This window comes from Duganella sp. S19_KUP01_CR8 (assembly GCF_036688705.1).
Classification (GTDB): Bacteria; Pseudomonadota; Gammaproteobacteria; order Burkholderiales; family Burkholderiaceae_D; genus Rugamonas.
In genome coordinates this window covers 55,423-113,093 of sequence record NZ_JAQQPR010000014.1, presented here as the reverse complement: position 1 = coordinate 113,093, position 57,671 = coordinate 55,423, and the positions used below count along the sequence as shown (strand labels likewise).

At 63.9% G+C, this 57,671-nt stretch carries 50 protein-coding genes (2 of these 50 only partly in view); 38 read left to right on the top strand and 12 right to left on the bottom strand.

The genetic code is table 11. The features are described from left to right. From V6M89_RS15735 to V6M89_RS15715, 5 genes are all read left to right on the top strand, one after another. Positions 1-2,279 carry the 3' portion of a bifunctional diguanylate cyclase/phosphodiesterase gene (locus tag V6M89_RS15735; protein ID WP_332854037.1) on the top strand. 604 nt of this gene lie to the left of the window's left edge, so only the last 2,279 of its 2,883 coding nucleotides appear in the window; its start codon lies beyond the left edge, outside the window; its stop codon occupies positions 2,277-2,279. Between the two features lie 102 nt (positions 2,280-2,381). Beyond that, a complete protein-coding gene (locus V6M89_RS15730) occupies positions 2,382-3,026 on the top strand; it encodes a TetR/AcrR family transcriptional regulator (RefSeq protein WP_332854036.1) in 645 nt (214 codons plus the stop codon). Between the two features lie 169 nt (positions 3,027-3,195). Further along, positions 3,196-3,849, top strand: coding sequence for a protein-L-isoaspartate O-methyltransferase family protein (locus V6M89_RS15725; RefSeq protein WP_332854035.1), 654 nt, complete (start codon positions 3,196-3,198; stop codon positions 3,847-3,849). 15 nt (positions 3,850-3,864) lie between these two features. Continuing rightward, positions 3,865-4,188, top strand: a complete 324-nt coding sequence (locus tag V6M89_RS15720; protein ID WP_161007007.1) for a rhodanese-like domain-containing protein — start codon at positions 3,865-3,867, stop codon at positions 4,186-4,188. An 88-nt stretch (positions 4,189-4,276) separates the two neighbouring features. After that, the gene (locus V6M89_RS15715; protein WP_332854034.1) at positions 4,277-5,593 is read left to right on the top strand and encodes a TolC family outer membrane protein; all 1,317 of its coding nucleotides are present in this window, start codon (positions 4,277-4,279) and stop codon (positions 5,591-5,593) included. A gap of 56 nt (positions 5,594-5,649) precedes the next feature. On the opposite strand, the gene gloA is transcribed toward V6M89_RS15715, so the two are convergent. From gloA to V6M89_RS15695, 4 genes are read right to left on the bottom strand one after another with little or no spacing between them, the layout of a single operon-like run. Further along, a complete protein-coding gene (gloA, locus tag V6M89_RS15710) occupies positions 5,650-6,057 on the bottom strand; it encodes a lactoylglutathione lyase (protein ID WP_116992071.1) in 408 nt (135 codons plus the stop codon). A 58-nt stretch (positions 6,058-6,115) separates the two neighbouring features. Next, positions 6,116-6,547, bottom strand: a complete 432-nt coding sequence (locus tag V6M89_RS15705) for an OsmC family protein (RefSeq protein ID WP_332854033.1) — start codon at positions 6,545-6,547, stop codon at positions 6,116-6,118. 12 nt (positions 6,548-6,559) lie between these two features. Beyond that, the gene (locus V6M89_RS15700; RefSeq protein ID WP_332854032.1) at positions 6,560-7,876 is read right to left on the bottom strand and encodes a PQQ-dependent sugar dehydrogenase; all 1,317 of its coding nucleotides are present in this window, start codon (positions 7,874-7,876) and stop codon (positions 6,560-6,562) included. 11 nt (positions 7,877-7,887) lie between these two features. Continuing rightward, on the bottom strand, positions 7,888-8,139 hold the full coding sequence (locus V6M89_RS15695) for a hypothetical protein (RefSeq protein WP_332854031.1): 252 nt from the start codon (positions 8,137-8,139) through the stop codon (positions 7,888-7,890). 143 nt (positions 8,140-8,282) lie between these two features. Here V6M89_RS15695 and V6M89_RS15690 point away from each other — a divergent pair, with 143 nt between their 5' ends. From V6M89_RS15690 to V6M89_RS15580, 23 genes are all read left to right on the top strand, one after another. Continuing rightward, complete coding sequence (locus tag V6M89_RS15690) at positions 8,283-9,371, top strand: DUF3667 domain-containing protein (protein WP_332854030.1); 1,089 nt, start codon at positions 8,283-8,285, stop codon at positions 9,369-9,371. Between the two features lie 147 nt (positions 9,372-9,518). Continuing rightward, positions 9,519-10,427 carry an NAD kinase gene (locus tag V6M89_RS15685; RefSeq protein ID WP_332854029.1) on the top strand — a complete coding sequence of 303 codons (909 nt, stop codon included), beginning with the start codon at positions 9,519-9,521 and terminating at the stop codon, positions 10,425-10,427. Positions 10,428-10,442: 15 nt separating this feature from the next. Then, entirely contained in the window at positions 10,443-12,095 is a 1,653-nt protein-coding gene (gene recN / locus V6M89_RS15680) for a DNA repair protein RecN (protein WP_332854028.1), read from the top strand. A 133-nt stretch (positions 12,096-12,228) separates the two neighbouring features. After that, the gene (gene hemH / locus V6M89_RS15675) at positions 12,229-13,338 is read left to right on the top strand and encodes a ferrochelatase (protein WP_332854027.1); all 1,110 of its coding nucleotides are present in this window, start codon (positions 12,229-12,231) and stop codon (positions 13,336-13,338) included. Positions 13,339-13,762: 424 nt separating this feature from the next. After that, positions 13,763-14,305, top strand: a complete 543-nt coding sequence (gene grpE / locus V6M89_RS15670) for a nucleotide exchange factor GrpE (RefSeq protein WP_116992077.1) — start codon at positions 13,763-13,765, stop codon at positions 14,303-14,305. Positions 14,306-14,402: 97 nt separating this feature from the next. Beyond that, complete coding sequence (gene dnaK, locus V6M89_RS15665) at positions 14,403-16,346, top strand: molecular chaperone DnaK (RefSeq protein ID WP_332854026.1); 1,944 nt, start codon at positions 14,403-14,405, stop codon at positions 16,344-16,346. A 177-nt stretch (positions 16,347-16,523) separates the two neighbouring features. After that, the gene (dnaJ, locus tag V6M89_RS15660) at positions 16,524-17,654 is read left to right on the top strand and encodes a molecular chaperone DnaJ (RefSeq protein WP_166106693.1); all 1,131 of its coding nucleotides are present in this window, start codon (positions 16,524-16,526) and stop codon (positions 17,652-17,654) included. 104 nt (positions 17,655-17,758) lie between these two features. Next, a complete protein-coding gene (can, locus tag V6M89_RS15655; protein ID WP_332854025.1) occupies positions 17,759-18,436 on the top strand; it encodes a carbonate dehydratase in 678 nt (225 codons plus the stop codon). A 133-nt stretch (positions 18,437-18,569) separates the two neighbouring features. After that, a complete protein-coding gene (locus V6M89_RS15650; RefSeq protein ID WP_332854024.1) occupies positions 18,570-19,193 on the top strand; it encodes an ANTAR domain-containing response regulator in 624 nt (207 codons plus the stop codon). A 270-nt stretch (positions 19,194-19,463) separates the two neighbouring features. Next, a complete protein-coding gene (locus V6M89_RS15645; RefSeq protein WP_442881977.1) occupies positions 19,464-20,741 on the top strand; it encodes a CmpA/NrtA family ABC transporter substrate-binding protein in 1,278 nt (425 codons plus the stop codon). Between the two features lie 12 nt (positions 20,742-20,753). Continuing rightward, positions 20,754-21,638 carry a nitrate ABC transporter permease gene (gene ntrB / locus V6M89_RS15640; RefSeq protein ID WP_332854022.1) on the top strand — a complete coding sequence of 295 codons (885 nt, stop codon included), beginning with the start codon at positions 20,754-20,756 and terminating at the stop codon, positions 21,636-21,638. Positions 21,639-21,650: 12 nt separating this feature from the next. Further along, entirely contained in the window at positions 21,651-22,457 is an 807-nt protein-coding gene (locus V6M89_RS15635) for an ABC transporter ATP-binding protein (protein ID WP_332854021.1), read from the top strand. Continuing rightward, the gene (locus V6M89_RS15630; protein WP_332854020.1) at positions 22,457-23,128 is read left to right on the top strand and encodes a type IV pili methyl-accepting chemotaxis transducer N-terminal domain-containing protein; all 672 of its coding nucleotides are present in this window, start codon (positions 22,457-22,459) and stop codon (positions 23,126-23,128) included. Before V6M89_RS15635 ends, V6M89_RS15630 begins: the two co-directional genes overlap by 1 nt. Positions 23,129-23,138: 10 nt before the next feature. After that, positions 23,139-23,894: a uroporphyrinogen-III C-methyltransferase gene (cobA, locus tag V6M89_RS15625; protein ID WP_332854100.1), complete on the top strand. Its 756-nt coding sequence runs from the start codon at positions 23,139-23,141 to the stop codon at positions 23,892-23,894. Positions 23,895-24,209: 315 nt separating this feature from the next. After that, entirely contained in the window at positions 24,210-25,517 is a 1,308-nt protein-coding gene (locus tag V6M89_RS15620) for an MFS transporter (protein WP_332854019.1), read from the top strand. Positions 25,518-25,526: 9 nt separating this feature from the next. After that, positions 25,527-28,058, top strand: coding sequence for a nitrite reductase large subunit NirB (gene nirB, locus V6M89_RS15615; protein WP_332854018.1), 2,532 nt, complete (start codon positions 25,527-25,529; stop codon positions 28,056-28,058). A gap of 10 nt (positions 28,059-28,068) precedes the next feature. Next, the gene (gene nirD / locus V6M89_RS15610) at positions 28,069-28,416 is read left to right on the top strand and encodes a nitrite reductase small subunit NirD (protein ID WP_217944964.1); all 348 of its coding nucleotides are present in this window, start codon (positions 28,069-28,071) and stop codon (positions 28,414-28,416) included. Beyond that, on the top strand, positions 28,413-29,627 hold the full coding sequence (locus V6M89_RS15605) for an NAD(P)/FAD-dependent oxidoreductase (RefSeq protein WP_332854017.1): 1,215 nt from the start codon (positions 28,413-28,415) through the stop codon (positions 29,625-29,627). Before nirD ends, V6M89_RS15605 begins: the two co-directional genes overlap by 4 nt. A 17-nt stretch (positions 29,628-29,644) precedes the next feature. Next, entirely contained in the window at positions 29,645-32,368 is a 2,724-nt protein-coding gene (locus V6M89_RS15600) for a molybdopterin-dependent oxidoreductase (protein ID WP_332854016.1), read from the top strand. A gap of 52 nt (positions 32,369-32,420) precedes the next feature. Continuing rightward, positions 32,421-33,791: a glutamine synthetase family protein gene (locus V6M89_RS15595; protein WP_332854015.1), complete on the top strand. Its 1,371-nt coding sequence runs from the start codon at positions 32,421-32,423 to the stop codon at positions 33,789-33,791. Between the two features lie 105 nt (positions 33,792-33,896). Further along, complete coding sequence (locus V6M89_RS15590; protein WP_332854014.1) at positions 33,897-35,018, top strand: ABC transporter ATP-binding protein; 1,122 nt, start codon at positions 33,897-33,899, stop codon at positions 35,016-35,018. A 14-nt stretch (positions 35,019-35,032) separates the two neighbouring features. Next, a complete protein-coding gene (locus tag V6M89_RS15585) occupies positions 35,033-35,941 on the top strand; it encodes an ABC transporter permease subunit (RefSeq protein ID WP_332854013.1) in 909 nt (302 codons plus the stop codon). Next, positions 35,938-36,783, top strand: a complete 846-nt coding sequence (locus V6M89_RS15580) for an ABC transporter permease (RefSeq protein WP_116992094.1) — start codon at positions 35,938-35,940, stop codon at positions 36,781-36,783. Before V6M89_RS15585 ends, V6M89_RS15580 begins: the two co-directional genes overlap by 4 nt. Here V6M89_RS15580 and V6M89_RS15575 read toward each other — a convergent pair. Then, positions 36,780-37,925, bottom strand: a complete 1,146-nt coding sequence (locus V6M89_RS15575) for an MFS transporter (RefSeq protein WP_332854012.1) — start codon at positions 37,923-37,925, stop codon at positions 36,780-36,782. The two genes, V6M89_RS15580 and V6M89_RS15575, sit on opposite strands and share 4 nt — an antisense overlap. Further along, positions 37,922-39,433: a MocR-like pyridoxine biosynthesis transcription factor PdxR gene (gene pdxR / locus V6M89_RS15570; RefSeq protein WP_332854011.1), complete on the bottom strand. Its 1,512-nt coding sequence runs from the start codon at positions 39,431-39,433 to the stop codon at positions 37,922-37,924. Before pdxR ends, V6M89_RS15575 begins: the two co-directional genes overlap by 4 nt. 75 nt (positions 39,434-39,508) lie before the next feature. Between pdxR and V6M89_RS15565 the strand changes: the two genes are divergently transcribed. From V6M89_RS15565 to V6M89_RS15530, 8 genes are all read left to right on the top strand, one after another. Then, positions 39,509-40,261 carry a gamma-glutamyl-gamma-aminobutyrate hydrolase family protein gene (locus V6M89_RS15565; RefSeq protein WP_332854010.1) on the top strand — a complete coding sequence of 251 codons (753 nt, stop codon included), beginning with the start codon at positions 39,509-39,511 and terminating at the stop codon, positions 40,259-40,261. 19 nt (positions 40,262-40,280) lie between these two features. Then, on the top strand, positions 40,281-41,651 hold the full coding sequence (locus tag V6M89_RS15560; RefSeq protein ID WP_116992097.1) for a glutamine synthetase family protein: 1,371 nt from the start codon (positions 40,281-40,283) through the stop codon (positions 41,649-41,651). Between the two features lie 22 nt (positions 41,652-41,673). Further along, positions 41,674-43,125 carry an aspartate aminotransferase family protein gene (locus tag V6M89_RS15555; RefSeq protein WP_332854009.1) on the top strand — a complete coding sequence of 484 codons (1,452 nt, stop codon included), beginning with the start codon at positions 41,674-41,676 and terminating at the stop codon, positions 43,123-43,125. Between the two features lie 20 nt (positions 43,126-43,145). Beyond that, on the top strand, positions 43,146-44,633 hold the full coding sequence (locus tag V6M89_RS15550) for an aldehyde dehydrogenase (protein ID WP_332854008.1): 1,488 nt from the start codon (positions 43,146-43,148) through the stop codon (positions 44,631-44,633). Next, positions 44,615-45,994: a type III glutamate--ammonia ligase gene (gene glnT / locus V6M89_RS15545; RefSeq protein WP_332854007.1), complete on the top strand. Its 1,380-nt coding sequence runs from the start codon at positions 44,615-44,617 to the stop codon at positions 45,992-45,994. The genes V6M89_RS15550 and glnT overlap by 19 nt, the downstream gene beginning before the upstream one ends. A 9-nt stretch (positions 45,995-46,003) precedes the next feature. Beyond that, positions 46,004-47,341 (top strand): glutamine synthetase family protein, encoded by a 1,338-nt coding sequence (locus tag V6M89_RS15540; RefSeq protein ID WP_332854006.1) that lies wholly within the window; start codon positions 46,004-46,006, stop codon positions 47,339-47,341. Between the two features lie 2 nt (positions 47,342-47,343). Continuing rightward, on the top strand, positions 47,344-48,705 hold the full coding sequence (locus tag V6M89_RS15535) for an aspartate aminotransferase family protein (protein ID WP_332854005.1): 1,362 nt from the start codon (positions 47,344-47,346) through the stop codon (positions 48,703-48,705). Between the two features lie 81 nt (positions 48,706-48,786). Next, on the top strand, positions 48,787-49,872 hold the full coding sequence (locus V6M89_RS15530) for an XRE family transcriptional regulator (protein WP_332854004.1): 1,086 nt from the start codon (positions 48,787-48,789) through the stop codon (positions 49,870-49,872). A gap of 63 nt (positions 49,873-49,935) precedes the next feature. Here V6M89_RS15530 and panB read toward each other — a convergent pair whose 3' ends face one another. From panB to V6M89_RS15500, 6 genes are all read right to left on the bottom strand, one after another. Next, positions 49,936-50,787 (bottom strand): 3-methyl-2-oxobutanoate hydroxymethyltransferase, encoded by an 852-nt coding sequence (gene panB / locus V6M89_RS15525; RefSeq protein WP_332854003.1) that lies wholly within the window; start codon positions 50,785-50,787, stop codon positions 49,936-49,938. Between the two features lie 95 nt (positions 50,788-50,882). Further along, positions 50,883-51,398 carry a 2-amino-4-hydroxy-6-hydroxymethyldihydropteridine diphosphokinase gene (gene folK / locus V6M89_RS15520; protein ID WP_332854002.1) on the bottom strand — a complete coding sequence of 172 codons (516 nt, stop codon included), beginning with the start codon at positions 51,396-51,398 and terminating at the stop codon, positions 50,883-50,885. A gap of 18 nt (positions 51,399-51,416) precedes the next feature. Beyond that, positions 51,417-52,805, bottom strand: coding sequence for a polynucleotide adenylyltransferase PcnB (gene pcnB, locus V6M89_RS15515; RefSeq protein WP_332854001.1), 1,389 nt, complete (start codon positions 52,803-52,805; stop codon positions 51,417-51,419). Then, on the bottom strand, positions 52,798-53,469 hold the full coding sequence (locus V6M89_RS15510; RefSeq protein WP_332854000.1) for an HAD family hydrolase: 672 nt from the start codon (positions 53,467-53,469) through the stop codon (positions 52,798-52,800). Before V6M89_RS15510 ends, pcnB begins: the two co-directional genes overlap by 8 nt. A gap of 10 nt (positions 53,470-53,479) precedes the next feature. Continuing rightward, positions 53,480-54,166, bottom strand: coding sequence for a DnaA regulatory inactivator Hda (gene hda, locus V6M89_RS15505; RefSeq protein ID WP_161088999.1), 687 nt, complete (start codon positions 54,164-54,166; stop codon positions 53,480-53,482). 48 nt (positions 54,167-54,214) lie between these two features. Beyond that, the gene (locus V6M89_RS15500; RefSeq protein WP_332853999.1) at positions 54,215-55,303 is read right to left on the bottom strand and encodes an AI-2E family transporter; all 1,089 of its coding nucleotides are present in this window, start codon (positions 55,301-55,303) and stop codon (positions 54,215-54,217) included. 161 nt (positions 55,304-55,464) lie between these two features. Here V6M89_RS15500 and purM point away from each other — a divergent pair, with 161 nt between their 5' ends. Both purM and V6M89_RS15490 read left to right on the top strand, forming a co-directional pair. Next, on the top strand, positions 55,465-56,508 hold the full coding sequence (gene purM / locus V6M89_RS15495) for a phosphoribosylformylglycinamidine cyclo-ligase (protein WP_116992110.1): 1,044 nt from the start codon (positions 55,465-55,467) through the stop codon (positions 56,506-56,508). A 71-nt stretch (positions 56,509-56,579) separates the two neighbouring features. After that, a protein-coding gene (locus tag V6M89_RS15490; protein WP_332853998.1) for an alkaline phosphatase family protein crosses the window boundary here: on the top strand, positions 56,580-57,671 show its 5' portion. It continues 114 nt past the right edge of the window; only the first 1,092 of its 1,206 coding nucleotides appear in the window; it begins with the start codon at positions 56,580-56,582; its stop codon lies off the right edge, out of view.

The following is a 57,671-nucleotide window of genomic DNA, read 5'->3' as shown; positions in this document are numbered from 1 at the left end:
CTGGCTTCCGCGTGCTGTCGCCGGTGTTCTGGCAGGGAGCGCCGATCGACACCGCCGCGGCGCGCCAGCGCGCGGCGATCGGTGAAATCGTCGCCGAGTTCCGCGCCGACAGCCTGCTTGAACCCGTGCTGCAGGCGCAGGGCTTCGCGCCGCAGCAAGGCATGAGCATGCTGTTGTATGCCGCGCCGGACGGCGCGGCGCCGCGCCTGATCGCGCGCTATGGCGCCGCGCCGGCCACGCCGGCCGGCCTGGCGCGGAGCCGGTCCGTGTTGCCGGAGTGGCTGTTCTTTGACCGCCCGGCGCCGCTGACGTTGCGCTTCGCGCTGGCCAACCAGGCCTTGCTGGTCGAGGCCAGCCAGGCGGAAATGTTCTTCGCCGACGGCCACAATGCTTCGCTGTACGCGCTGCTGGGCGGCTTGCTGTCGACCGCGTTGGCGGCGGCCTATGTGTATGCGCTGGTGTCGCGCATCGCCACCATCGAGCGGGTCACGCGCGAACGTACCGCCGCGCTGGAGTTTGCCAATCTGCGCCTGGCCGAGGATGTCGCCCAGCGCGCCCAAACCGAGCAGGGGCTGCGACTGCGCGAGCGCGTGATCGAGGTGTCGGCCAACGCCATCATCCTGTGCAGCGCCCAGGCGCCGGAGTACCCGATCGAATACGTCAATCCTGCGTTCGAACGCATCACCGGCTTCAGCGCGCAGGAGGTGCTGGGACGCAGCCTGGATTTCCTGCACGGCAGCCAGCAATATCAGGGCAATATCGAGCAGATCCACACCGCCTTGCGCGAGCAGAGCGAAGGCCATGCGCTGGTGCGCCATCACCACAAGGACGGCGGCGGCTACTGGAGCGATCTGTTCGTGGCGCCGGTGCAGGACCAGAGCGGCGCCGTCAGCCATTTCGTGGTGGCCCAGTACGATATTTCGGCGGCGATGGGTTACGAGGCCGAGATCGAGTACCAGGCCACCCACGACAGCCTGACCGGCCTGGCCAACCGCAATTTGCTGCGGACGCGCTTGAATGACGCCATCGCCGGCGGGCGGCGCCGCAACAGCTCGTTCTGGATCGCTTTCCTGGACCTGGACCGGTTCAAGTTCGTCAACGACACACTGGGCCACGAGGCGGGCGACAGCCTGCTGAAAATCATGGCCGCGCGCCTGCTGGGCTGCGTGCGCGAAACGGACACCGTGGCGCGCCTGGGCGGCGACGAATTCATGCTGGTGCTGCCGGAGAATCCCGAGGACGGCACCGGCGTCGCCGTGCTGACCCGCATCATGGAGGCGGTGGCGCTGCCGATCCTGGTGCAGGACCACGAATTCTTCCTCACCTGCAGCGTCGGCGTGGCGACCTACCCGACCGACGGCGACAGCGCCGACAGCCTGACCCGCTGCGCCGACATCGCCATGTACCGCGCCAAGGAAATGGGGCGCAACGTTTTCCAGTTCTACACCGCGCAGATGAACGAGCGCACGCTGGACCGGTTGAAAATCGAGGCCGATCTGCGGCGCGCGCTGGAGCGCGAGGAATTCGTGCTGCATTACCAGCCGCAACTGAGCTTAAGCAGCGGCCAGATCGTCGGGATGGAGGTGCTGCTGCGCTGGAATCATCCAACCCAGGGGATGATCGCGCCGACCCGCTTCATCGGCCTGGCCGAGGACATGGGCTTGATCATCCCGATCGGCGCCTGGGTGCTGCGCACCGCCTGCCTGCAGACCATGGCGTGGCAGCGCGCCGGCTGGCCGGCGCTGCGGGTGGCGGTCAACCTGTCGCCGCGCCAGTTCGTCCAGCATACGCTGGTGCAATCGATCGCCGACCTGCTGCGGGAAACCGGCATGATGCCGCAGCTGCTGGAGCTGGAATTGACCGAAGGCACGGTGATGAGCGATGTCGACAGCGCGATCGACATCCTGCGCGATCTGAAGGCGCTCGGCGTGCATATCTCGATCGATGATTTCGGCACCGGCTATTCCAGCCTGTCGTATCTGCGGCGTTTTCCCATCGATGTGCTCAAGATAGACCAGTCCTTCGTGCGCGAACTGACGATGGACGCCGACAGCGCCTCCATCGTGCGCGCTATCGTCACGCTGGCCCATAGCCTGCGCTTGCAGGTGATCGCGGAAGGCGTGGAAAACGAGGCGCAGCTCGATTTTCTGCGGTCCGAAGGCTGCGACCTGATGCAAGGCTATTACTACAGTCGTCCGATCAATGCCGACGAATTCGAGCAGCTGTTGCGCCTGGACCGGCGCCTGCCGACCCTGCCGGCCGAGCCGCCTCGCCTGTAAGCCGGGCTGGAGCGGCCTGCCGCCGACGCTGGCGCTGCTTGACGCTGGACCTGCTTGCGCTTATATTAATGACTTATAAGTAAGTTAAAATCGAGTACACCCATGCAAGCCCCTCAAGATACCAAGCCACGCTGGGAGCGGCGCAAGGATGCGCGGCCGCAGGAATTGCTGGCGGCGGCGCTGGACCAGTTCGTCGAGCGCGGCTATGCCGGCACGCGCCTGGAGGACGTGGCCAAGCGCGCCGGCGTGTCCAAGGGCACGCTGTACCTGTATTTCGCCAACAAGGAAGAACTGTTCAAGGCCGTGGTGCGCGAAAACATCGTGCACGCCATCGGCGAGGCCGAGCAGGAAGCGGCCGTGTTCGAGGGCCCCAGCGCCGAGCTGCTGCGCGCCATCCTGATGAAGTGGTGGAACCAGATCTGCGCCACCCACCTGGCCGGCATCACCAAGCTGATGCTCGCCGAAGGCAATAACTTCCCCGAATTGGCGCAGTTCTACAACGAGGACGTGGTGGCCCGCGGCAACGGCCTGATCGCCAGTGTGCTGGTGCGCGGCATCGCGCGCGGCGAGTTCCGCCCGGTCGATCCGGCCGTGATGACGCCGGTGCTGGTGGCGCCGGTGCTGATGCTGATGATGTGGACCCACTCCTTCATGCCGACCTGCGAGATGCCGGCGATCGACCCGCAAGCCTTCATGGCGACGCTGATCGACGTCACCCTGCGCGGCCTGGAAGCGCCCAAGCCGTGAGCCGCCCAGCCCGCGATTTGCGCCCAACTTGCCATTTTGGTAGGTTCAACCCCCTTAAACTGCAGACTGTCGCAATTTCCCGCGAACCCGCCGTCATATCGTTAATATGTGCCTCGATGCCAGTTCAACGATAAAATGACGGATTATTTAATCCGACCAGAGTCTTAAGATGAATATCGAACAAGCCCGCTTCAACATGATCGAACAGCAAATCCGCCCTTGGGACGTCCTGGACACGAGTGTGCTGGATCTGCTGATGGTGGTGAAACGCGAGAATTTCGTGCCGGCCGCGCACAAGGCGCTGGCGTTTGCGGACACCGAAATCCCGCTGCCGGGCGGCGTTTCCATGCTGAACCCGAAGGTGGAAGCCCGTCTGCTGCAAGACGTCAACGTCAAGAAGCATGAGAGCGTGCTGGAAATCGGCGTCGGCTCCGGCTACCTGGCGGCGCTGCTGGCGCACAAGGGCCGTCACGTGACGGCGGTGGAAGTGTCGGCGGAGCTGAAAGCGCTGGCGGAACAGAATTTGGCCGACAACGGCGTCACCAATGTGACCGTGGAACTGGGCAATGGCGCCCAGGGCTGGACCAACGGCGCGCCGTTCGACGTGATCGTGGTGACCGGCTCGCTGCCGGAGCTGCCGCCGGCGTTGTTGCAACAATTGAAAGTGGGCGGCCGTCTGGCGGCCATCATCGGCCAGTCGCCGGCGATGAAGGCGCAGCTGATCACCCGTACCGGCGAAGCCGGCTACGACACCCGCACGCTGTTTGAAACCGACGTGAAAGCGCTGGCCTCGGCCACGCAGCCGTCGCAGTTCAAGTTTTAAGCAAGGCGGACCAGCATGCAGCAGATCACCGCTCTGGAACTGGCCGACTGGCTGGCGGACGATGCACGGCCCAGCCCGATGTTGCTGGACGTGCGGGAAAACTGGGAATTTGAAACCTGCCGTATCGACGGCTCGGTGCAGATCCCGATGAATACCATACCGGCGCGCATAGACGACCTGGATGAGGATGCGGCCATCGTCTGCATCTGCCATCACGGCGCGCGCAGCATGCAGGTGGCCGCCTTCCTGGAGCGTAACGGCTTCGGCAAGATGGTCAACCTGACCGGCGGCATCCACGCCTGGGCGCTCCAAGTCGACAGCACGATGGCCAAGTATTAAGTGCCGCGGCGCTAGTAACGAGCGCGGCGCTAGGGTAGTGTGTTTTTGATTTGATCAACTTTTTTTGATGACTCCAACGGAGAATGCAATGCAGAGACCCCTTATCGCCGTGCTGATCACCAGCGCCTTCTTGACGCTCAACGCACAGGCGGCCGACCTGATCCAGGTATATCAGCAAGCGCTGGCCAACGACGCCACGTACGCCAGCGCCCGCTCGTCGCTGACCGCCGGTCAGGAACGGATTACCCAGGGGCGCTCCGGCCTGCTGCCGAGCATTTCGGCCAACGGCACCAATACCCGCAACTCCGGCGACCAGACCGCGCCCAACTTCCTTGGCATCATGACCAAGAACGATGTCGACAACCACAGCAACTCCTACACCGTGCAACTGAGCCAGCCGCTGTTCAACTGGGCCAACTGGCAGACTTACCAGCAGAGCAAGCTGGCGCAGGCCACCGCCGAAGCCACCTTCGCCCAGGCCCAGCAAGACCTGATCACCCGCGTGGCGCAAGCCTATTTCGACGTGCTGACGGCGCAGGACAACCTGACCTCGACCCAGGCGCAGAAAGTGGCGACCACTGAACAGCTGGCCTCGGCCAAGCGCAACTTCGAAGTCGGCACCCAGACCATCACCGACACCCACGAGGCGCAGGCCGCGTACGACCTGGTGGTGGCGCAGGAATTTGCCGCCATCAACGACCTGGACAACAAGCGCACCGCGCTGCAAACGATCATCGGCCAGACCCCGGGCGCACTGGCGCCGCTGCGCACCGGCGTGGCGATCAACGCGCCGTCGCCGGCCGCGGTGGAACCGTGGGTCAGCTCGGCCGAGAGCCAGAACTACGCCGTCGTGGCCGCCAAGCTGAACGTGGAAATCGCCAAGCGTGAAATCGAGCGCAACCGCGCCAACCACATGCCGACCGCCAACCTGATCGCCAGCACCACGCACCAGAACACCACCGGCGTCCAGCGTTCCAACAACAACGCCATCGGCGTCAGCTGGAACGTGCCGATCTTCAGCGGCTTCGCCGTCACCAGCAAGGTGCGCGAAACCATCGCGCTGGAAGACAAGGCCCGCAACGACCTGGAAGCGACCAAGCGCGCCGCCTCGCAGAACGCCCGTTCGGCCTACCTGGGCATGAACAGCGGCCTGGCGCAGGTCAAGGCGCTGGAAGCGGCCGAAGTGTCGAGCAAGTCGTCGCTGGATTCGAACAAGCTGGGCTACCAGGTCGGCGTGCGCATCAACATCGACGTGCTGAATGCCCAGAAGCTGCTGTACTCGACCCAGAAAGACCTGGCCAAGGCCCGTTACGACACCATCATGAACGGCCTGCGCCTGAAGTCGGCCGCCGGTTCGCTGAAGGAAGACGACCTGGCGCCGATCAACGCCCTGCTGGCGCACTAAGCTGCGCTGAGCTTGATACAAAAACGCCGGTTCAGTTTCTGAACCGGCGTTTTTTTTTAGAGTCCGGCGCCCTGGCCGTCGAAACTGCGTTCGATCAATTCGATCTTGTAGCCGTCGGGGTCGGTGACGAAGGCGATCACCGTCGAGCCGCCCTTGACCGGGCCCGGCTCGCGCGTGACGGCGCCGCCGTTGGCCTTGACGGCGCTGCAGGCGCTGACGATGTCGTCGGCCGAGATCGCGATGTGGCCGTAGGCGGTGCCCAGCTCGTAGCTGGTCTGGCCGTAGTTGTAGGTCAGCTCCAGCTCGGCATGCTCCGGGTTGGAACCGTAGCCGAGGAAGGCCAGCGTGTACTGGTACTCGGGATTGTCGCTGGTGCGCAGCAGCTTCATGCCGAGTACCTTGGTGTAGAAATCGATCGAGCGCTGGAGGTCGCCGACGCGCAGCATGGTGTGCAGAATACGCATAGAGGTCTTTCGTGGGAACGGATAAACCAGAATTCTATGCGTTTTGCCGCAACCCTGCTCAGCTCTCGAGCCGCGCGTCCAGCGTGATGTGGGTGTTGAGCAGCTTGGACACGGGGCAGTTGTCCTTGGCCTTGAGCGCCGCCGCCTCGAATTTCTGCTGGTCGGCGCCGGCGATCCTGGCCACCAGGTTCAGGTGGACTTCGGTGATGGCGAAGTTGCCGTCCACCTTGTCCAGCGTGACGGTGGCCGTGGTGCTGAGGTTTTGCGCCGTCAAGCCGGCCTCGGCCAGGATGCCGGACAGGGCCATCGTGAAGCAGCCCGCGTGCGCGGCGCCGATCAGCTCCTCCGGATTGGTGCCGGGGCCGTCCTCAAAGCGCGAGTGAAAGCCATACTCGACGTTGTCCATGACGCCGCTTTGCGTGGAAATCTTGCCGCCGCCGTCTTTCAGGCCACCGCTCCATACTGCCGAACCCGTGTGTTTGCTGATCATGATGTTGACTCCTTATTTGCCTGCGGTTGTGGTAGCGGAAGGCGCCACGCGCCAGATGATGTTGCCGACGTCGTCCGCCACCAGCAGCGCGCCTTGTTTGTCGACCGCCACGCCGACCGGACGCCCATGCGCCTTGCCGGTGTTGTCGAGGAAGCCGAACAGGAAATCTTGCGGCGGGCCGGACGGCTTGCCGCCGGCGAAAGGCACGAACACCACCTTGTAGCCGCTGTGGGGCTTGCGGTTCCACGAGCCGTGCTGGCCGATGAACACGCCGCCCTGGTAAGAGCGGGGGAACAGGGCGGCGTCGTAGAACGCCAGCCCCAGCGAGGCGGTGTGGCCGCCCAGCGCGTAGTCGGGCGCGATCGCCTTGGCCACCAGCTCCGGCTTCTGCGGCGCGACGCGGCGGTCGACGTGCTGGCCGTAGTAGCTGTAGGGCCAGCCGTAGAAGCCGCCTTCCTGCACCGAGGTCATGTAGTCCGGCACCAGGTCGTTGCCCAATTCGTCGCGTTCGTTGACCGTGGTCCACAGGGTTTTGCTGTGCGGTTCCCAGCCCATGCCGTTGGCGTTGCGCAGGCCGGTCGCGTACAGGCGCGCCTTGCTGGTGGCGAGCTCCAGCTGCCAGATGGCGGCGCGGCCGGTCTCGGCATCGATGCCATTCTCGCCGACGTTGCTGTTGGAGCCGACCGTGACATACAGGTACTTGCCGTCCGGGCTGGCGATGACGTTCTTGGTCCAGTGGTGGTTGATGGTGCCGGCCGGCAGGTCCATCACCTTGACGCCGGGCACATTGATCGAGGTCGCGCCTTCCTGGTAGGGGAAGCGCAGGATGGCGTCGGTGTCGGCCACGTACAGGTTGTTGCCGACCAGCGCCATGCCGAACGGCGAATTCAAATCCTTGATGAAGACGGTCTTGCTTTGCGCCGCGCCGCTGGCGTCCAGCCCGCGTAGCAGCGTGATGCGGTTGGCCGACGGCGTGACGGCGCCGGCCTTCTTCATCTCATACTGCATGATCTTGCCCTTGATGCCCTTGCCGTCGTCGGGCTTGGGTGGGGCGTTGGTCTCGGCCACCAGCACGTCGCCGTTGGGCAGCGGGTACACCCAGCGCGGATGTTCGAGGCCGCGCGCATAGGCGGTGACGTGGAAGCCGGGCGCGGTGCGCGGCTGGTCCTGGCCTTTCCAGGCTTCGGCCGGCGCCACGTTGACGGTGGGGATCAGCGTGCGCTGCGGTTCCGGCAGCACGGCGTTGGGGCCGTAGCCGGTCGGATAGGTCTGGGCAAATACCGCCGGCGAGGCCAGCAGGGCGGCAATGGCCGCGTGGATGGATTTCATGGTGGCGCCGGTCAGTCGCGCTTGTTGCCGGGTTGCGGCTGGGCGGTGGCGGGGACGGGCCCGGGGGCACGGGTTTTTTCCACGCCGGGCTGGTTGTGCAGGTCGGTATCGACCAGACCCCGTTCGATGTCGCTGGCGGCCTGCTTCATGACGTTGCGCGGCTTGGCATCCTGGGCGTCCGGCGCTTCGTCGCGCTCGTGCGGCAGGCGTTTGACGCCGTCGTTCTCGACCTTGGCGTCCGTGTTGACGTGCGCGTCTTTCATGACGTTCTCCAGATGCTGTGGTTGTGTCCCATCTTAACCAGTTGTTTTTTCCGCCGTCGCAGCATTGAATCCTGACAACTATCCCCTGAAGTCGTTTATCATTTGTTCACTTTTTTCCACGCTTTTACGATCAGGATGTTTGCATGAGCACTGCTGTGACTTCGGAACACGACGCCCACGCGCCGTCGGCCAACTGCCCCAACTGCGAGGCGGTGGTCAGCGGCCACTTTTGCTCGAACTGCGGCCAGGAAGCCATCCTGCACCACGCCAGCACGCGCGAGTTCCTGCACGAGTTCGTCGGCCATTACGTGGCGCTGGAGGGCAGGTTGTGGGGCACGGTGATGCGCCTGCTGTTCCGCCCCGGCGCGCTGACGCTGGAATATATCCGCGGCCGCCGGGTACGCTTCGTGCAGCCGCTGCGCCTGTACCTGACGCTAAGCTTGCTGTTCTTCGCGATCATGAAATTCTCCGGCGGCTTCGATCCGGGCGTGGGCGACAACGACAAGCCGGAGACGGTGGTGGCGTCCGGTACGGCGGACGCGGTGGGCAAGGTCGCCGATGTGCAGGCCAAGGCGGCCGAGAAGCTCAAGGCGCTGACGCCGGAGGAGCAGCGCGGCAAGGCCGCCGCTGAAGCGGCGATCAACGACATGCAAAAAGAATTCAAGCTGGAGGCGTCCAGCGCCGCCGTGCGCGAAGCCAAGCGCGGCAAGGAGGCGGATCGGAAGAAGGACGAGGACATGAATGATCTCAACTTCACCGTGCTGGACAAGAACGGCGATTTCCTGAACCGCTGGCCGAAGCTCAGGCACAAATGGCAGGCGTTCGAAGACCTGCCGGGCAGCGAAAAGGGCAAGGTCTTCACGGAAGGCTTCTACCACTACGCGCCGTATGCGATCTTCTGCCTGATGCCGGTGTTCGCGCTGTTCCTTAAGGTGCTGTACCTCGGCTCGGGCAAGCGCTTCGGCGAGCACCTGCTGTTCGCGCTGCACACCAACGCCTTCGCCTTCTTCATCTACAGCGTGATCCTGCTGGTGCCGTTCGGCCTCGTCAGTTTCGTGCTGTGGTGCTGGCTGCTGGGCTACCTGCCGTGGGCCATGCGGCGCGTGTACGGCGGCAGCCGCTGGGGCGTGTTCTTCCGCTGGGGTACGCTGATGACCTTCTATTCGATGGCGGTCGGCCTGGCGATCCTGCTGTCGATGCTGGGCGGGATCATGAGCGTCGGCGGCCACTGAGGTCCTTGCAGTCTGGCCGCCGGCACACTATACTGCGCAAAATACTGTTTAAATGTACAGTTGTGAGGCGGGCGGGTAATAGCAGAAGCCTGCGTTATGGGTTACTCTGCTGCGTGTCGCCGACCTCACCCTTTTGCCGAGATTTTTATGACCGCCACGCCCGCCGTTTATCAAACCATCGCACTGGTCGTGCGCCAGAACACCGACGGCATCGCCGAATCGGTGCGCAGCGTGGTCGATTTCCTGCAAAAGGACGGCTACACGGCGGTGTTTGAAGAGCAGACCGCCGCCCATCTCGGCTTCGAGATGGCGGGCGTGCGGGTCATGAGCGCCACCGAAATCGGCGCCCACTGCGACGCCGCCATCATCATGGGCGGCGACGGCACCATGCTGGGCATCGCGCGCCAGCTGGCGCCGTTCGACGTGCCGCTGATCGGCATCAACCAGGGCCGCCTGGGCTTCATGACCGACATCCCGCTCGACGCCATGCTCGACGTGCTGCCCAAGATCCTGGCCGGCCGCTACAAGGCCGAGCGCCGCACGCTGCTCGAAGGGCGCGTGGTGCGCAACGGCGAAACCATCCACGTCGGCCTGGCCGTCAACGATGTCGTGGTGTCGCGCGGCGCCGGCGCCGGCATGGCCGAGCTGCGGGTCGACGTCGACGGCCACTTCATGTACAACCAGCGCTCCGACGGCTTGATCATCTCGACCCCGACCGGTTCCACCGCGTACGCGCTGTCGGCCGGCGGGCCGCTGCTGCATCCCAGCCTGGGCGGCATCGTGCTGGTGCCGATCGCGCCGCACGCGCTGTCGAACCGTCCGATCGTGCTGCCCGAATCGAGCGCGATCGTGATCGAGATCGTGCGCGGGCGCGACATCTCGGTCAATTTCGACATGCAGACCTTCGCCAGCCTGACCGCGCAGGACCAGATCATCATCCAGCGTTCGCCGCACTCGATCACCTTCCTGCATCCGGAAGGCTGGAGCTACTACAACACGCTGCGCGAAAAGCTGCACTGGAATGAACATCCTTCCGCTGAAGGCAAACTCAATTAACCTCACCAGGCCTCCATGCTCCGTACTCTGTCCATCCGCGATTTCGTCATCGTCGACACCATCGAACTGGAATTCTCCGCAGGCTTCACCGTCTTCACCGGCGAGACCGGCGCCGGCAAATCGATCCTGATCGATGCGCTGACGCTGGCGCTGGGTGGCCGCGGCGACGCCAGCGTGGTGCGCGAGGGCGCGGCCAAGGCCGACATCACGGCGGACTTCGCGCTCAGCGAGCAGGCGCGCGACTGGCTGGCCGCCAACGAGTTCGCGGTGGAGGAGGGGGGCGCGCTGCTGCGCCGCGTGATCGACAACGCCGGCCGCAGCAAGGCCTACATCAACGGCATCGCGGCGACGGCGGCGCAGCTGCGCGAGATCGGCGACATGCTGGTCGACATCCACGGCCAGCACGCGCACCAGTCGCTGATGAAGACCGAGGCGCAGCGCGTGCTGCTCGACAGCCAGGCCGGCGCCGGCAACGATGTGAAGGCGGTGACGCTGGCCTACCGCGCCTGGCGCGCGCTGGGCAAGCAGCTGGAGGAGTTCGAGACCAACGCCGCCAACGTGCTGTATGAGCGCGAGCGGCTGGAGTGGCAGGTCAACGAGCTGGAAAAGCTGGCTGTCAAACCGGGTGAGTGGGCGGAGGTGAGCAATGAACAGAGCCGCCTGTCGCACGCCGCCAGCCTGCTGGAGGGCGCGCAGGAAGCGCTGACGGTGATCTCGGAAGCGGAGGAGCAGCCCATCCTGTCGCAGCTGTCGTCGCTGAACCAGAAGCTGGGGAAGCTGGCCGGCATCGACACCGGCTTGCAGGCCATCGTCGACCTGATCGAACCGGCGCGCATCCAGTTGCAGGAAGCCGTGTATGCGCTCAACGATTACCTGGACCGGGTCGACCTCGATCCCGAGCGGCTGCGCAAGGTGGAGGCGCGGATGGATGCGATCCACTCGGCGGCGCGCAAGTTTCGCATCACCGAAGAGCAGCTGCCGGAGGAGCACGCGAAGCTGGCCGAGCGCCTGTCGCAGATCGCCGACGCCAGCGACATCGAAGGCTTGCGCAAGCAGGAAGAAAAACTCAAGGCCGTGTACATGGAGCAGGCGCAGCGCCTGTCCGGCACGCGCGCCAAGGCGGCCCGCCAGTTGAGCGACGCGGTCACACAGGCGATGCAGGAACTGAACATGACGGGCGGCCGATTCGAAGTCGCGCTCAACGCCGGCGAGCCTGGCGCGCATGGCCTGGAGCAGATCGAGTTCCTGGTGGCCGGCCATGCCGGCGTGGCGCCGCGCTCCTTGGCGAAGGTGGCATCGGGCGGCGAACTGGCGCGCATCTCGCTGGCGATCTCGGTGATCACCTCGAACGCCACCACCACGCCGACGCTGATCTTCGATGAAGTCGACAGCGGCATCGGCGGCGGCGTGGCCGAAGTCGTAGGGCGCCTGCTGCGCCGCCTGGGCCAGGAGCGCCAGGTGCTGTGCGTGACGCACTTGCCGCAGGTGGCCAGCCAGGCCGGCCAGCACTTCCAGGTGGCCAAGGGCACGCTGGAAAACGGCAAGACCGCCTCCCGCATCGACGTGCTGGATTCCAAGGCACGCGTGGAAGAAGTGGCGCGCATGCTGGGCGGCCTGGAAATCACCGCCACCACCCGCAAGCACGCCCGCGAACTCCTCGCCTCCTAAATCCGGGGTCAGGTCCCCCATTTGAGCATGAGCTCGCCATGCAAAGGCGAGCTCATGCTCAAATGGGGGACCTGACCCCGGATTTTCTTATCTATAATGGCAGGCTGTCCTATACACGCTGCCATTGGCCTACATGACCTTCTTAAAAGAACCTCCCTACAAGCACGGCACGGTTGGCCGTAGCGCCATCGTGCTGGTCAACCTGGGCACGCCCGACGCACCTACCCGCTCGGCGGTGCGCCGCTACCTGAAGGAGTTCCTGTCCGATCCGCGCGTGGTCGAGATTCCGCGCGCCGTGTGGTGGTTCATCCTTAACCTGATCATCCTGCCGTTCCGTTCCGGCCAGTCGGCTAAAAAGTACGCGTCGATCTGGACCCGCGAAGGCTCGCCGCTGAAGGTGCACACCGCCGCCCAGGCCATGCTGCTGCGCGGCGCGCTCGGCGAACGCGGCCACCAGAACCTGACCGTGGCCATGGCCATGCGCTACGGCTCGCCGTCGCTGCCCGAAGTGCTGGCCAAGCTGAAGGCCGACGGCGTCGAACGCATCGCCGTGCTGCCCGCCTATCCGCAGTATTCCGGCACCACCACCGGCTCGATCTACGACGCCGTGTTCGACCACTACGGCGCGGTGCGCAACATTCCCGAGCTGCGCTTCGTGCGCAACTACCACGACCACGACGGCTACATCCGCGCGCTGCGCCAGTCGGTGCAGGCGCACTGGGACGCCCACGGCCGCCCTGACAAGCTGGTGCTGAGCTTCCACGGCGTGCCCAAGCGCACGCTGATGCTGGGCGACCCCTACCACTGCGAGTGCCTGAAGACCGCGCGCCTGCTGGCCGCCGCGCTGAAGCTGACGCCGGATCAATATATCGTCACCTTCCAGTCGCGCTTCGGCAAGGCCGAGTGGCTGCAACCGTACACGGCGCCCACCATCGCCCAACTGGCGCGCGACGGCGTCAAGCGGGTGGACGTGCTGTGCCCCGGCTTCACCAGCGATTGCCTGGAAACGCTGGAAGAAATCGCGATGGAAGTGCGGCACGATTTCGAGCAGGCCGGCGGCCGGGAATTCCACTACATCCCCTGCCTGAACGAATCGCCGGCCTGGATCGCCGCCATGGCGGAAATTGCCGAGCAGCATATGATCGGCTGGCCGACGCAGATGGTTGCGGCCCAGCATGATGAAGTGAAGAAAGATGCGGAGATCGGCCGGGCCGCCGCCCTCAAACTGGGCGCCGCCGACTGAAAAGAGACAATCTCGCCACAACTCCGCCCGGGCAGCGTAATCAGCACTTGCGGGTGACGAGTGCCAGCCTGTTAAAATAGCCGGCTGAAGGGGAAGTCGGCATAGCAGATCCATGCCGTCGCCAAGACGATGTACACCAGGATGGATGCTGCGATCAGTGGCAACTTCATGGTAGGGCGCTCCCGGAAAAACTGCCGCGATGGTTGTCTTTAGTACATCTTAGACGCTGCGGTGCAAAAAAGTAGAGCCTGCACAGACGAAGTTTTGTAACGCGTGTTACATGAGGCCGCTTGTGGGGCAATGCGCGCTGGCGGTGATGAAATAACGGGCAGAATAACCCTTGAAAAGATAGGTTATCGCCCCATTTGCAGCCAGTGCAGTAAGAAAAGTAATGTCAAACAAATACGATAGTAGGAGTCTATAGATGCAAGATCAGGAAAACCAAGCCGTACCTAATCCAGAGGCGGCAGCAGCCGCTGCGTCGGCCCCGCCATCGACTCCCGACCAGCCTACGCTGGAGGAGCAGCTGTCGGCCACCGAAGCGAAGCTGGCCGAGATGCACGACGCCTTCATGCGCGCCAAGGCCGACGGTGAAAACATCCGTCGCCGCGCCCAGGAAGACGTGGCCAAGGCCCACAAGTTCGCCGTTGAAAGCTTTGCCGAGGCCATGGTGCCGGTCAAGGACAGCCTGGAAATGGCCCTGAAAGTTGAAACGCCGTCGATCGAATCGCTGAAGGAAGGCGTGGAAATGACGCTCAAGCAGCTGTCGTCGGCCTTCGAGAAAAACCGCCTGCTGGAGATTCTGCCAGCCCAGGGCGACAAGCTGGACCCGAACAAGCACCAGGCTGTCGCCGTGGTGCCTGCCGACCAGGAAGCCAATACGGTAGTTTCCGTACTGCAAAAAGGCTATATGATCGCGGACCGCCTGCTGCGTCCCGCCATCGTGACTGCGGCGCAAGCGAAGTAAATTATTTTTGCTTCCGCACCGAACTAAGCACTTGAAAACATACAGCTTTTCCACATATTAGTACCATCTGAACTTTAGCAAATAAGGAAGAAAAATCATGGGTAGAATTATCGGTATCGATCTGGGAACCACGAATTCCTGCGTTTCCATCATGGAAAACGGTCAGCCAAAGGTAATCGAAAACGCCGAAGGCGCGCGCACGACGCCATCGATCATTGCTTACCAAGAAGATGGTGAAATCCTGGTCGGCGCGCCGGCGAAACGCCAGGCCGTGACCAATCCAAAGAACACGCTGTTCGCCGTCAAACGTCTGATCGGCCGCAAGTTCGACGAAAAAGAAGTGCAGAAGGACATCGGCCTGATGCCTTACTCGATCATGAAAGCCGACAACGGCGACGCATGGATCGGCGTGCGCGACAAGAAACTGGCTCCGCCGCAAATCTCGGCTGAAGTGCTGCGCAAGATGAAGAAAACGGCAGAAGACTACCTCGGTGAAGAAGTCACCGAAGCCGTCATCACCGTGCCTGCGTACTTCAACGACTCGCAGCGCCAGGCAACCAAGGATGCCGGCCGTATCGCGGGCCTGGACGTCAAGCGCATCATCAACGAACCAACCGCGGCCGCACTGGCTTTCGGCCTGGACAAGACCGAAAAGGGCGACCGCAAGATCGCCGTGTATGACTTGGGCGGCGGTACCTTCGACGTGTCGATCATCGAGATCGCCGACGTCGATGGCGAAAAACAATTCGAAGTGCTGTCGACCAACGGCGACACCTTCCTGGGCGGCGAAGACTTCGACCAGCGCATCATCGATTACATCATCGAAGAGTTCAAGAAGATCAACGGCCTGGACCTGAAAAAAGATCCGATCGCCCTGCAACGCATCAAGGCTTCGGCCGAGCGCGCAAAGATCGAACTGTCGTCGTCGCAGCAGACCGAAATCAACGAGCCGTACATCGCCATGGCGAACGGCGCGCCGGTCCACCTGACCCTGAAGATGACCCGCGCCAAGCTGGAATCGCTGGTCGAGGAACTGATCAACGCGACCATGGAACCATGCCGCATCGCGATCAAAGACGCCGGCGTCAAGGTTAGCGACATCGACGACATCATCCTGGTCGGCGGTATGACCCGCATGCCTAAGGTGCAGGAAAAAGTTAAAGAGTTCTTCGGCAAAGACCCACGCAAGGATGTGAACCCGGATGAAGCCGTCGCCGTTGGCGCCGCGATCCAGGGCTCGGTGCTGTCGGGCGAGCGCAAGGACTTGCTGCTGCTGGACGTGACGCCTCTGTCGCTGGGTATCGAAACCCTGGGCGGCGTGATGACCAAGATGATCCACAAGAACACCACGATTCCTACCAAGTTCTCGCAAGTGTTCTCGACCGCCGACGACAACCAGCCTGCGGTGACCATCAAGGTCTACCAGGGTGAGCGTGAAATCGCGGCCGGCAACAAGGGCCTGGGCGAATTCAATCTGGAAGGCATCCCGCCAGCATCGCGCGGCACGCCACAGATCGAAGTGACCTTCGACATCGACGCCAACGGCATTCTGCACGTCGGCGCGAAAGACAAGGCCACCGGCAAAGAAAACAAGATCACGATCAAGGCCAACTCCGGCCTGACCGAAGCTGAGATCCAGAAGATGGTGAAGGATGCTGAAGTCAACGCCGAAGAAGACAAGAAAGTGAAAGAGCTGGCCGAATCGCGCAACCAGGCCGACGCGCTGGTGCACTCGACCCGCAAATCGCTGACCGAATACGGCGACAAGCTGGAAGCCGGCGAGAAGGAAAAAATCGAAGCTGCGATCACCGACCTGGAAGGTTCGATCAAGGCCGGCGACAAGGCCGAGATCGACGCCAAAGTGGCATCGCTGTCGACCGCCTCGCAGAAGCTGGGCGAGAAGATGTACGCTGACATGCAGGCGCAGCAAGCTGCCGCCGGCGGCGGTGCTGAAGGCGGCGCCCAGCCAGGCGCCGAGCAGGCCAAGCCGCAGGACGACGTGGTTGACGCCGACTTCAAAGAAGTCAAAGACAGCAAGTAATCGCCGGCGTCATTCCCGCGCAGGCGGGAATCCATACTGAGCATCCGCAGTCGCTCAGCATGGGTTCCCGCTTCCGCGGGAACGACAAGCCGAGCCGAGTCGTCGCCCCCGCGGCACCGGCTCGGCTTTTTAGCATAAACAGTACATCAGTATTCAATACAGCAAGGTGCCGACAATATGGCAAAGCGAGATTTCTACGAGACACTTGGTGTCGCCAAAAACGCGTCGGAAGACGAGATCAAGAAGTCGTATCGCAAACTGGCGATGAAATACCATCCGGACCGCAATCCGGATAGCAAAGAGTCGGAAGAAAAATTCAAGGAAGTCAAAGAAGCCTACGAGATGCTGACCAATCCGGAGAAGCGTGAAGCGTATGACCGTTACGGTCACGCCGGCGTCGATCCGAACATGGGTGGCGGCGGTGGCTTCGGCGGCGGCGCCGGCGGTTTCGGCGATGCCTTCGGCGACATCTTCGGCGACATCTTCGGCGGTGGCGGCCGTGGCCGCAGCCAGGGCCCGCAAGTATATCGCGGCGCTGATTTGCGCTATAACCTCGAAATTACGCTGGAGCAGGCCGCACACGGTTTCGACACCACAATTCGTGTACCATCCTGGGACAAGTGCGACACCTGCCACGGTTCGGGCGCCAAGCCTGGCACCTCGCCGGTCACGTGCTCGACCTGCGCCGGCCACGGCCAGGTGCGCATGCAGCAGGGCTTCTTCAGCATCCAGCAGACCTGCCCGAAATGCCACGGCACCGGCAAGATCATCCCCGAGCCATGCGCTGCCTGCGCGGGCCAGGGCCGCATCAAGCGCAACAAGACGCTGGAAGTGAAGATCCCGGTCGGCATCGACAACGGCATGCGTATCCGCTCGTCCGGCAACGGCGAACCGGGCACCAACGGCGGACCGTCGGGCGATTTGTATGTGGAAATCCACATCAAGCCGCACTCGGTGTTCCAGCGCGAAGGCGACGACCTGCATTGCGAAATGCCGATCTCGTTCGCCAAGGCGGCTTTGGGCGGCGACATCGAGGTTCCGACATTGTCTGGTAAAGTGTCGTTCACGATCCCTGAAGGCACCCAGTCGGGCAAGACCTTCCGCCTCAAGGGCAAGGGCATCAAGGGCGTGCGTTCCGGCTTCGCGGGCGACTTGTTCTGCCACGTGGCGGTCGAGACCCCGGTCAAGCTGACCGAGAAGCAGAAGGACATGCTGCGCGACTTCGAGAAGTTGACCACCGAAGGCGGCTCCAAGCACAGCCCGCAAAGCAAGACCTGGCGCGACAAGGTGAAGGACTTTTTTGAGTAAAGGTTTCGAGTAACTGCGATGTCATGCAGTCTTGGTAATATCGGACCGCCGCGCCACCCTTTTCGGGTTGGACCGGCGGTCTTCTTATGTACGAGAGGAGCATCATGAGTGATCTGGACAACAGCAATTCCCCGTTGCGCGACCTGCTGGACAACAACCGCCGCTGGGCCGAATCGGAAGTCGAGCGCGACCCCGACTTCTTCAACCGCCTGGCGCAGCAAGCTTCGCCGGAATACCTGTGGATAGGCTGCTCGGACAGCCGCGTGCCGGCGAATGAGCTGCTGGGCCTGGCGCCGGGCGACGTCTTCGTCCACCGCAACATCGCCAACGTGGTGGTGCACTCGGACTTGAACGCGCTGTCGGTGCTGCAGTTCGCGATCGATGTGTTGAAGGTCAAGCACGTGATCATCGTCGGCCACTACGGCTGCAAGGGCGTGCACGCGGCAATGACCGGCACCCGCGTCGGCCTGGCCGACAACTGGCTGCGCCACGTGCAGGACGTGCACCAGAAGCATGAGCGCTACCTCGGCGACGTGCTGACCAGCAAGCTGCGCGCGGAACGCATGTGCGAGCTGAACGTGGTCGAGCAGGTGTCCAACGTCTGCCAGACCACCATCGTGCAGGACGCATGGGACCGCGGCCAGAACGTCACGGTGCACGGCTGGGTCTACGGCCTGAAGGACGGCAAACTGCACGACCTGGAGATGACCGTCACCGCCGCCCACGAACTGGCGCCGCGCGTGGCCAAGCGTCTGAGCGAGTACGACGCCGAAGTCGGCTGATTCCCAGCGCGGCCCGTTGCTAAACGCTAGCGGCGGGCCGCTTCCGCTGGCACGACACCTGCCGTGTGCCGTAGAATGGATTGATTCTTGCTTGCTTAAGCGTCATGAACCAACTCCAATCTCCAGCATGACCATGAAACATTTACGCATTGTGGTCGTCAACACCATCATCCATGCCGGCGACGAGGATGACGCATCCCTGCTCGCGCAGGCCGAACGGGCGCGTGCGCTGCGCATCGGCCTGCTCGAAGCGGGCTACGACATCATCGCCTCGCTGCCGCCGGACATGTACCTGCCCGAGCGCATTGCCCAGCTGCAACCCGACATGATCATCGTCGACGCCGAATCCGATGCGCGCGATGTGCTGGAACATATCGTCATCGCCACCCGCGACGAGCGGCGCCCCATCGTCATGTTCACCGAGAGCGACGACACCGAGAGCATGGAAGCCGCCATGGCGGCCGGCGTATCGGCCTACATCGTGGCCGGCCTGCAGAGCGACCGCATCAAGCCGGTGCTGCAAGTGGCGCTGGCGCGCTTCAAGCGCGAGCAGAAGCTGCTGGACGAGCTGTCCGATACCAAGAGCAAACTGGCCGAACGCAAGATCATCGAACGCGCCAAGGGCCTGTTAATGGAACGCCAACGTTTCACCGAAGAGCAGGCGTTTCAAAAGCTGCGCAGCATGGCGATGAGCAAAAACCTCAAGCTGTCCGAAGTCGCCCAGCGTATCCTGGACGTAGAAGACCTGCTCGGCTAAATCCCGTCCAAAATGATGCACTGCGCAATAGCAGTGCGTTTTCTGCGCCATGGCATGGCGCTGCCATCCGCCCGATTCCCCCTTTCTCCCTCTAAAACTTGCTGGCACAGACATTGCATAGCCTGTAGGCAAGCGCAACGATGCGCTTGCTGTACCTCGCCAACGGCGGTGAGGTCCACCAGACAACGACGTCTACACTCATGAATCCGTTCATGTTGGGTAGACTTTTTTTTTGCCGTTTTGTCTTGCTGACTACATGAGGGATTTGCGATGGAATACAAAGAACCACAAGCAGGTAACAACCTGCCATCCGAAACTGTGAACACCAAGCGTCGGCAAATCATTCATGGCGCAGGCCTGGTAGCGGGGGGAAGCATGTTGGGATTGGCAACAGGTGGGGTGTGGGCGGCGGGTTCGGACAAGCCGGAGAAGGAAGAAATCAAGATCGGCTTCATTCCGCTGACCGACTGCGCGTCGGTGGTGATGGCCTCGGTGCTGGGCTTCGATAAAAAATACGGCGTCAAATTCGTGCTGAGCAAAGAGGCTTCCTGGGCCGGCGTGCGCGACAAGCTGGCCAACGGCGATCTGGACGCAGCCCATGTGCTGTATGGCCTGCTTTACGGCGTGCAGATGGGCATCGGCGGCCAGAAGAAAGACATGGCGGTGCTGATGGGCCTCAACAACAACGGCCAGGCCATCACGCTGTCGAAGAAGCTGGCCGACAAGGGCGCCGTCGACGGCGCGTCGCTGGCCAAGCTGATGCAGACCGACAAGCGCGAATACACCTTCGCCCAGACCTTCCCGACCGGCACCCACGCGATGTGGCTCTACTACTGGCTGGCCGCCAACGGCATCAACCCGATGAAGGACGCCAAGGTCATCACCGTGCCGCCGCCGCAGATGGTGGCCAATATGCGGGTCGGGAATATGGACGGCTTCTGCGTGGGCGAACCGTGGGGCCACCGCGCCATCATGGACGGCGTCGGCATCACCGCCACCACCACCCAGGACATCTGGAAGGACCACCCGGAAAAGGTACTCGGGTCGACGCTGGAATTCGCCAAGAAGAACCCGAACACCTGCCGCGCGATGATGGCCGCCATCCTCGACGCCGGCAAATGGATCGACGCCTCGCTGGCCAACAAGAACAAGATGGCCGAGGTCATCGCCGACAAATCCTACGTCAACACCAGCAAGGACGCGATCGACCAGCGCATCATGGGCCGCTACCAGAATGGCCTGGGCAAGACCTGGGACGACCAGAACTACATGAAGTTCTACAACGACGGCGCGGTCAACTTCCCGTATCTGTCGGACGGCATGTGGTTCATGACGCAGCACCGCCGCTGGGGTCTGTTGAAGGACGATCCGGATTACCTGGCCGTGGCCACCTCGGTCAACCAGATCGATTTGTACAAGGACGCGGCAACGATGACCAAGACGCCGGTGCCGAAAAGCCCGCTGCGCACCTCGAAGATGATGGATGGTTCCGTATGGGACGGCAAGAACCCGAAAGCGTTCGCCGCCTCGTTCAAGATCAAAGCCTGATAGGGGAATGCCATGAACGCCATGCTCAAACCCGATAGCGCCGAACCGGTAGCAGCTGCGCCAATCCGCCGTCCACGTCGTCCGTTGGCCGCCAATTCATCGGCGCGCGCGCGGCAGCAGGTATCGGCCAACGTGATGAAGATCGTCGCGCCGTTGCTGGGCGCCGCGCTGCTGGTGCTGGTCTGGCAGATCATCACCATCAAGAACGCCAGCTTCCCGACGCCGCTGGCGACCTTGCAGGAAGCGGTCAAGCTGTTCTCCGATCCGTTCTACAGCAAAAGCCCGAACGACCAGGGCATAGGCTGGAATATCCTGGCGTCCTTGCAGCGGGTGGCGGTGGGCTTCGGCCTGGCGGCGCTGGTGGGGATTCCGTTGGGCTTCCTGATCGGCCGCGTGCAGTTCATCGGCAGCATGTTCGGTCCGATTATCAGCCTGCTCAAGCCGGTGTCGCCGCTGGCCTGGCTGCCTATCGGCCTGCTGGTGTTCAAGTCCGCCAACCCTGCCGCCATCTGGTCGATCTTCATCTGCTCGATCTGGCCGATGATCATCAACACCGCCGTCGGCGTGCAGCGCGTGCCGCAGGATTACATGAACGTGGCCAAGGTGTTGAACCTGTCGGAGTGGAAGGTGCTGACCAAGATCCTGCTGCCGTCCGCGCTGCCCTACATCCTGACCGGCGTGCGGCTGTCGATCGGCACCGCGTGGCTGGTGATCGTCGCGGCGGAAATGCTGACCGGCGGCGTGGGCATCGGCTTCTGGGTGTGGGATGAGTGGAACAACCTGAATGTCCCGCACATCATCATCGCCATCGTCGCCATCGGCGTGGTCGGCTTGATGCTGGAGCAGGCACTGATGGCGCTGGCCCGCGCCTTCACCTACGAACAAGTATCCAACTAAAGGAACACGATCATGGACGAGCCAAAATTCATCGACATCGAAGGCGTGGAGATGGTGTTCCATACCCGGAAGGGCGTGTTCCACGCGCTGCGCGAAATCGACCTGACGGTGCGCAAGGGCGAATTCATCACGCTGATCGGCCATTCGGGTTGTGGTAAATCGACCTTGCTGAACCTGATCGCCGGCCTGCTCAAGCCCACGGACGGCGTGCTGTTGTGCGCCAACCGCGAGATCGCCGGGCCGTCGCCGGAGCGCTCGGTGGTGTTCCAGAACCATTCGTTGCTGCCTTGGTTGACCTGCTACGAAAACATCTACCTCGGCGTGGAGCGCGTGTTCGGCAAGACCGAAACGCGCAACCAGCTGCGCGAGCGCACCATGCAGGGGTTGGCGCTGGTCGGCCTGACGGCGGCGGAGTCCAAGCGTCCGCATGAAATATCGGGCGGCATGAAACAGCGTGTCGGCATCGCCCGCGCGCTGGCGATGGAGCCGAAAGTGCTGCTGATGGACGAACCCTTCGGCGCGCTCGATGCGCTGACCCGCGCGCACTTGCAGGACGAGCTGCTGAAGATCGTCGCCGCCACCAAGTCGACGGTGGTGATGGTCACGCACGATGTGGACGAGGCGGTGCTGCTGTCCGACCGCATCGTCATGATGACCAATGGCCCGGCCGCCACCATCGGCGAGATCGTCGACGTGCAGCTGGATCGTCCGCGCGACCGCGTGGCGCTGGCGCAGGATGCACGCTACACCGAGTACCGCACGGCGGTGCTGGAGTTCTTGTATCGCAAACAAGCGCATCCAGCCAAGGAAGCCGCTTGATGGATATGACCACGCCCCCCATGGCGCCGGAAGGCGCCGCCAAGAAGGCGTTGACCGGCGAAGTGTTCGGCGCCTTGATCAATCTGTCGGGCCGCCGCCGCTTCACGTCGCAGCGCATCGTGCTGTATGCGCTGTTGGCGTCGCAGGGACACGCGGATGGCGCGGCCACCGCGCAGGAAGCACTGGCGCTGTTTCGCGGCGCCCACAAGTCCCTGCTGGCGGAGAAGGATGGTTTGCCGGGCGTGTTCTGTCCCGAGCTGCACGAGGCCTATTTCGGCAAGCTCGATGGCGACCGCCAGATCACGCACTTTGCCGATCTGGGCGAACGCACCTTGAAGGCCATCGCACAGGGCTCCTCGCAGAGCGCGGAGCTGCTGGCGGAGCTGGTGGGCATCACCACGCCGACGCTGGCGATCCTCAACACGATCACCAGTATCTACGAAGAGCAGGCCAAGCTGAACGCGCGCCTGGTGCGCAAGCAGCTGCGCGGTGTGATCACCGATATCGATACGATCAACCGCCAGGCGCGCATGGTGGCCTTCAATGCGCGCATCGTCGCGGCGCGGGCGGGGCACGCCGGCAAGGAATTCTCGGTGGTGGCGGGCGTACTGTCCAACATCACCGGCGAGATTGATGAAATGGTCAGCGCAGCGCTGGCCGCCGCAGGTTAAGGAGAAGATGATGAGCAGCGTAACCCTGGTAGGAGCCGGCCCCGGCGATCCGGAACTGTTGACGTTAAAGGGCGTCCGCGCCATCGAGCGCGCCGACGTGGTGTTGATCGATGACCTGGTCAACCCCGAAATACTCAGCTTCGCGCCCTCGACGGCGCGCGTGATCCAGGTCGGCAAGCGTGGCGGCTGCGCGTCCACGCCGCAGGAATTCATCGAGCGGCTGATGATCGCCGAAGCGCGTGCGGGGCATCGTGTGGTGCGGCTCAAAGGCGGCGATCCTTATATGTTCGGCCGTGGCGGCGAGGAACGCGCATCCTTGCGCGCGCACGGCATCGAGGTAGACGTGGTTCCAGGCATCAGCAGCGGCCTGGCCGCGCCGACCAGCATCGGCATCCCGCTGACGCACCGCTCGTGGAGCCAGGGCGTGACCTTCGTCACCGGCCATGGCAAGGATGCGGAGTCGGAGCCGGAATGGAAAGCGCTGGCGCAGAGCGGCCTGACGCTGGTGATCTACATGGGCGTGGCGCGCGTGGATGCGATCCAGGCCGGCCTGCTGGCCGGCGGCGCTGCTGCCGATACGCCGGTGGCGGTGGTGCAATCGGCCACGCGCGACAACCAGCGTCAATTACTGACAACATTGAGCCAACTGCCACAAGCACTGCGCGACAGCGGCCTTGGCAGCCCAAGCATCATCGTCGTCGGCGACGTGGTGCGCTGCGCGGATGACTGGCAGGCCATCATCGAACCGGTTCGCGCCATTGCCTAACAAACAAGAGGGTCAAGTCTGACCCTCCCTTCTTTAATACGCACCGCCGGTGCGCACCGATAGCGTGCATCGTGCACCGCAACATAGCACGGCGCCAGTGCAAACCAGGCCCGCTGCGGCCTTCTCCCCCTGTAATCAGGCCTTTCACGGTCTGGCACGGCTCTTGCAATACAGAGGATAAGGGATCAACGGCGATCCCCCCGAATACAACCGCCGACCCAAAGACGGGGCGGCAGGACAACGGCGTCCGCCCAACCTGGTCTTAGGTGACCTTGGTTGCGCGGGCGCCTTTTTGTTTTCTGAACGGGATAAAAAATGGCCACCAAAGCTACCAGCATCAAGCTCTTTTCGATTTCAACGCCTCAGATGCGGGCGTTCCACTTGACCTGGATGGCGTTCTTCGTCTGCTTCTTCGCCTGGTTTGCCTGCGCACCGCTGATGCCGGTGATTAAAGGTGAATTTGGCCTGAGCGTCGCGCAGATCGCCAATATCAACATCGCCGCCGTGGCCATCACCATCCTCGTGCGGCTGGTGGTCGGCCCTCTGTGCGACCATTTCGGTCCGCGCAAAACCTATACGGGCTTGCTGCTGCTGGGTTCCATCCCGGTGATCGGCGTCGCCTTCGCGCAGAGCTACGAGAGCTTCCTGCTGTTCCGCCTTGGTATCGGCGCGGCCGGCGCCAGCTTCGTCATCACGCAGTACCACACCTCGGTGATGTTCGGGCCTAAGGTGGTGGGCACCGCCAACGCCGCAGCCGCTGGCTGGGGCAATGCCGGCGGCGGTGTGGCGCAAGCCGTGATGCCGCTGCTGATGACCGCCATGGTCATGCTGGGCGTGAGCGAAACCTACGGCTGGCGCGCTGCGCTGCTGGTGCCGGGCGTGCTGATGATCGTCATGGCCGGCGTCTACTACCGCTTCACGCAGGACTGCCCGCAAGGGAACTTCAGCGAACTGCGCGCAGCAGGCATCGCCATCGACGGCGGCGCAAAGAAAGGCGGCTGGGAGAGCTTCAAACTGGCCTCCGCCAACTACCGCGTATGGATGCTGTTCATCACCTACGGCGCCTGCTTCGGCATCGAGATCTTCATCCACAACATCGCCGCGGTCTACTACGTCGATCACTTCAAACTGACGCTGGCCCAAGCCGGCATGGCGGCAGGCAGCTTCGGCCTGCTGGCATTGTTCGCCCGTGCCCTGGGCGGCTGGGTGTCGGACAAATTCGCCGCCGCCGGCAACCTGAATAACCGCGTCACGCTGCTGTTCGTGCTGATGCTGGGCGAAGGCGCCGGCCTGCTGATGTTCGCCAACGCCGGCACCGCCGCACTGGCCATCGGCGCCATGCTGGTATTCGGCCTGTTCACCCACATGGCCTGCGGCGCGACTTACGCCATCGTGCCTTTCGTCGACAAGCGCGCCCTGGGCGGCGTGGCCGGCATCATCGGCGCGGGCGGTAACGTCGGCGCCGTGGCTGCGGGCTTCCTGATGAAGGGCCTGGGCAATGTGCAGCAAACCTTGAGCATACTCGGCATCGTCGTCGCCGCATCCGCGCTGTGCGCACTGGCGGCCCGCTTCAGCAGCAGCGCCGTCGAAGAAACCGCAACCGCAGCCAAGCTGGCAGCCTAAGAGGACATCATGAAGATTATCGTTATCGGCCATGGCATGGTTGGCCACAAATTCCTGGAGAGCCTGGCCAATAGCGGCGCCTCCCATCTGCAAGTGACGGTGCTGTGCGAAGAGCCGCGTCCCGCGTACGACCGCGTGCACCTGTCCGAGTTCTTCTCCGGTAAATCGGCGGAAGACCTGTCGCTGGTGAAGCCGGGCTTCTTCGACCGCGACGACATGGTGCTGCGCCTGAACACCCGCGCCACCGCGATCGACACCGCCGGCAAGACCGTCACCACCGCCGACGGCAATGTGCTCGGCTACGACAAGCTGGTGATCGCCACCGGTTCCTTCCCGTTCGTGCCGCCGCTGCCGGGCAAGGAGCGTAAGGACTGCTTCGTCTACCGCACCATCGAAGACCTGGAAGCGATGCTCGAATGCGGCAAGCGCTCCAAGACCGGTGTTGTCATCGGCGGCGGCCTGCTGGGCCTCGAATGCGCCAAGGCGCTGCGCGACATGAAGCTGGAAACCCACGTGGTCGAATTCTCGCCGCGTCTGATGGCGGTGCAGGTGGACGACGGCGGTGCCCGCGTGCTGCGCCGGAAAATCGAAGAACTGGGCGTGACCGTCCACACGGGTAAGAACACCACCGCCATCGTCGACGGCGTCGATGGCACGCACCGCATGGAGTTCGCCGACGGCGGCCACCTGGATGCGGACATGATCGTTTTCTCCGCCGGCATCCGCCCGCGCGACATGCTGGCGCGCGAGAGCGGCCTGACCATCGGCCCACGCGGCGGCATCGAGATCAACAACAACTGCGTCACCTCCGACCCGGACGTCTACGCCATCGGCGAATGCGCGCTGTGGGGCGGCTTGATCTTCGGCCTGGTGGCGCCGGGCTACGAGATGGCGCGTGTCGCGGCCAAGCACATGCTGGGTGAAGCGGCGGAATTCGCCGGCGCCGACATGAGCACCAAGCTGAAACTGATGGGCGTGGACGTGGCCAGTATCGGCGACCCGCACGGCAAGGTCGAAGGCAGCCGCTCCTACCAGTTCACCGACGAGCGCAAACAGATCTACAAGAAGATCGTGGTCTCCGACTGCGGCAAGTACCTGCTGGGCGGCGTGATGGTGGGCGACGCCAGCGAATACGGCACGCTGCTGCAAATGATGTTGAACAAAATCGAACTGCCGGAATCGCCGGAGTTCCTGATCCTGCCGCAATCGGACGGCGCGGCCAAGCCTGGCCTGGGTGTGGACGCGCTGCCGGAAGGCGCGCAGATCTGCTCCTGCAACGACGTATCGAAAGGCACGCTGTGCGCAGCGGTGGCCGGCGGCGCCACCACCATCGGCGAATTGAAGAGCTGCACCAACGCCGGCACCTCCTGCGGCGGTTGCGTGCCGCTGGTGACGCAGGTGATGAAGGCCGAGATGAAGAAGCTCGGCATGGCCGTCAACAACCACGTGTGCGAGCACTTCGCCTACTCGCGCCAGGAGCTGTTCCACCTGATCAAAGTCGGCCAGATCAAGAGCTTCGGCGACCTGCTGTCCAAGCACGGCAAGGGCCTCGGTTGCGACGTCTGCAAACCGCTGGCGGCCAGCATCCTGGCGTCGGTCTGGAACGACTTCGTGCTGAAGAAGGAACACGCCAGCCTGCAAGACACCAACGACTACTTCCTCGGCAATATCCAGAAGGACGGCACCTACTCGGTGGTGCCGCGCATGCCGGGCGGCGAAGTCACCGCCGACGGCCTGATCGCGGTTGGCACGGTCGCCAAGAAGTACGGCCTGTACACCAAGATCACCGGCGGCGCCCGTGTCGACATGTTCGGCGCCCGCGTCGAGCAGCTGCCGCTGATCTGGGAAGAGCTGATCGCCGCCGGTTTCGAATCCGGCCACGCCTACGGCAAGTCGCTGCGCACGGTGAAGTCGTGTGTCGGCTCGACCTGGTGCCGTTATGGCGTCGACGATTCCATCGGCCTGGCGATCGAACTGGAAAACCGCTACAAGGGCCTGCGCACGCCGCACAAGATCAAGTTCGGCGTCTCCGGCTGCACCCGCGAGTGCGCAGAGGCGCAGGGCAAGGACGTCGGCGTGATCGCCACCGAAAAAGGCTGGAACCTGTACGTGTGCGGCAACGGCGGCATGAAGCCGCGCCACGCCGAACTGCTGGCGACGGACCTGGACAAGGCCACGCTGGTCCAGTACATCGACCGCTTCCTGATGTTCTACACCCGCACCGGCGACCGCCTGCAGCGCACCAGCACCTGGCGCGAGAATCTGGAAGGCGGCCTGGATTATTTGAAGCAGGTCGTCGTCAACGACAAGCTGGGCATAGCCGCCGAGCTGGAAGCCGATATGCAGCACGTGGTCGACACTTATGCATGCGAGTGGAAGGAAGCCGTCGAGAATCCAGAAACCCGCAAGCGCTTCCGCCACTTCGTCAACAGCGAAAAGGGCGACGAGAACGTGTTGTTCATGGAAGAACGCGGACAGATTCGTCCGGCCACCGTGGAAGAGCGCAAGCGCGTGATTCCGATCGCAGTCAAGGCAGCTTGAGGAGAACTTTATGCATCGCGACATTCAAACCGATAACTGGATCGCCGTCTGCAACCTGGACGAGATCGTGCCCAACACCGGCGTGTGCGCCTTGTTGAACCAGCAGCAGGTCGCCGTGTTCCACGTGGACGACGGCAACCCGCGCGTGTTCGCCATCGATAACTACGACCCGAATTCCGAGGCCTCCGTGCTGTCGCGCGGCCTGGTGGGCAACCTGGGCGAACGCATCGTGGTCGCCTCGCCGATCTACAAGCAGCACTTCGACCTGCAAACGGGAGAGTGCCTGGAAGCGCCCGAGCACTCGGTCGGCATCTATCCCGCCCGTATCGACGGCGGCAAAGTTTGGGTAGGCCTGTGAAACCCTCGCTGGTCGTGATCGGCAACGGCATGGCCGGCATGCGTACGGTCGAGGAGCTGTACAAGCTGGCGCCGGACATGTACGACATCACCGTGTTCGGCGCCGAGCCGCACGGTAACTACAACCGCATCCTGCTGTCGCCTGTACTGGCGGGCGAAAAGAGCATGGAAGACATCATGCTCAACACGCGCGAATGGTACGTCCAGCATGGCATCACGCTGCACGCCGGCGATCCGGTCGAACATATCGACCGCCGCAAGCGCATCGTGCGCGCGCGCTCCGGACTGGAAGTGCGCTACGACCGCCTGTTGATCGCCACCGGTTCCAAGCCTTTCATCATTCCCGTGCCCGGCCACCAGCTGCCCGGCGTGCTGGCCTTCCGCGATATCCAGGACGTGGAGACCATGCTGGCGATGGCGCGCAATCACCGTCACGCGGTGGTGATCGGCGGCGGCCTGCTGGGGCTTGAGGCGGCCAACGGCCTGCAACGGCAAGGCATGTCGGTCACCGTGGTCCACGTGACCGACGCGCTGATGAACCAGCAGCTCGACAAGCCTGCCGCGCTGCTGCTGCAAAAGGCGCTGGAAGCCAAGGGCCTGAAATTCATGATGAACGCGCAGACCGCCGAAATCGTCGGCCCGGACCGCGTGCGCGCGGTACGCTTCAAGGACGACAGCGAGATCCCGGCCGACCTGGTGGTGATGACCGCCGGCGTGCGTCCAAACATCGACCTGGCCAAGTCGGCCGGCCTGCATTGCGAACGCGCCATCGTGGTGGACGACACGCTGCAAACCTACGATCCACGCGTGTACGCGGTGGGCGAGTGCGTGCAGCACCGCAGCGCGACCTTCGGCCTGGTGGCACCGATCTGGGACCAGGCGCGCGTTTGCGGCGCCCACCTGGCCGGCGCCGGCGTGCGCCGCTACGTGCAGCAGACATCGCCGACCCGCTTGAAAGTGACCGGCGTGGACCTGTATTCGGTTGGCGATTTTATCGGTGGCGAGGGCAGCGAGGACCTGGTGCTGCGCGATGCGCGGCGCGGCGTCTACAAGCGGCTGGTGTTGAGGGACGGGCGCGTGACCGGCGCCGTGCTATATGGCGATGTCAAGGATGGCCCGTGGTACTTCAACCTGATTCAAAACCGCACCGACATTACGCCGATCCGGCAAAACCTGTTGTTTGGCGAAGCGCTTTCCGCGCGCGCCGCATGATTTGAGCGAGAAGCATCTTGAACCTGTCCACTGACCATCTTGCAGTACGCACCACCTGCGCCTATTGCGGCGTCGGTTGCGGTGTGCAGGCCACGCCCAAGGCCGACGGCACGATCGCCATCGCCGGCGACAAGCTGCATCCTGCGAACAAGGGCCGCCTGTGTGTCAAAGGCTCGGCATTGGGCGAGACGACCGGCCTCGAAGGCCGCCTGCTGTATCCGCAGGTGCGCGACGCGGACGGCTTGCGCCGCGTGTCATGGGATGCCGCGCTGGACAAGGTCGCCGACGGCTGGCGCGCCATCATCGCCGAGCATGGCCCGGACGCGGTGGCGCTGTACGTCTCCGGCCAGCTGCTGACCGAGGACTACTACGTCGCCAACAAGCTGATGAAGGGCTACATCGGCAGCGCCAATATCGACACCAACTCGCGTCTGTGCATGTCGTCGGCGGTGGCCGGCTACAAACGCGCCTTCGGCGAAGACCTGGTGCCGCTGTGCTACGACGACCTGGAACTGGCCGACATGGTGGTGCTGGTCGGCTCCAACACCGCGTGGTGCCATCCCATCCTGTTCCAGCGCATCCTCAAGGCCAAGGAAAGCCGGCCGGAGATGAAGATCGTGGTCATCGATCCGCGCCGCACAGCCACCTGCGAGCTGGCCGACCTGCACCTGCCGGTCAAGGCGGGCACCGACGTGTGGCTGTTCAACGGCTTGCTGAGCTACCTGGCGCGCATCGGCGCGGTCGATCCGGCATTTGTCGCTCAGCACACCAATGGACTGGACGCGGCGCTGGAAACGGCAAACGTCGATTGCAACGATCCCGCCGCCGTGGCGAAGATCTGCCGCATCGAACTGCCGGTGCTGATGGAGTTCTACGAATCGTTCGCCTCCACGCGCAAGACCATCACCGCGTTCTCGATGGGCGTCAACCAGTCGTCGGCCGGTACCGACAAGGTCAACGCCATCATCAACTGCCACCTGATCGGCGGCCGTATCGGCAAGCCAGGCATGGGACCGTTTTCGATCACCGGTCAGCCTAACGCGATGGGCGGCCGCGAAGTGGGCGGCCTGGCCAACATGCTGGCCGCGCACATGGACCTGGACCGCGCCGACCACCGTGACGTGGTGCAAACCTTCTGGGACTCGCCGGCCATCGCCGCCAAGCCTGGCCTGAAGGCGGTCGACCTGTTCCAGGCGATTGAAGCGGGCAAGGTCAAGGCGGTATGGGTAATCGCCACCAATCCGCTGGTCAGCCTGCCGGATGCGGATCAAGCCCGCCGCGCGCTCGAGAAGTGCGAACTGGTGGTCGCCACCGACATCATGCAGAACACCGACACCAACGCCTACGCCGACGTGCTGCTGCCGGCGCTGGGCTGGGGCGAGAAAGACGGCACGGTCACCAATTCCGAGCGCCGCGTGTCGCGCCAGCGCGCCTTCCTGCAGGCGCCGGGCGAGGCGCTGCCGGACTGGAAGATCCTGTCGCTGTTCGCGCAGCGCATGGGCTTCGGCGGCTTCGATTTCTGCGGCCCCCAAGGCGTGTTCGACGAACATGCGCGCCTGAGCGGCTTCCGCAACGCCGTCGGCGACGTGCCGCGTGCCTTCGACATGTCCGGCCTGGCCGGCCTCAATCAGCGCGAATACGACGAACTGGAACCGACCCAATGGCCGGTGCGCCGCACCGCATCGGGCGAGTTGCAGGTCGAAGCGCGCCTGTTCAAGGACAACGTCTTTGCCCACGCCGACGGCAAGGCGCGCTTCATCGCCACCGCCACCCGCGCTCCGGCCAACGCCATTTGCGAAGACTTCCCGCTGACGCTTAACACCGGCCGCGTGCGCGACCAGTGGCACACCATGACGCGCACCGGAAAATCCGCCACGCTGGCCGACCACATCGCCGAATCCTTCGTCGACATCCACCCGCAGGACGCGCTGCTGCACGGCGTGCGCGAGGGCGAACTGGCGCGCGTCAGCTCCGCATGGGGCGCGATGGTGGCGCGCGTGCAGCACGGCGGCGGCATCCCGCGCGGCAGCGTGTTCATTCCCATCCACTGGTCGGGCCAGACCTCGTCCGATGCGCGCGTTGGCGCCCTGGTCAATCCGGTGGTCGACCCGGTGTCCGGCGAGCCGGAATTCAAGCACACGCCGGTGCGCATCGAGCAGTTCCGCGTGAACTGGCACGGCTTCATCCTGAGCCGCACCGAAATGAATCTCGACAGCGTGGCCCACTGGACCCGCATCCAGGGCCGCGAATTCGCCCGCTACGAGCTGGCCGGCCGCAATACGATCAAAGACTTCGGCGGCTGGGCGCGCGAGCTGCTGGGCGTGGCCGACCTGGACGCCGACTGGCTCGAATACGAAGACCGCACCGCCGGCGTGTACCGCGCCGTGCATGTGGTGAACGACCGCATCGAACAATGCATCTTCCTGTCGCCGCGCCAGGATATGCCGTCGCGCGCCTGGCTGGCCAGCCTGTTCGTCAAGGACCTGCTCAGTGAGATCGACCGTGTCGGCCTGCTGGTCGGCATGCCGGTCGAGAAGGGCGCCGATACCGGTCCTACCGTGTGTTCCTGCTTCGGCGTGGGCCGCAACACGATCTGCAACGCCATCATCGAAAAGGACCTGAAAACGGTGCCCGAAGTGACGGCCTGCCTGAAAGCGGGCGGCAATTGCGGCTCCTGCGTGCCGGAGATCAAAAAGATTCTTGTGCAAACCCGCGTGGAGGCAGAGGAAGAAAGGTTGTAAACATGGTAAATTAGACATATCGATCGCTTGATCATGACCACCGAGAGCGAACATGTCTATCCGTGAAAATTTCTCCGATGCCGATATGGACCAGTGGCTCAACGAGAACCGAGTCACTGAAATCGAATGCCTGGTGCCCGACTTGACGGGTGTGGCGCGCGGGAAGATCCTGCCGCGCGCCAAATTCACCCAGGAACGCGGCATGCGCATTCCCGAGGCGGTGCTGGGCATGACCGTCACCGGCAACTACCCGACCGAGAACGCGGCCTACGACCGCGCCATCTCCTCCACCGACCGCGACATGATCCTGCGCGCGGACCCCGGCAGCATCACCAAAGTCCCCTGGGCCATCGACCCCACCGCGCAGGTGATCCACGACTGCTACTTCGCCGACGGCACGCTGGTCGATTTCGCCCCGCGCTCGGTGCTGCGCCGGGTGCTCAAGCTGTATGCCGACAAAGGCTGGACGCCGGTGGTGGGGCCGGAGCTGGAGTTTTATCTGACCGAGAAGAACATCGATCCCGACCTGCCGCTGAAGGCGCCGGTGGGCCGCAGCGGCCGCGCCGAAACCAGCCGCCAGGTCTACAGCATCGACGCCGTCAACGAATTCGATCCGCTGTTCGAGGACATCTACGACTACTGCGCGTTGATGAACCTTGACGTCGACACGCTGATCCACGAAACCGGCGCCGGCCAGATGGGCCTCAACTTCCAGCACGGAGACGCGCTGGCGCTGGCCGACAACGTCTTCTACTTCAAGCGCACCTTGCGCGAGGCGGCGCTCAAGCACGATATGTACGCCACCTTCATGGCCAAGCCGATGGCGGGCGAGCCCGGATCGGCGATGCACGTGCACCAGAGCGTGAGCGACGCCGCGACCGGCCGCAATATCTTCAGCGCGGCGGACGGTTCGCCGTCGGCCCACTTCCGCCACTACATCGGCGGATTGCAGCGCTACACGCCGTCGGTGATGGCGATCATGGCGCCGTATGTGAATTCCTACCGCCGCATCGTGCGCCATACGGCCGCGCCGATCAACATCCAGTGGGGCATCGACAACCGCACCGTGGGCTTCCGTATTCCGATATCGGGCGTGGAGCAGCGCCGGGTGGAGAACCGCATCATCGGCGCCGACGCCAATCCCTATCTGGCGATGGCGGTGACGCTGGCCTGCGGCTATCTCGGCCTGGTGGACCAGCTGGAGCCGACCCCGATGACCACCGCCAGCGCCTACGGCCATTTGTTCGAGCTGCCGCAAGGGCTGCCGCAGGCGCTGGAGCTGCTGCGGCGCGAGGATCGGCTGCGCGATGTGCTGGGCGAGCGCTTCATCGACGTCTACACGGCGATCAAGGAACTGGAGCACCAGGAGTTCATGACCGTCATCAGCCCGTGGGAGCGGGAGCACCTGCTGTTGCATGTGTGATTTCGTCATTTATAATCACGGGTTCGACCAAGCGCGCGGCCTGCGGTCGGCCTAACTTTCACGGGTTTTCCCGTATATTATTAATATCATTTATATTTTAATAACATGACCCAAGAGCGAGAACCCTTCCTGCTGATCCGCAACCTGGTTAAGGAATTCGACGGCGTCCGCGCCGTCAACGATGTGTCGGTGGCGATCAACAAGGGCGAGATCTTTGCGCTGCTGGGGAGTTCCGGCTGCGGCAAGTCCACGCTGCTGCGCATGCTGGCCGGTTTCGAGACGCCGACCCAGGGCCAGATCACGCTGGGCGGCAAGGATATCGTCGGCGTGCCGCCGTACGAGCGCCCGATCAACATGATGTTCCAGTCCTATGCACTGTTCCCGCACCTGTCGGTATGGGACAACATCGCCTTCGGCCTGCGCCGCGACGGCCTGCCGAAGGACGAAATCGCCGCCCGCGTGGAGCAGATGCTGGCGCTGGTGCAGCTGACCGCCTACGGCAAACGCAAGCCGCACCAGCTGTCCGGCGGCCAGCAGCAGCGCGTGGCGCTGGCGCGCAGCCTGGCCAAGCGTCCGCAGTTGCTGCTGCTGGACGAGCCGCTGGGCGCCCTGGACAAGAAGCTGCGCGAACGCACGCAGATGGAACTGGTCGGCATCATCGAGGAAGTGGGCGTGACCTGCGTGATGGTCACCCACGACCAGGACGAAGCCATGAGCATGGCGACCCGCATCGCCGTGATGAGCGAAGGCCGCATCCTGCAGGTGGGCGCGCCGGGCGAAATCTACGAAACGCCGAACTGCCGCTTCGTCGCGGACTTCATCGGCAGCGTCAATATGTTCAACGGCAGCGTGACGGTCGATGAGCCGGACCACGTTATCGTCGACACGACGGAAGGCCGACACTACGTCACCCACGGCATTACCGGCACGGTGGGCATGCCGGTGTCGGTGGCGGTGCGTCCCGAGAAGATCGCCGTGCAGGCCGAGGCGCCGACCGCGGCGCAGCGCGCCAACGCCAGCGAGGACGGCTACAACTGCGTGCAGGGCGTGATCACGGCGATGGCCTACTTCGGCAACGAGACGCTGTACCACGTGCGCCTCGACAGCGGCATGGCGCTGAAGGTCTCGCGCACCAACGCGGCCCGCCATGACGACTCGGCGCTCAAGCGCGATCAGCGCGTCTACGCCTGGTGGGACGGCGCCGACGTCGTCGTGCTGACCAGCTAAGGCGGAGCGCAGCCATGAAATTTCTCAAGAATCTGCTGAGCGGGCGCTGGATCACCGGCCGCAACCTGGTGATCGGCGTGCCCTTCCTGTGGTTGACGGTGGCCTTCCTGGTGCCGTTCCTGATCGTGATGCGCATCAGCTTCACCGAGGCGGACACCGGCGGCAATCCCTTCGGCACCTTGATGACGATGGCCGACGGCGTCATCACGCTCAAGGTCAAGATCTCCAACTACCTGTTCATCGCGCAGGACGAGCTGTATGCGCTGACCTACCTGAACTCGATCAAGTTCGCCGCCATCACGGCCACGCTGTGCCTCATCATCGGCTACCCGTTCGCCTACTTCATGGCGCGCGCCAAGCCGACCGTGCGCCCGGTGCTGCTGATGCTGGTGATGATGCCGTTCTGGACCTCCTTCCTGCTGCGCATCTACGCCTGGAAGGGCATCCTGGCCAACAACGGCATCCTGAACCACTTCCTGATCAGCGTGGGCTTCATTACCGAGCCGCTGCACCTGATGAACACGCAGTTCTCGCTCATCATCGGCATGGTCTACGCCTACCTGCCGTTCATGATCCTGCCGCTGTACGCCAACCTGGTGAAGATGGACCTGCGCTTCCTGGAGGCCGCGGCCGACCTGGGCGCGACGCCGATGCAGGCGTTCTGGCGCATCACGGTGCCGCTGTCGAAGTCCGGCATCATCGCCGGCACCATGCTGGTGTTTATCCCGGCGGTGGGCGAGTACGTGATCCCGGAACTGCTGGGCGGCCCGGAAACGCTGATGATCGGCCGCCAGCTGTGGGACGAATTCTTCACCAATAACGACTGGCCGCTGGCGTCCTCGGTGACGGTGGTGGTGATCCTGCTGATCCTGGTGCCGATGGCGATCTTCAATAAATACAAGGCAGAGGAGGATCGCCCATGAAAGGACATTCCAATTTCGTGCAGCGTTGGTTCGGGCGCGGCTGGCTGTCGCTGGGCTATCTGTTCCTCTACCTGCCGATCGTGGTGCTGGTGGTGTTTTCGTTTAACAGCTCGCGCCAGGACATGGTGTGGAGCGGCTTCTCGACGCAGTGGTATGCGGCGCTGATGGAGGATACGGAGATCATCAGCGGTTTCGGGCTGTCGCTGCGCATCGCGCTGCTGACGGCTTGCAGCTCGGTGGTGCTGGGGACGTTTGCGGCGTTTGTGTTGAACCGCTACCAGCGCTTCGCCGGCCGCACGCTGTTCTCGGGCATGGTCAGCGCGCCGCTGGTGATGCCGGAGGTGATCATCGGCCTGTCGCTGCTGCTGATGCTGGTGTCGGTGCAGAAGGCGTTCGGCTTCCCGGAGCGCGGCCTGGTAACGATCTGGCTGGGCCACACCTTGCTGGGCATGGCCTATGCGGCGGTGGTGGTGCAGTCGCGCCTCCAGGAGATGAACAAGTCGCTGGAGGAAGCGGCGATGGATCTCGGTTGCCGTCCATACCAGGTGTTTTTCCTGGTGACGCTGCCGAACATCACGCAGGCGCTGGGTTCCGCGTGGCTGCTGACGTTCACGCTGTCGCTGGATGACGTGGTGCTGTCGGCCTTCCTGTCCGGCCCCGGCTCGTCGACGATGCCTATAGTGATCTTCTCGCGCGCGCGCCTGGGCCTGGACCCGCGCGTGAACGCGGTGGCGGCGTTGACCATTCTCGTGGTGTCGATCGGCGTGATCGCATCGAGCCTGTACATGGCCCGCAGCGAACGCCTGCGCCAGAAGCAGGTGGCCGCTGCGGCCAAGGGTTAATCGACGTAACCCTGTTTGTATTCCCACCAGGCGCAGGCGACGAAAATCGCCGCGCCGCACCACAGCACCGCCGGTAGCGCATTGATGCCGGCGGTCTGCATCAACAGACCTGTCACCAGCGGCCCGCCGCTGCTGGTGATGCCCCAGCTGGCATTGACCACGGCGCTGGCCGCGACCAGCGATTGCCCCTGGAAGCGCGCGCCGCACGCCACCAGCGACAGCATGTAGATCGCCCCCGCCACCGCCCCCAGCATCAGCAGCAGTATCCACCACAGCCACGGCGTACCCGCCGCGAACGGCAGCAGCGGCAGCAGCACGCATACCGCGATGCCGCAGCCAGTGTGCACGCGCCGGCGGCCCACATGGTCGGCCAGCCAGCCGAAGGCGAATTGCAGCGCGGTGTCGCCGACCAGCACCACGGTGGCCGACAACAGCGCCAGTTCGGTGAGCATGCCTTGGCGGATCGCGTACAAGGGCAGCAGGCTCAATGCCAGCGTGTCGAACAGCGCGAAGAAGGCCGCGCCGACCGCGATCATCGGCATGCGCGGCAGCACCGCGCGCCAGGAGACGTGCGGTTCGTCTTCCTCGACCTGGCCATCGTTGGAGATCAGCGCCATGCCGGGCAGGGCGAGCAGGAACAACGCGCCGCAGGCGGCGAACGGCCATGCGACCTTGCCTTCCAATCCCGCCACCAAGGCCGGGCCTATCAGCTGGAACAGCGTGAACGCGGTGGTGTACATGGCCACCACGCGGCCGCGCGAATTGACCGGCGCAAGATGGTTGACCCAAGCCTCGCCGATGGTGAACAACACACCCATGCAGGCGCCGAACACGAAGCGCAGCACACCCCACAGCAGCACGTTGTCGGTCGCTTCCATCAAGCCGGTGGACAGCGCGCCGATGGCGATGGCGGCTGTCATGCAGCCGCGCGGTCCGTGGCGAGCCACCCAGCGCGAGACGAAGGGCGTCGCCGCCAGGATGCCGAAGGCGCTGGCGGCGGTGATGATGCCGATGATGTCGGTGCCGATGCCGCGCTGGTCCAGCCGCAGCGCCGTCAGCGGAATGGTGGCGCCCAGTCCCAGGCCGACCACGCCGATGCTGCTGACCAGCGCGCAGAAGTCTCGCCAAGGCATGTGCTTCATGCTGGCACTCCGGTCTCGATCAGGTCCGCCAGGATGCGGCCGTAGTGGCTGATCTTCTCCGGCGTGCAGTAGGCGTAACCGACCAGCAGGCCGCGCCTGGTCGGCTGCGCGAGGTAGTAGGTTGAGAGGGCCTTGACGCGGATATCCGCTGCGGCAGCCGCTGCTTCCAGCGCCACGTCGTCGGCGTCGTCGGGCAACTGCACCACCAGATGCAGGCCGGATTCCTCACTGGAGATGGTCACCCTGCCGCGCAGCCGGGGCGAAAGCTGCTGCACCAGCGTGCGGCGCAGCAGCTCACGGCGGGCGCCGTAGGTCTGGCGTATCTTGCGGATGTGGGTGGTGAAGTGGCCCAGCGCGATAAAGTCCGCCAGCACCGCCTGCACCGTCAGTTGGCCGGGCCGCTGCAGGTCGTACAGCGCGCTCTTGAAACCATCGACCAGCGCCGGCGGCACCACCAGGTAGCCGACCTTGATGCCGGGGTAGAGCACCTTGGAGAAGGTGCCCATGTAGAGCACGCGGTCGTCGATGTCCAGTCCTTGCAGCGCCGCCAGCGGACGGCCGGTGTAGCGGAATTCGCTGTCGTAGTCGTCCTCCAGTATCCATGCGTCTTTGCGCACGGCGATGTCGAGCAGTTCGCGCCGACGGGCCAGGCTCATGACGGAGCCGGTTGGATACTGGTGCGACGGCGTGGCGTAGATCAGGCGCGGCTTGGTGGCCAGGTCCGATTCCTTCAGCACCATGCCGTCGTCGTCGACCGCGATCGGATGCAGCTTCAGTTCGCGCGACTGGAACACGCGGCGCGCGCCCCAGTAGCCGGGATCCTCGACCCAGGCGGTGTCGCCGGCATCGGCCAGCAGCTGCGCGCACAGGTCCAGCGATTGCTGCGTGCCGGCCGTGATCATCACCTGGTCCACCGTCACCTTCACGGAACGCGACAAGCGCAGGTACTCGGTGATGGCCTGGCGCAGTGGCAGGTGGCCGCCGGACTGGCCGTAGTCCAGCAGTTCGGTGCGCGCCTCGCGCCAGATGCGGTTTTGCAGCCGCTGCCAAAGCTTGAATGGGAAGGATGAGAAGTCGTCCTCGCCCGGCGCGAAAGGCTGGATCTCGAAGCGCGGACCGGCGGCAAAGCTGGTCAATTCGCGCCCCCGGCGGGACAGCCGCGCCGGGCGGCCCTGCGGCGATCCGCGCGGCGCAGGGCCGGAGCCGCGCATGCTGGCGCGTTGCGCCTGCAAGTCCGCCACGTAGGTGCCGCTACCCAGCTGGCTGGTGACATAGCCCTCGGCCGCCAACTGCTCGAACGCGGCGATCACCGTGTTGCGCGAGATGCCAAGGTCACGCGCCAGGTCGCGGCTGGACGGCAGTTTGCTGCCCGCGCCCAGCAACTGGCGGTGGATCGCGCTCTTGGCCGCTTCGTACAAACGGCGCTGCTGCGGCAGGCGCGGATGGAAGCCGGATTGCGCCAATGTCTGGGCTAGCAGATCGGAAGTTGGGGAGGGCGGATGCGGCATGGGATTCAAAGTGGTTCCATCAATTTTAAACAAGTGGCACTCACAATGATACCAAAATAGGCATATGATGAAGCCATGCACAGCCCAATTGTCATCGTTCCCGCCTGTGTGAACCAGATCGGCGCCCATGCCAATCACACAGCCCAATTCAAATATGTCGCCGCAGTGGCCGATGGGGCGGGCTGCACGCCGCTCATCATGCCCGCCCTGGGCGCGTCCACCAATTTTGAGACGCTGCTGGCGCTGGCCGACGGCGTCATGCTGACCGGTTCACCATCCAACGTGCATGCCAGCCTGTATGGGCATGAAGTGCTGGATCCCTCGCTGCCGCAGGACGCGGCGCGCGACGCCACCACGCTGCCTTTCATCCGGGCGGCGCTCAAGCGCGGCATACCGCTGCTGGCGATATGCCGCGGCTTCCAGGAAGTGAACGTGGCGCTGGGCGGTACGCTGCACCAGGCGGTGCACAACGTGGCTGGCATGGCCGACCACCGCGAGCGCAAGGACCAGCCGCTGGAGCAGCAATACGCTGCCTCGCACCGCGTGCGATTGGAGCCTGGCGGGCAACTGGCGCGCATATTGGGAGGCGCGTCCGACATCATGGTCAATTCGCTGCACGGCCAGGGCATCGCCCAACTGGCGCCATCGCTGGTCGCGGAAGCACGCGCCGACGACGGCCTAGTGGAAGCCTACCGCGTAGCAAACGCCAGTAGTTTCGCGCTCGCGGTACAGTGGCATCCAGAGTGGCGCCTGGCGGAGAATCCCGATTCCGTCAGATTATTCAAGGCCTTCGGCGAGGCCTGCCGCAACTATAAAAATCAACGCTAGAAAACAAAGAGAGAAAACCATGGCAATCCGCGAAAATTTTACTTATACCGACATGGACCTGTGGCTCAACGAGAAGCACGTCACCGAAATCGAATGCCTGGTCCCCGACTTGACCGGCGTAGCACGCGGGAAGATCCTCCCGCGCGGTAAGTTCACCCAGGAGCGCGGCATGCGCATCCCCGAAGCGGTGCTGGGCATGACCGTAACCGGCAACTGCCCGGTGGAAGACGCAGGCTACGACCGCGCCATCTCCACCACCGACCGCGACATGATACTGAAGGCCGATCCGACCACCATCACCATGGTGCCGTGGGCCACCGACCCGACCGCGCAGGTCATCCACGACTGCTACTTCTCCGACGGCCGCCTGGTCGATTTCGCGCCGCGCTCCGTGCTGCGCCGCGTACTGAAGCTGTACGCCGACAAAGGCTGGAAGCCAGTGGTGGCGCCGGAACTGGAGTTCTACCTGACCGCCAAGAACAGCGATCCCGATCTGCCTTTGAAACCGCCTATCGGCCGTAGCGGCCGCGCGGAAACCAGCCGTCAGGTCTACAGCATCGATGCGGTGAATGAATTCGATCCGCTGTTCGAAGACATCTACGACTACTGCGACCTGATGAACCTCGACGTCGACACGCTGATTCACGAAATCGGCGCCGGCCAGATGGAGATCAACTTCCTGCACGGCGATCCGCTCGGCCTGGCCGACAAGGTGTTCTTCTTCAAGCGCACCTTGCGCGAAGCGGCGCTCAAGCACGATATGTACGCGACCTTCATGGCCAAGCCGATGGCGGGTGAACCGGGTTCCGCGATGCACGTGCACCAAAGCGTGGTCGATGCCAAGACCGGCAAGAACATCTTCAGCGCCGAAGACGGTTCGGCCGCGCCGATCTTCAAGCACTACATCGGAGGCCTGCAACGCTACATGCCGTCGGCGATGGCGATCGTTGCGCCTTACGTCAATTCGTATCGCCGCATCGTGCGCCACACTGCGGCGCCGATCAACATCCAGTGGGGCATGGACAACCGCACCGTCGGCTTCCGCGTGCCGGAATCGGGCGTGCAGGATCGCCGCGTGGAGAACCGCATCATCGGTGCGGACGCCAATCCCTACCTGGCGCTGGCGGTCACGCTGGCTTGCGGCTACCTCGGCATGACCGAGCAGCTGGAGCCGACGCCGATGACCGTCGGCAGCGCGTATGACCTGATGGTCGAACTGCCGCAAGGCTTGCCGGAAGCGCTGCAGCTGCTGCGCGGCGAAGACAAGCTGCGCAGCGTGCTGGGTGACCGTTTCATCGACGTCTATTCGGCGATCAAGGATCTGGAGCACCAGGAATTCATGACCGTCATCAGCCCGTGGGAGCGCGAGCACCTGCTGCTGCACGTCTGATCATTTTGAGATAGGAGCCATCATGTCGAACAATTCATTGGCGCCAAGCGCCGCATTGGTCGCGTCGGTCAAGGCCGCAGCGCGCCCGGAAGTCTATGACACTGCCGCCATCCAGAAGCTGGACACGGCCCACTACATCCACCCCTTCACCGACCACAAGGCGCTCGGCGAAAAGGGCGCGCGCGTGATGGTGCGCGGCGAGGGCATCTATCTGTGGGACTCGCAGGGCAAGAAGGTATTGGACGGGATGTCCGGCCTGTGGTGCGTCAATGTCGGCTACGGCCGCACCAGCATTTCGGAAGCGGTGTACAAGCAGATGGAGACGCTGCCGTTTTATAACAGCTTCTTCAACACCACCAATATTCCCGCCGTGGAGCTGGCGGCCAAGTTGGTGAAGATCTCGCCGCCGCAGTTCAACCACGTCTACTTCACCGGATCCGGCTCGGAAGGCAACGACACCAATCTGCGCATGGTGCGCCGCTATTGGGACGTGCTGGGCTACAAGGAGCGCCACACCATCATCAGCCGCCACAACGCCTATCACGGCAGCACCGTGGCCGGCGCGTCGCTGGGCGGCATGGATGGCATGCACGCGCAGGGCGGCTTGCCGATTCCCGGTATCGTGCATATCGGCCAGCCGAACTATCTGGAATCCGGGCGCGGCATGACGGAGGATGAATTCGGCATCGAAGCCGCGTCGTGGCTGGAGAAGAAGATCCTGAAGGTTGGCGCGGACAAGGTCGCGGCCTTCATCGGCGAGCCGATACAGGGCGCGGGCGGTGTGATTATCCCGCCGGCTACCTACTGGCCGGAGATCCAGCGCATCTGCGACAAGTACGGCATCCTGCTGATTGCCGATGAGGTGATCTGCGGCTTCGGCCGGCTGGGCAAGTGGTTCGCGTCCGAGCTGTTCGGCATCAAGCCGGACCTGATCACTTTCGCCAAGGGCGTGACCTCCGGCTATGTGCCGCTGGGCGGCGTGCTGGTTGGCGACCGCGTGGCCGATGTGCTGATCGAGCAGGGCGGCGAATTCAATCACGGCTTCACCTACTCCGGCCATCCTGTCGCTTGCGCGGCGGCGCTGGAGAATATCCGCATCCTCGAAGACGAGAAGCTGGTCGAACGCGTCGGCAACGAGACCGGGCCGTATCTGAAAAAGCGTTTTGCCGAGCTGGCGGATCATCCGCTGGTTGGCTATGCTGATAGTTGCGGCTTCGTCGCGGGCCTGAACCTGGTGCGCGTCAAGGGCGCGACCGTGCACGAGAACGTGCCGTTCGACGAGGAGCTGGCGGTGGGCATGGTCTGCCGTGGCTACATGTTCAACAATGGCATGATCATGCGCGCCGTCGGCGACCGCATGATCATCGCGCCGCCGCTGGTGATGAGCTGTGCGCAGATCGATGAGATGGTGGCCTTGATCCGCAACTGCCTCGACCTGACCTACGCCGACCTCCAGCAGCGCGGCTGGCTGTAAATCCTGAAGTGGAGACGAATATGACGACAACATCCTGGCACGAGCGGGCGAGCAGCCTGCAAATCGACGGCCGCGCCTTCATCGGCGGCGAGCGCGTCTGGGCCAAATCCGAACAGCAGTTTGAGAACCTGTCGCCGATCGACGGCCGCAAGCTGGGTATGGTGGCGCGCTGCGACGGCGCCGATGTCGACCTGGCGGTGGCTGCGGCACGTGCCGCATTCGAGGACCGCCGCTGGGCTGGAAAATCGCCGGCGCAGCGCAAGCGCACGCTGATCAAGTTCGCGGATCTGGTCCAGAAGTACGGCCCGGAACTGGCGCTGCTTGAAACGCTGGACATGGGCAAACCGATCAAGTACAGCCAAAGCGTGGATGTGGGCGCGACCGCCAACTGCCTGCGCTGGTACGGCGAGGCGATCGACAAGATCTACGACGAGATCGCACCGACAGCGGCCAACAGCCTGGCGCTGATCACGCGCGAGCCGGTCGGCGTGGTGGCGGCCATCGTGCCGTGGAATTATCCGATGATCATGGCCGCTTGGAAGATCGCGCCGGCGCTGGCCGCCGGGAACAGCGTGGTGCTCAAGCCGTCCGAGAAGTCGCCGTTGACGGCGCTGCGTTTGGCGGAGATCGCGCTGGAGGCGGGCATTCCGCCGGGCGTGTTCAATGTGCTGCCGGGTTACGGCCATGAAGCCGGCGCCGCGCTTGGCCTGCACATGGACGTGGACTGCATCGGCTTTACCGGCTCCACCCGCATCGGCAAGCAGATTTTGCAGATGGCCGGGCAGTCCAATCTGAAGCGGGCCTGGACTGAATTGGGCGGCAAGTCGGCCAATATCGTCTGCGCCGATTGCCCGGACCTGGACAAGGCGGTGGAAGCGGCCATCGGCTCCATCTACTTCAACCAGGGCGAGAGCTGCAACGCGCCTTCGCGCCTGTTTGTGGAAGCGTCGATCAAGGAGCAGTTCCTTGAAAAAGCGATGGCGATGATGCCTGCCTTCCAGCCTGGCGATCCGCTCGACGAAAACACCGTCATGGGCGCCATCGTCGACGCGACGCAATTGAAGACGGTGATGGGTTACATCGAAGCTGGCCAGTCGGGCGGCGCCAAGCTGCTGTCCGGTGGACGCCAGGCGCGCACCGACACCGGCGGTTACTACGTCGAGCCGACGCTGTTCGACCAGGTCGACAGCAGCATGACCATCGCGCGCGAGGAGATCTTCGGGCCGGTGCTGTCGGTGCTGAGCTTTACCGACGTGAAGGACGCGGTCAGGCAGGCCAACGCCACGCCGTACGGCTTGCAGGCCGCCGTGTGGACGGCTGATCTCAGCAAGGCGATCCAGACCGCGCGGGCGCTGCGCGCCGGCACCGTGCACGTCAATCAATACGACGGCGACGACATCACCGTGCCGTTCGGCGGCTACAAGCAGTCCGGCAATGGGCGCGACAAGTCGCTGCACGCATTCGATAAATACACCGAGCTGAAAACTACATGGATACAAATCGGCTAGACAGTACGGCGGCCCGTTCGACGGAAGAATTGCAGCGCGAGCTGGCCGCGAAAGGCGTGCGCTTCGTGTTCGCGCAGTTCACGGACATCCACGGTGCGGCCAAGGGCAAGCTGATACCGCTGGCGAATCTGGACGATATCGTTTCGCCGGGCGCGGGATTCTCTGGCCCGTCGATCTGGGGCACTGGCTTGCCGCGTACCGGTCCGCGTTCGGAGTACTATGGCCGCGCCGACCTCTCCACCCTGAAGGTCATGCCCTGGCTGCCTGGTTACGCGCGCGTGGCGCTGGACGGTCATGTGGCGGGCGAGCCTTTCGACGCCTGTCCGCGCCAGGTATTGCGCAAGCAGGTCGAGCGGCTGGCACAGCGCGGCTGGACCTTGAACGCAGGGCTGGAGCCGGAGTTCTTCCTGCTGCAAAAAGGCGCCAATGGCTACGATGCCGAAGCCGCCGATACGCTGGAAAAACCATCCTACGACACCAAGAGCCTGCTGCGCCGCCGAGGCTTCATCGAGAAGTTGACAACGTCGCTGGACCAGTGTGGACTGGGCGTGTTCCAGATCGATCACGAGGATGCGACCGGCCAGTTTGAAGTCAATTACAAATACGCCGACGCGCTCAAGGCGGCCGATAACTTCATGCTCTTCAAAATGGCTGCGCAGCATATCGCCGAGGAGGAGGGGCTGCTGTTCTCGATGATGCCCAAGCCGTTCGCCGAGCGTCCTGGCAGCGGGCTGCATTTCCATTTGTCGCTGGCGAATGTCGCCGGCAAGCCCTTGTTCGCGCTGGGCGAAGAGAAAGAGCAGGGCGGGCGCGATCTGGGGCTGTCGTCGCTGGCCTATCATTTCATGGCGGGCTTGCTGCATCACGCGCCGGCGTTGACCGCGTTGTGCGCACCGACCGTCAATTCGTATAAACGATTAATGTGCGGGCAGTCGCTGTCCGGCACCAGCTGGGCGCCGGCTTTCATCGGCTACGGCAACAACAACCGCACCACGGTTGCGCGGGTGGTCTACCAGCGCATTGAATGGCGCTTGCCCGATAGCTCGGCCAATCCCTATCTGGCTCTGGCTGGTGTGATCGCGGCAGGGCTGGACGGCATCGACCGGACGCTGAAAGCCGCAGAACCGGTCAATCAGGATGTGTACGAGATGTCCGACGCTGCGCGTGCGGAGCTGGGGCTGACGCTGCTGCCGCAAAACCTCGGTGCCGCTGCAGCCGCGCTGCGGGCCGACACCGTGCTGGCCGAAGCGATGGGCACGGACATCATTAACGAGTTTGTGGCGCTGAAGAGCGCCGAATGGATCGAATACAGCCAACACGTCAGCGCCTGGGAAACCACGCGTTATCTCGACCGCTTCTAGGAGCAAGCGATGAGCCAGGCCATGAAGGACTTTCTACGTGACCGCAACATTCACGAAGTGGAGTGTGTGATCGCCGACATGACCGGCATCGCTCGCGGCAAGATCCTGCCCAAGGATCTCTTTCTCAGCGAAGGCGAGATGCGCCTGCCCAAGAGCGTGCTGCTGAACACCGTCAACGGCGAGCAACCCAACAACCTGCCCTACGTCGGCGCCACCGATCCCGACATGATCTGCGTGCCGGACCTGGCCACGCTGCGGCAGGTGCCGTGGGCGGCGGAGAACGTCGCGCTGGTGATCCACGATTGCCAGAACTTCGACGGTTCGCCGGTCGGCCTGTCGCCGCGTGCGGTGCTGCGCAAGGTGCTTAAGCTGTATGCGGAGCGCGGCTGGCAGCCGGTGGTGGCGCCGGAGATGGAGTTCTACCTGGTCGCGCGCAGCAGCAACCCGCACGAGCCGCTGACGCCACCGCTGGGCCGCAGCGGCAAGACGGAGTCCGGCCGCCAGTCGTACTCGATCGACGCCGTCAACGATTTCGATCCCTTCTTCCTGGAGCTGTCCACCTTCTGCAAGCAGCATGAGCTGGGTGTGGAGACGCTGATCCACGAAGCGGGCGCCGGGCAGATGGAGATCAACTTCACGCACGGCGAGGCGCTGGAACTGGCCGACCGCGTGTTCCTGTTCAAGCGCGCGGTGAGGGAGACGGCGCTGCGGCACGGGATCTTCGCCACCTTCATGGCCAAGCCGATGGAGACGGAGCCCGGCAGCGCGATGCACATCCACCAGAGCATCTTGGATGCCGCGACCGGCGCCAATATCTTCAGCCGCGCCGACGGTGAGGCCAGCGATTTGTTCTTCAACTATATCGCGGGGCTGGAGCAGTACACGGCGGCGGCCACGTTGCTGTTTGCGCCGCATGTGAACTCGTATCGCCGGCTGTCGCGCTTCATGTCGGCGCCGACCAATGTGCATTGGGGTTACGACAATCGCACCTGCGGCATCCGCATCCCGAACTCCGCGCCCGTCAACCGGCGCGTGGAGAACCGCGTGCCAGGCGTGGACGTCAACCCCTACCTGGCGATGGCCGCCACGCTGGCCTGCGGCTACCTCGGCATGACGCAAGGCTTGACGCCGTCGCCGCCCACCGCCGATAGCGCCGAGCATGTACACGACCAGCTGCCACGCAACTTGGAGGACGCCATCCTGCGCCTGCGCGAATGCCAGCCGCTGAGCGAGATCCTGGGCGAGTTGTTCGTACAAGCCTTCTGCGAAGTGAAAGAACTCGAATTCGCCACCTACAGTCGCGTGATCAGCTCCTGGGAGCGCGAGCACTTGATGCTACTGGTGTGACCATGGCCGGCGCCCGCGACGGATTGAACTGGCCCCGCGTGCAAGCGCTGGCCGCCGCCGAACGCGCCAGCTACATCGCGCGCAATCCCGAGTCGGCGCGATTGGCGGGGCAGGCCGCGCAGCACCTGCTGTTCGGTGTACCGATGCACTGGATGAATGACTGGTCTACACCGTTCGCGCTGACGGTGCGCGAAGCATCGGGTGTCCGCTTCCGCGACGCCGACGGCCACGAATACATCGACTTCTGCCTCGGCGACACCGGCGCCATGTTTGGCCACGCGCCGCCGCCCGTGGCGCAGGCGATAGCGCGCCAGGCCGCGCGCGGCTACACCGCCATGTTGCCGTCGGAGGATGCCGCGCCGGTGGCGGCTGAGCTGGCGCGGCGTTTCGGCCTGCCGTACTGGCAGTTCGCCTTGTCCGCCTCGGACGCCAACCGCTTCGTGCTGCGCTGGCTGCGCGCCGCGACGGGCCGCAGCAAGGTATTGGTCTTCAACGGTTGCTATCACGGCACGGTGGACGATGTGTTTGTCGATCTGGTGGACGGTGTGCCGACGCAGCGCGACAGCCTGCTGGGGCAAGTGCACAAGCTCACGGATCACACTGTAGTGGTGGAGTTCAACGACCTGCCTGCACTGGAGGCGGCGCTAAAGCAGGGCGACATCGCCTGCGTGCTGGCCGAACCGGTGATGACCAACATCGGCATGGTGCTGCCGCAGCCGGGCTACTGGGAGGCCGCGCAGCAGCTCATCAAGCGCCACGGCAGCCTGCTGGTGATCGACGAAACCCACACCATCAGCAGCGGCCCCGGAGGCTACGCGCAGGCGCACGGCATGCAGCCGGACGCGCTGGTGGTCGGCAAACCGATTGGCGGCGGCATCCCGTGTGCGGTCTATGGATTTACTGAGGAATTGGCGCGGCGAGTGGAGAAGGCCAAGCACGACGCGCCACCCGGCCACTCCGGCGTCGGCACCACGCTAAGCGCCAACATGTTCGCGATGGCCGCGATGCGCGCCAATCTGGAGCAGGTGATGACCGAGCAGGCCTACCAACACATGTTCGCGCTGGCAGCCCAACTGGCGGCAGGCTTGCGCGCCGCGATCGCGCGCCACAATCTGCCGTGGTGCGTGACCCAGATCGGCGCCCGCACCGAATTCCAGTTCACACCAACCGCGCCGCAAAACGGCACGCAAGCGCAAGCGATACTGGACAGCGATCTTGAACAGATCATCCACCTCTACTTGCTCAACCGCGGCCTGTTGATCACACCGTTCCACAACATGCTGCTGGTATGCCCCAGCACCAGCGAAAGCGACATCAAACAGCTGCTGACCGCATTCGATGCGTGCTTGTCCGGACTTGTTTGAGCCAGATTAAGTGATGGTTTACAAATTGGTATATTATTAGTGGAAATGTAAACCGCAATCGCACGGTTCTGGAGGTAAATCATGATTGGTCAACGGCTGTTCCGGGCGCGCAAGGCGGCCGGCTTATCGCTGCGTGAGCTGGCGGCTAAGGTCGACCTGTCTCATGCTGCGATCAAGAAGTACGAGGATGAGTTGGCTGTGCCGACTTCTGCAACCCTTATCAAACTCGCGCAGGCGCTGCAAGTCCGGACCGAATATTTCTTCCGCCCCGAGTCAGTCGCGCTGGAGGGCATCGAATATCGCAAACGTAGCTCTCTACCCAAGAAGCGCCTGGAAGCTATCGAACATGAGGTAATCGATCAGATCGAGCGGCGCATCGAGCTGGAGGCTCTGTTCCCAAAGTCGCCGTTGAAAGAGTTCGCCCCCGTAGCCGGATTGCCGAAGAAGATATCTGATCTGGCGCAGATCGAAGACGTCGCTGAACAAGTACGTAATGCATGGGCCTTGGGCTATGCGCCGATTCCCGAGTTGATCGATGCGTTGGAGACGCATGGCATACGCGTGTTCATGATCGATGCGAATGCAGATCCAAAGTTTGATGGCCTGGCTGCTTCCGTACACAAGATGCCGGTGATTGTCGTTGGCCGCAATTGGCCGGGAGACCGACAGCGCTTTACGTTGGCGCATGAGCTGGGCCACTTGATGCTCAATGGACGTCTGGCCAAGGACATTGATGAGGAATTGGCCTGTAACCGTTTTGCCGGTGCCTTCCTTGTGCCGCGCCAGTCCGCGTTGCAGGAATTGGGGCAGCGTCGCAGTTTTATTGAGCTGAAGGAGCTGGCTTTGCTGAAGGAGGAATTTGGCCTCAGCATGGGTGGCTTGCTGTATCGCGCCCGCGACCTGGGCATCGTTAGTCCTGCATGGCGCGACGAGCAGGCACGCCAGTTCCGTTTGAAAGGCTGGCATCTGACGGAGCCCGGTACTCCGTATCCGGTCGAACAGCCGCACGTCTTCGAACAGCTGATATTCCACGCGTTGGCGGAAGAGTACATAGGCGAGTCCAAGGCCGCAGAGCTGATGCGTATGCCAATCGGGACCTTCCGCAAAATGCGGTCACTGGATTTCGACGACGATAGCGCGGGCCGCGTATCAGCGTATGCGCGATAGCGGCCGCAGGCTGCCCTGGGACCAGGCCGAGCAGATGCTGGCCGACCTGGATTCTGCAGGAGCTTAGAAGCAGTGCTCCAGCGCCGGGAAGCTGCCGTCCTTGACGGCGGTGACGTAGGCGGTGACGGCGGCGTCGATGTTGGTCTGGCCTTCCATGAAGTTCTTCACGAAGCGCGCTTTGCGGCCCGGGAATACGCCCAGCAGATCGTGCATCACCAGCACCTGGCCCGAGCAGTCAGGTCCCGCGCCGATGCCGATGGTCGGCACCGTCAGCAGCTCGGTGACTTCCTTGCCCAGCTGCGCAGGGATGGCTTCCAGCAGCACCATCGCGGCGCCGGCGGCCTGCATCTTCAATGCGTCCGCCTTCAGCAGGTCGGCGCTTTCGATGGTCTTCCCTTGAACCTTGTAGCCACCCAGCTGGTGCACCGATTGCGGCGTCAGGCCGAGGTGGGCGCAGACCGGTACCGCGCGGTCGGTCAGGAAGCGCACGGTGTCGGCCAGCCAGGCGCCGCCCTCCAGCTTGACCATGTGCGCGCCCGCCTGCATCAGCTGCACGGCGTTGGCATACGCGGTTTCCGGCGTGCCGTAGGCGCCGAACGGCAGGTCGGCCATGATCATCGCCGATTTGCTGCCGCGCGCGACGGCGGCCGTGTGGTAAGCCACTTCAGCCACCGTCACCGGCAGCGTCGACTGGTGGCCGTTGCAGACCATGCCCAGCGAATCGCCGATCAGCAGGATCTCGACGCCGCAGCGGTCCATCAGCGAGGCGAAGCTGGCGTCGTAGCAGGTCAGCATGGAGATTTTTTCACCGGCCGCGCGCAGGGTTGCCAGCGTGGAGATGGTGACTGCCTTGTTGGCGACCGCTTTGGCCGGTGCAGGTGCGGTGGTGGCGGCAGGCTTTTGGCTCGCGGCCATTTCGTTTCCTTGCAAATAACCAGACATGGGAAATCCTTTAAAGAGGTGATCACACGGCGATAGTGTAGTCCTGAATGCTATCGCGTGCAGGGGAGTCAAATAATGGGGCTGATGCCCTGATCGGCGACCGAGGCGGCGTAATCCTGCGCCGCGCCCTTGCCGGGAATGTGGATGGCCGGCGCCAGTTCCAGCAGCGGCACCAGCACGAAGGCGCGCTCCGTCATGCGTGGATGCGGCACCGTCAGCGTGGCGCTGGCGATCTGCTGGTCGCCGTACAGGAGCAGGTCCAGGTCCAGCGTGCGCGGGGCGTTGCGGTAGGGCCGCTCGCGGCCATGCGCCTGCTCGATGTCGTGCAGCGCTTGTAGCAGCGCTTCGGCGTCCAGCGTGGTGGCGATGCGGGCCACGGCGTTGATGTAGTCGTCGCCGCTGGAGTCGATCGGCGCGGTGCGGTACAGGTCCGACGCCGCCATCAGCGTGCAGCCGGGCAGGCGTTGCAGGCGCTCCAGCGCGTCGGCCACGTTGCCGCGCGCATCGCCCAGGTTGGCGCCGATGCCGATGTAGGCGATGGTGAAGGCGAAGCCGTCTTCACCTGCTTGGTCGATGATGCTCATGATGCGTGACAGCGCAGTTTATTCCGCGCCGCCGTCGCCGCCGGAACCGCCGGCGTTGCCGCCTTCAGCGCCGCCCTTGCTGCGGCCACCGCGACGCGGTGCGCGTTTGCGCTTGGCGCCGCCGGCTCCCGCAGGCTGGTTGGCGGTTGCGATCAGGTCTTCGCGGGTGGCTTCGTCGCCTTCATAGAACGCGGTCCACCATTCGCCCAGTTCGGCGTCGATCTCGCCCGAGGCGCAGCGCAGCAGCAGGAAGTCGTAGCCGGCGCGGAAGCGCAGGTGCTCCAGCAGCTTGTGCGGCGACTTGCCGCTGCGGCGCTCGAAGCGCGGCTGCATCGACCAGATGTCGCGCATGTCGGAGCCGATCTTGCGCTGCAAGGCCAGCTTCTCGGTTTGCGAATCGAGCACGTCGTCGGCCGCCAGGTGCAGGGCAGGGATGGTCTGCTCGCCGGCGGCGCGGTAGGCGGTCCACTTCTCCAGTACCTGGTGCCACAGCAGCGACGCAAACAGGAAGCCCGGCGACACGGTCTTGCCGGCATGGATGCGGGAGTCGGTCGAATCGAGCGCCAGCGTCACGAACTTGAAGCCCAGCGGCTGCTCCAGCACCACGTCCAGCAGCGGCAGCAGGCCGTGATGCAGGCCTTCCTTGCGCAGTTGCTGCAGGCAGGCCAGCGCCTGTCCGCTCATCAAAAGCTTGAGCATTTCGTCGAACACGCGCGCCGCAGGCACGTTGTCGATCAGCGAAGCCATGACCGGGATCGGCGCACCGGTATTCGGTTCGATGGTGAACTTGAGCTTGGCGGCGAAGCGCACCACGCGCAGCATGCGCACCGGGTCTTCGCGGTAGCGCGCTTCCGGCTGGCCGATGATGCGCAGCGTCTTGGCGCGGATGTCTTCCACGCCGCCGTGGTAGTCCAGCACCTGCTGGTTGGCCGGGTTGTAGTACATGGCGTTGATGGTGAAGTCGCGGCGCACCGCGTCTTCCGCCTGCGAGCCGAAGGTGTTGTCGCGCAGGACGCGGCCATGTTCATCCTTCGGCGCGTTGTCCAGCGTGGTGCCGCGGAAGGTGGTCACCTCCAGCAAATCCTGGCCGAACATCACGTGCACGATCTGGAACCGTTTGCCGATGATGAAGGCGCGGCGGAACAGGCGCTTGACCTGCTCCGGCGTGGCGTTGGTGGCGATGTCGAAGTCTTTCGGCTTCACGCCCAGCAGCAGGTCGCGCACGGCGCCGCCGACCACGAAGGCTTCGTAGCCCGCTTCCTGCAAGGTGCTGGTGACGCGCACCGCGTTCGACGACAGCAGGCGCGGATCGATGCCGTGGGCTTCCGGGCCCAGTACCACCGGCGTGTTGGTGTCGCGAGCCTTGCTCTTGGTGCCGAGGATTTTGCGGATCAGTTTCTTAATCATTGAATAGGTCAATTAATGGCCAGCCTTGGGCTGTGGCGTGCGTTTTCAGTGCGGCGTTGGGGTTGGTCGCCACCGGGTGGCTGACGATGGACATCAGCGGCAGGTCGTTGTGCGAATCGCTGTAGAAGTGGACGGTGCCGAAGTCTTCCAGCTTTTTGTCCATCTTCGCCAGCCAGGCCTTGGTGTGCGTGACCTTGCCCGCGCCCTGGGTCGGCGTGCCGAGCAGCTTGCCGGTCGGCTTGCCGTCGGCGTCCATTTCCGGCATCGCCGCGATCAGGTGCTCCACGCCCAGCGCCTTGGCGATCGGCGCGGTGACGAAGTGGTTGGTGGCGGTGACGATGGCCACCAGGTCGCCGGCGTCGACGTGCTTTTGCAGCAGCGCGCGTGCCGCAGGGCGGATCGCCGGCAGCACCACTTCGGCCATGTACTGCTCCTGCATGGCCTGCAGGCGCTCGCGCGGGAAGGAGGCGAGGGTGCCGAGCGAGAACTCCAGGTATTCCACCGGGTCCAGCGTGCCGGCCTGGTACTGGGCGAAGAATTCATCGTTGCGGCGGGCGAATTCGGCGGCGTCCACGGCGCCGATGCGCACCAGGAACTGCCCCCACTCGTAGTCGGAGTCGATCGGCAGCAGCGTGTGGTCGAGGTCAAATAAGGCTAAGTTCATGCAGGATTCGTCATTCTTTAGCTTCCGCCTGCAACCACTCGCGCAACAGCGGCAAGGTGATCGGGCGTTGGGTTTCGAGGGAATATTGGTCCAGCGAGTCCAGCATGGTCGACAACGACCGCATGTCGCGCTGAAAATGGGACAGCAAGTAGGGTATCACGCCGGGCGACAGCGTCAAGCCGCGGGCGGTGGCGGCGGCCGTCAGCGCGGCCACCTTTTCGTCGTCGGTCAGGCCGTGGATCTGGTAGATCAGGCCCCAGCCCATGCGGGTGCGCAGGTCTTCACGCACCGGCAGCACCGCCGGCGCCACCGCGCCGCTGCACACCATGAAGGCGTTGTTGGCGCGAATTTCATTGAACAGGGCGAAGGCGTCGATCTGCGCCAGCGGCGACAGCTTTTCGCAGTCGTCCAGCAGGTACAGGTCCACCTCCGGCGAGTAGACGAATTCGGACTCGATGGAAAACGGCGAGATATAGCGAGCGCGCAGCTGTTCGGCTTCGCCGCCGGCGCTGGCCAAAGCTTTCAGCAGATGGGTCTTGCCGACGCCGCCCGCGCCCCACAGGTAGGCAAAGTGCTCGCGCGACGTGCGGTCGGCGAACTGCGCCATCAGCGCTGCCGCCTCGGCATTCTGTCCCACCTCGAACGATGCGAGGCTGTGCGCCTGGTCTGCGCCTAAATCGAGCACCAGCTGTTTCATGGCGTTCGCCTGTTTATGATCTTTTGCATAACGTTTTTCTGTTCCACGTCACGCATTATAGAAGCTGCTGCTCAGGTAGTGGCGGCGGAGATGCTTAAATGCCACCATCAGCACCGCCGAAGCGGGCAATGCCAGCAGCACGCCGACGAAACCGAACAGCTGGCCGAAGGCCAATAAAGCGAAAATCACCGCCAGCGGATTGAGGCCGATGCGCTCGCCCACCAGGCGCGGGGTGAGGAAAAAGCCTTCGATCACCTGGCCGGCGCCGTAGATCACGGCCACCGCGATCACGCCGCTCCAGTCGGAAAACTGCAGCACCGCCGAAATCAGCGCCAGCACCAGGCCCAGGCCGAAGCCCAGGTAGGGGATGAACACCAGCAAGCCGGTGATGATGCCGACCGGCAGCGCGACGTCGAAGCCGGCAATCGCCATCGCCACCGAGTAGTACACCGCCAGCACGAACATCACCAGCAGCTGGCCGCGCAGATACTGGGCCAGCAGGGTGTCGACTTCCTCGGCCATGTCCATGGTGGCGCCTATCCAGCGGCGCGGCACGCAGCCGGCGATACGGGCCAGCATCGGGTGCCAGTCCAGCAGCAGGTAGAACAGCACCACCGGTATCAGCACCAGCGTGGCGATCCAGCCCAGCACCGCGGTGCCGCCGACGCGCGCCGAATTGAGCACGGCGCTCCAGATCTCCTCGCCGCTGGTGGCCATCTGCTGCGACACCAGCTTCTTGATGCCGGCGCTGTCGAGGCGCACCTTGACGCCCATTTCCTGCAATTTGGGGCCCAGCAGGTCGTTGGCCTTGGCCAGGAAGGCGGGGATCTGCGCCTGCAGCAGAGGGATTTCCTTTTGCAGCACCGGCACCACGATCAGCACCAGGGCGGCGATGGCGGCGAAGAACAGCACCACCACCACCAGCACGGCCAGCGCGCGCGGCACCCGCATCTTCAGGCGGCCGACGCGCAGGTGGTCGAGGAAGTCGACGCCCGGATTGAGCGCGTAAGCGAGGATGGCGGCGGCCAGGAAGGGCGTCAGCACCGGTCCCAAAGTGACCAGCAACAGGAAGAATGCTGCCCAAACCGCTACCCAGAATGCCGTTTGCTTTTGCTCTACCGAGAGGGGAAATGGCATGGAAAGTGATTTAGATGGTTAAAAACGGCTGTTGGACGGGGCATTTTGATAAAATAGCGGATTGACCGGGTTGTTGTGCAGCTTTTTGCGCATTTTCGTAACTTTTTACTACGAAACAGGTCTCCGCCTTCTATTTTACCGCCTCCGCTGCGAAATACACCATGAGCCAAACTTCTAATGTTTCCCTGTCCTACCGTGACGCCGGCGTCGATATCGACGCAGGCGACGCTTTAGTCGAAGCGATCAAGCCTTTTGCCAAGCGCACCATGCGCGAAGGCGTGATGGGCGGCTTGGGCGGTTTCGGCGCCATGTTCGAGATCAGCAAGAAGTACAAGGAGCCGGTCCTGGTCTCCGGTACCGACGGCGTGGGCACCAAGCTGAAACTGGCGTTCGAGCTGAACCGCCACGACACGGTCGGCATCGACCTGGTCGCGATGAGCGTCAACGACATCCTGGTGCAGGGCGCCGAGCCGCTGTTCTTCCTCGACTACTTCGCCTGCGGCAAGCTGGACGTGGCCATCGCGACCGACGTCATCAAGGGCATCGCCCAGGGTTGCGAACAAGCCGGTTGCGCGCTGATCGGCGGCGAAACGGCGGAAATGCCGTCCATGTACCCGGCCGGTGAATACGACCTGGCCGGTTTCGCGGTCGGCGCGGTGGAAAAATCGGCCATCATCGACGGCACCAAGATCGCTCCAGGCGACGTCATCCTGGGCCTGGCCTCGTCGGGCGTGCACTCCAACGGTTACTCGCTGGTGCGCAAGATCATCGAAGTGGCCAAGCCGGACCTGGAAGGCGACTTCCACGGCCGCAAGCTGGCCGACGTGCTGATGCAGCCTACCCGCATTTACGTCAAGCCGCTGCTGGCGCTGATGGCCTCGATGGAAGTCAAGGGCATGGTGCACATCACCGGTGGCGGCCTGGTCGAGAACATCCCGCGCGTGCTGCAGCCTGGCCTGGTGGCCGAGCTGAACGGCAAATCGTGGACCATGCCACCGCTGTTCACCTGGCTGCAGCAGCACGGCGGCGTGGCCGACGCTGAAATGCACCGCGTGTTCAACTGCGGCATCGGCATGACCGTCATCGTTTCGAAAGAAAACGCCGCCGCCGCCATCGCCCAGCTGGAAGCGGCCGGCGAGACCGTCTACACCATCGGCGCGATCCGCGCCCGCGTCGGCGACGAACACCAGACCATCGTTGTTTAAGCGATAGCTCTTTCCTGAAAGCGGACCGCGCCCCGGCGTCGTCCGCTTTTTTTATGGCTGGACCCTGAACCATGAAACCCATCCTGAAAAAACTGGCCGGCCTGTTGATGCTGGCCGTGAGCTGCTGCGCCGCAGCGCACGCCGCGCCGTTGACGATCCTGGTGTCGATCGACGGCATGCGGCCCGATTACCTGGAACGCGGCGTCACGCCCAACCTGAACCGGCTAGCCGCCGGCGGCGCGCGCGCGGTGGCGATGCGGCCGTCGTTCCCCTCGATCACCTTCCCGAATCACTACACGCTGGTGACCGGGCTGCGGCCCGACCATCACGGCGTGGTCGACAACAATATGGACGACGCGGCGATTCCCGGCGTGCGCTTCAGCCTGGACAATCCGGCCGCCGTCACCGACCGCCGCTGGTGGGACCAGGCCGAGCCGGTGTGGGTGACGGCCGAGCTGCACGGCATCCGCGCCGGCACCATGTTCTGGCCCGGTTCGGAAGCGGCGATCCACGGCGTGCAGCCGACGGTGGCGCCGCAGTTCAACGGCAAGCTGCCGGCGGCCGCGCGCACCGAGCGGCTGTTGTCGTGGCTGGGACGTGAGGACGTGGAGCCGCTGGGCTTCGCCACCTTGTACCTGGATGATGTCGACCATGCCGGCCACACCTACGGCCCGGCCGCCGAGCAGACCACGGCGGCCGTGGCGCTGGTGGACCAGGCCGTCGGCCAGATGCTGGACGGGCTGGCCAAGCGCAAGCTGGACGCCAACATCGTCATCGTCTCCGATCACGGCATGGCGCCGGTGAGCGCCGAGCGGGTGGTGCGCATGGACCGGCTGCTGCCGGAGGGCAGCTACCGCAAGGTGGTCCAGGGGCCGTATGCCGGCATGGAAGCGATGCCCGGCCGCGAGGAGCAGCTGGCTGCGGCGCTGCTCAAGCCGCAGGACCATATGCAATGCTGGCGCAAGGGTGAGCTGCCGGCGCGGCTGGCGTATGGGCGCAACGCGCGCGTGCCGGCCTTCATCTGTCTGGCCGAGACCGGCTGGATGCTGACGTTCAGCGACAAGGCGCTGGGCAAGGGCGGTGCGCACGGCTACGACAACGCGGCGCCGGAGATGGGCGCGATCTTCATCGCCGCCGGCCCGGCCTTCAAGCCGGGCGTGGTG

Coding starts and splice junctions, on each gene's coding strand:
- V6M89_RS15730 (WP_332854036.1), top strand. CDS start 2,382: ATGCAAGCCCCTCAAGATACCAAGCCACGCTGGGAGCGGCGCAAGGAT.
- V6M89_RS15725 (WP_332854035.1), top strand. CDS start 3,196: ATGAATATCGAACAAGCCCGCTTCAACATGATCGAACAGCAAATCCGC.
- V6M89_RS15720 (WP_161007007.1), top strand. CDS start 3,865: ATGCAGCAGATCACCGCTCTGGAACTGGCCGACTGGCTGGCGGACGAT.
- V6M89_RS15715 (WP_332854034.1), top strand. CDS start 4,277: ATGCAGAGACCCCTTATCGCCGTGCTGATCACCAGCGCCTTCTTGACG.
- gloA (WP_116992071.1), bottom strand. CDS start 6,057: ATGCGTATTCTGCACACCATGCTGCGCGTCGGCGACCTCCAGCGCTCG.
- V6M89_RS15705 (WP_332854033.1), bottom strand. CDS start 6,547: ATGATCAGCAAACACACGGGTTCGGCAGTATGGAGCGGTGGCCTGAAA.
- V6M89_RS15700 (WP_332854032.1), bottom strand. CDS start 7,876: ATGAAATCCATCCACGCGGCCATTGCCGCCCTGCTGGCCTCGCCGGCG.
- V6M89_RS15695 (WP_332854031.1), bottom strand. CDS start 8,139: ATGAAAGACGCGCACGTCAACACGGACGCCAAGGTCGAGAACGACGGC.
- V6M89_RS15690 (WP_332854030.1), top strand. CDS start 8,283: ATGAGCACTGCTGTGACTTCGGAACACGACGCCCACGCGCCGTCGGCC.
- V6M89_RS15685 (WP_332854029.1), top strand. CDS start 9,519: ATGACCGCCACGCCCGCCGTTTATCAAACCATCGCACTGGTCGTGCGC.
- recN (WP_332854028.1), top strand. CDS start 10,443: ATGCTCCGTACTCTGTCCATCCGCGATTTCGTCATCGTCGACACCATC.
- hemH (WP_332854027.1), top strand. CDS start 12,229: ATGACCTTCTTAAAAGAACCTCCCTACAAGCACGGCACGGTTGGCCGT.
- grpE (WP_116992077.1), top strand. CDS start 13,763: ATGCAAGATCAGGAAAACCAAGCCGTACCTAATCCAGAGGCGGCAGCA.
- dnaK (WP_332854026.1), top strand. CDS start 14,403: ATGGGTAGAATTATCGGTATCGATCTGGGAACCACGAATTCCTGCGTT.
- dnaJ (WP_166106693.1), top strand. CDS start 16,524: ATGGCAAAGCGAGATTTCTACGAGACACTTGGTGTCGCCAAAAACGCG.
- can (WP_332854025.1), top strand. CDS start 17,759: ATGAGTGATCTGGACAACAGCAATTCCCCGTTGCGCGACCTGCTGGAC.
- V6M89_RS15650 (WP_332854024.1), top strand. CDS start 18,570: ATGAAACATTTACGCATTGTGGTCGTCAACACCATCATCCATGCCGGC.
- V6M89_RS15645 (WP_442881977.1), top strand. CDS start 19,464: ATGGAATACAAAGAACCACAAGCAGGTAACAACCTGCCATCCGAAACT.
- ntrB (WP_332854022.1), top strand. CDS start 20,754: ATGAACGCCATGCTCAAACCCGATAGCGCCGAACCGGTAGCAGCTGCG.
- V6M89_RS15635 (WP_332854021.1), top strand. CDS start 21,651: ATGGACGAGCCAAAATTCATCGACATCGAAGGCGTGGAGATGGTGTTC.
- V6M89_RS15630 (WP_332854020.1), top strand. CDS start 22,457: ATGGATATGACCACGCCCCCCATGGCGCCGGAAGGCGCCGCCAAGAAG.
- cobA (WP_332854100.1), top strand. CDS start 23,139: ATGAGCAGCGTAACCCTGGTAGGAGCCGGCCCCGGCGATCCGGAACTG.
- V6M89_RS15620 (WP_332854019.1), top strand. CDS start 24,210: ATGGCCACCAAAGCTACCAGCATCAAGCTCTTTTCGATTTCAACGCCT.
- nirB (WP_332854018.1), top strand. CDS start 25,527: ATGAAGATTATCGTTATCGGCCATGGCATGGTTGGCCACAAATTCCTG.
- nirD (WP_217944964.1), top strand. CDS start 28,069: ATGCATCGCGACATTCAAACCGATAACTGGATCGCCGTCTGCAACCTG.
- V6M89_RS15595 (WP_332854015.1), top strand. CDS start 32,421: ATGTCTATCCGTGAAAATTTCTCCGATGCCGATATGGACCAGTGGCTC.
- V6M89_RS15590 (WP_332854014.1), top strand. CDS start 33,897: ATGACCCAAGAGCGAGAACCCTTCCTGCTGATCCGCAACCTGGTTAAG.
- V6M89_RS15585 (WP_332854013.1), top strand. CDS start 35,033: ATGAAATTTCTCAAGAATCTGCTGAGCGGGCGCTGGATCACCGGCCGC.
- V6M89_RS15580 (WP_116992094.1), top strand. CDS start 35,938: ATGAAAGGACATTCCAATTTCGTGCAGCGTTGGTTCGGGCGCGGCTGG.
- V6M89_RS15575 (WP_332854012.1), bottom strand. CDS start 37,925: ATGAAGCACATGCCTTGGCGAGACTTCTGCGCGCTGGTCAGCAGCATC.
- pdxR (WP_332854011.1), bottom strand. CDS start 39,433: ATGCCGCATCCGCCCTCCCCAACTTCCGATCTGCTAGCCCAGACATTG.
- V6M89_RS15565 (WP_332854010.1), top strand. CDS start 39,509: ATGCACAGCCCAATTGTCATCGTTCCCGCCTGTGTGAACCAGATCGGC.
- V6M89_RS15560 (WP_116992097.1), top strand. CDS start 40,281: ATGGCAATCCGCGAAAATTTTACTTATACCGACATGGACCTGTGGCTC.
- V6M89_RS15555 (WP_332854009.1), top strand. CDS start 41,674: ATGTCGAACAATTCATTGGCGCCAAGCGCCGCATTGGTCGCGTCGGTC.
- V6M89_RS15550 (WP_332854008.1), top strand. CDS start 43,146: ATGACGACAACATCCTGGCACGAGCGGGCGAGCAGCCTGCAAATCGAC.
- glnT (WP_332854007.1), top strand. CDS start 44,615: ATGGATACAAATCGGCTAGACAGTACGGCGGCCCGTTCGACGGAAGAA.
- V6M89_RS15540 (WP_332854006.1), top strand. CDS start 46,004: ATGAGCCAGGCCATGAAGGACTTTCTACGTGACCGCAACATTCACGAA.
- V6M89_RS15535 (WP_332854005.1), top strand. CDS start 47,344: ATGGCCGGCGCCCGCGACGGATTGAACTGGCCCCGCGTGCAAGCGCTG.
- V6M89_RS15530 (WP_332854004.1), top strand. CDS start 48,787: ATGATTGGTCAACGGCTGTTCCGGGCGCGCAAGGCGGCCGGCTTATCG.
- panB (WP_332854003.1), bottom strand. CDS start 50,787: ATGGCCGCGAGCCAAAAGCCTGCCGCCACCACCGCACCTGCACCGGCC.
- folK (WP_332854002.1), bottom strand. CDS start 51,398: ATGAGCATCATCGACCAAGCAGGTGAAGACGGCTTCGCCTTCACCATC.
- pcnB (WP_332854001.1), bottom strand. CDS start 52,805: ATGATTAAGAAACTGATCCGCAAAATCCTCGGCACCAAGAGCAAGGCT.
- V6M89_RS15510 (WP_332854000.1), bottom strand. CDS start 53,469: ATGAACTTAGCCTTATTTGACCTCGACCACACGCTGCTGCCGATCGAC.
- hda (WP_161088999.1), bottom strand. CDS start 54,166: ATGAAACAGCTGGTGCTCGATTTAGGCGCAGACCAGGCGCACAGCCTC.
- V6M89_RS15500 (WP_332853999.1), bottom strand. CDS start 55,303: ATGCCATTTCCCCTCTCGGTAGAGCAAAAGCAAACGGCATTCTGGGTA.
- purM (WP_116992110.1), top strand. CDS start 55,465: ATGAGCCAAACTTCTAATGTTTCCCTGTCCTACCGTGACGCCGGCGTC.